At 38.7% G+C, this 57135-nt stretch carries 65 protein-coding genes and 1 tRNA gene (1 of these 66 only partly in view); 23 read left to right on the forward strand and 43 right to left on the reverse strand.

The window, feature by feature from the left end:
• Positions 1-388 precede the first annotated feature (388 nt).
• Both QYB95_RS14230 and QYB95_RS14235 read left to right on the forward strand, forming a co-directional pair.
• Positions 389-898: a CBO0543 family protein gene (locus QYB95_RS14230; protein WP_301139016.1), complete on the forward strand. Its 510-nt coding sequence runs from the start codon at positions 389-391 to the stop codon at positions 896-898.
• A gap of 17 nt (positions 899-915) precedes the next feature.
• Positions 916-1455, forward strand: coding sequence for a CBO0543 family protein (locus QYB95_RS14235; RefSeq protein ID WP_301139017.1), 540 nt, complete (start codon positions 916-918; stop codon positions 1453-1455).
• 364 nt (positions 1456-1819) lie between these two features.
• On the opposite strand, the gene QYB95_RS14240 is transcribed toward QYB95_RS14235, so the two are convergent.
• The 3 genes from QYB95_RS14240 to QYB95_RS14250 all read right to left on the reverse strand — a co-directional run bounded on the left by QYB95_RS14240 (position 1820) and on the right by QYB95_RS14250 (position 4009).
• Complete coding sequence (locus QYB95_RS14240; protein ID WP_301139018.1) at positions 1820-2872, reverse strand: DUF3231 family protein; 1053 nt, start codon at positions 2870-2872, stop codon at positions 1820-1822.
• Between the two features lie 233 nt (positions 2873-3105).
• Entirely contained in the window at positions 3106-3414 is a 309-nt protein-coding gene (locus QYB95_RS14245) for a DUF3243 domain-containing protein (protein WP_301139019.1), read from the reverse strand.
• Between the two features lie 172 nt (positions 3415-3586).
• The gene (locus tag QYB95_RS14250; RefSeq protein WP_301139020.1) at positions 3587-4009 is read right to left on the reverse strand and encodes a hypothetical protein; all 423 of its coding nucleotides are present in this window, start codon (positions 4007-4009) and stop codon (positions 3587-3589) included.
• Between the two features lie 190 nt (positions 4010-4199).
• On the opposite strand from QYB95_RS14250, the gene QYB95_RS14255 reads away from it, so the two are divergent.
• Both QYB95_RS14255 and QYB95_RS14260 read left to right on the forward strand, forming a co-directional pair.
• Positions 4200-4751: a DUF3231 family protein gene (locus QYB95_RS14255; RefSeq protein WP_301139021.1), complete on the forward strand. Its 552-nt coding sequence runs from the start codon at positions 4200-4202 to the stop codon at positions 4749-4751.
• 102 nt (positions 4752-4853) lie between these two features.
• On the forward strand, positions 4854-5708 hold the full coding sequence (locus QYB95_RS14260) for a manganese catalase (RefSeq protein WP_301139022.1): 855 nt from the start codon (positions 4854-4856) through the stop codon (positions 5706-5708).
• Between the two features lie 179 nt (positions 5709-5887).
• Here QYB95_RS14260 and QYB95_RS14265 read toward each other — a convergent pair.
• Both QYB95_RS14265 and QYB95_RS14270 read right to left on the reverse strand, forming a co-directional pair.
• Positions 5888-5959 (reverse strand) — tRNA-Asn (locus tag QYB95_RS14265).
• Between the two features lie 241 nt (positions 5960-6200).
• Positions 6201-6377 carry a hypothetical protein gene (locus QYB95_RS14270; RefSeq protein WP_301139023.1) on the reverse strand — a complete coding sequence of 59 codons (177 nt, stop codon included), beginning with the start codon at positions 6375-6377 and terminating at the stop codon, positions 6201-6203.
• Between the two features lie 580 nt (positions 6378-6957).
• On the opposite strand from QYB95_RS14270, the gene QYB95_RS14275 reads away from it, so the two are divergent.
• Genes QYB95_RS14275 through QYB95_RS14285 form a run of 3 tightly spaced genes read left to right on the forward strand, consistent with a single transcriptional unit; the run spans position 6958 to position 10509 of the window.
• Positions 6958-8301, forward strand: coding sequence for a spore germination protein (locus QYB95_RS14275; RefSeq protein WP_301139024.1), 1344 nt, complete (start codon positions 6958-6960; stop codon positions 8299-8301).
• Positions 8298-9413 carry a GerAB/ArcD/ProY family transporter gene (locus QYB95_RS14280; RefSeq protein WP_301139025.1) on the forward strand — a complete coding sequence of 372 codons (1116 nt, stop codon included), beginning with the start codon at positions 8298-8300 and terminating at the stop codon, positions 9411-9413. Before QYB95_RS14275 ends, QYB95_RS14280 begins: the two co-directional genes overlap by 4 nt.
• Complete coding sequence (locus tag QYB95_RS14285; RefSeq protein WP_301139026.1) at positions 9388-10509, forward strand: Ger(x)C family spore germination protein; 1122 nt, start codon at positions 9388-9390, stop codon at positions 10507-10509. The genes QYB95_RS14280 and QYB95_RS14285 overlap by 26 nt, the downstream gene beginning before the upstream one ends.
• Positions 10510-10704: 195 nt before the next feature.
• Here the strand turns inward: QYB95_RS14285 and QYB95_RS14290 are convergent, their stop codons facing one another.
• From QYB95_RS14290 to QYB95_RS14305, 4 genes are all read right to left on the reverse strand, one after another.
• Positions 10705-11244 (reverse strand): DUF1572 domain-containing protein, encoded by a 540-nt coding sequence (locus QYB95_RS14290; protein WP_301139027.1) that lies wholly within the window; start codon positions 11242-11244, stop codon positions 10705-10707.
• A 104-nt stretch (positions 11245-11348) separates the two neighbouring features.
• Complete coding sequence (locus QYB95_RS14295) at positions 11349-12134, reverse strand: alpha/beta fold hydrolase (RefSeq protein ID WP_301139029.1); 786 nt, start codon at positions 12132-12134, stop codon at positions 11349-11351.
• 168 nt (positions 12135-12302) lie between these two features.
• Positions 12303-12740, reverse strand: a complete 438-nt coding sequence (locus QYB95_RS14300; RefSeq protein WP_301139030.1) for a DMT family transporter — start codon at positions 12738-12740, stop codon at positions 12303-12305.
• A gap of 112 nt (positions 12741-12852) precedes the next feature.
• The gene (locus QYB95_RS14305; RefSeq protein ID WP_301139031.1) at positions 12853-13224 is read right to left on the reverse strand and encodes a nuclear transport factor 2 family protein; all 372 of its coding nucleotides are present in this window, start codon (positions 13222-13224) and stop codon (positions 12853-12855) included.
• Positions 13225-13422: 198 nt separating this feature from the next.
• Between QYB95_RS14305 and QYB95_RS14310 the strand changes: the two genes are divergently transcribed.
• The 4 genes from QYB95_RS14310 (at position 13423) to QYB95_RS14325 (ending at position 15878) form a co-directional block, all read left to right on the forward strand.
• On the forward strand, positions 13423-13737 hold the full coding sequence (locus QYB95_RS14310; protein ID WP_301139032.1) for an ArsR/SmtB family transcription factor: 315 nt from the start codon (positions 13423-13425) through the stop codon (positions 13735-13737).
• 80 nt (positions 13738-13817) lie between these two features.
• Positions 13818-14246: a DMT family transporter gene (locus QYB95_RS14315; RefSeq protein WP_301139033.1), complete on the forward strand. Its 429-nt coding sequence runs from the start codon at positions 13818-13820 to the stop codon at positions 14244-14246.
• A gap of 13 nt (positions 14247-14259) precedes the next feature.
• Positions 14260-14724, forward strand: coding sequence for a DMT family transporter (locus tag QYB95_RS14320; RefSeq protein ID WP_301139034.1), 465 nt, complete (start codon positions 14260-14262; stop codon positions 14722-14724).
• Positions 14725-14855: 131 nt separating this feature from the next.
• Complete coding sequence (locus QYB95_RS14325; RefSeq protein WP_301139124.1) at positions 14856-15878, forward strand: NADH:flavin oxidoreductase/NADH oxidase; 1023 nt, start codon at positions 14856-14858, stop codon at positions 15876-15878.
• A 69-nt stretch (positions 15879-15947) separates the two neighbouring features.
• Here the strand turns inward: QYB95_RS14325 and QYB95_RS14330 are convergent, their stop codons facing one another.
• Complete coding sequence (locus QYB95_RS14330) at positions 15948-16484, reverse strand: GNAT family N-acetyltransferase (RefSeq protein ID WP_301139035.1); 537 nt, start codon at positions 16482-16484, stop codon at positions 15948-15950.
• A 92-nt stretch (positions 16485-16576) separates the two neighbouring features.
• On the opposite strand from QYB95_RS14330, the gene QYB95_RS14335 reads away from it, so the two are divergent.
• Positions 16577-17308: a nuclease-related domain-containing protein gene (locus QYB95_RS14335; RefSeq protein WP_301139036.1), complete on the forward strand. Its 732-nt coding sequence runs from the start codon at positions 16577-16579 to the stop codon at positions 17306-17308.
• A 145-nt stretch (positions 17309-17453) separates the two neighbouring features.
• On the opposite strand, the gene QYB95_RS14340 is transcribed toward QYB95_RS14335, so the two are convergent.
• Complete coding sequence (locus QYB95_RS14340) at positions 17454-17726, reverse strand: hypothetical protein (RefSeq protein WP_301139037.1); 273 nt, start codon at positions 17724-17726, stop codon at positions 17454-17456.
• Positions 17727-17915: 189 nt separating this feature from the next.
• On the opposite strand from QYB95_RS14340, the gene mutT reads away from it, so the two are divergent.
• Entirely contained in the window at positions 17916-18311 is a 396-nt protein-coding gene (gene mutT / locus QYB95_RS14345; protein ID WP_301139038.1) for an 8-oxo-dGTP diphosphatase MutT, read from the forward strand.
• A gap of 64 nt (positions 18312-18375) precedes the next feature.
• Here mutT and QYB95_RS14350 read toward each other — a convergent pair whose 3' ends face one another.
• From QYB95_RS14350 to QYB95_RS14365, 4 genes are all read right to left on the reverse strand, one after another.
• Positions 18376-18861, reverse strand: a complete 486-nt coding sequence (locus QYB95_RS14350; RefSeq protein ID WP_301139039.1) for a GNAT family N-acetyltransferase — start codon at positions 18859-18861, stop codon at positions 18376-18378.
• Between the two features lie 208 nt (positions 18862-19069).
• Entirely contained in the window at positions 19070-22216 is a 3147-nt protein-coding gene (locus tag QYB95_RS14355; RefSeq protein ID WP_301139040.1) for a DEAD/DEAH box helicase, read from the reverse strand.
• 330 nt (positions 22217-22546) lie between these two features.
• A complete protein-coding gene (locus QYB95_RS14360; protein ID WP_301139041.1) occupies positions 22547-23554 on the reverse strand; it encodes a GGDEF domain-containing protein in 1008 nt (335 codons plus the stop codon).
• Positions 23555-23809: 255 nt separating this feature from the next.
• Positions 23810-24085: a hypothetical protein gene (locus QYB95_RS14365; RefSeq protein WP_301139042.1), complete on the reverse strand. Its 276-nt coding sequence runs from the start codon at positions 24083-24085 to the stop codon at positions 23810-23812.
• Positions 24086-24352: 267 nt separating this feature from the next.
• On the opposite strand from QYB95_RS14365, the gene QYB95_RS14370 reads away from it, so the two are divergent.
• Entirely contained in the window at positions 24353-24844 is a 492-nt protein-coding gene (locus tag QYB95_RS14370) for a hypothetical protein (protein WP_301139125.1), read from the forward strand.
• Positions 24845-25119: 275 nt separating this feature from the next.
• Here the strand turns inward: QYB95_RS14370 and QYB95_RS14375 are convergent, their stop codons facing one another.
• A complete protein-coding gene (locus QYB95_RS14375; protein ID WP_301139043.1) occupies positions 25120-26049 on the reverse strand; it encodes a ketopantoate reductase family protein in 930 nt (309 codons plus the stop codon).
• A 245-nt stretch (positions 26050-26294) separates the two neighbouring features.
• On the opposite strand from QYB95_RS14375, the gene QYB95_RS14380 reads away from it, so the two are divergent.
• Positions 26295-27152, forward strand: coding sequence for a dimethylarginine dimethylaminohydrolase family protein (locus tag QYB95_RS14380; protein WP_425609208.1), 858 nt, complete (start codon positions 26295-26297; stop codon positions 27150-27152).
• A 103-nt stretch (positions 27153-27255) separates the two neighbouring features.
• On the opposite strand, the gene QYB95_RS14385 is transcribed toward QYB95_RS14380, so the two are convergent.
• Entirely contained in the window at positions 27256-27843 is a 588-nt protein-coding gene (locus QYB95_RS14385) for an NAD(P)H-dependent oxidoreductase (RefSeq protein ID WP_301139046.1), read from the reverse strand.
• Positions 27844-27959: 116 nt separating this feature from the next.
• Here QYB95_RS14385 and QYB95_RS14390 point away from each other — a divergent pair, with 116 nt between their 5' ends.
• Positions 27960-28391: a MarR family winged helix-turn-helix transcriptional regulator gene (locus QYB95_RS14390; protein ID WP_301139047.1), complete on the forward strand. Its 432-nt coding sequence runs from the start codon at positions 27960-27962 to the stop codon at positions 28389-28391.
• A 124-nt stretch (positions 28392-28515) separates the two neighbouring features.
• Here the strand turns inward: QYB95_RS14390 and QYB95_RS14395 are convergent, their stop codons facing one another.
• The 4 genes from QYB95_RS14395 to QYB95_RS14410 all read right to left on the reverse strand — a co-directional run bounded on the left by QYB95_RS14395 (position 28516) and on the right by QYB95_RS14410 (position 31178).
• Positions 28516-28953, reverse strand: a complete 438-nt coding sequence (locus QYB95_RS14395) for an SRPBCC family protein (protein WP_301139048.1) — start codon at positions 28951-28953, stop codon at positions 28516-28518.
• Between the two features lie 266 nt (positions 28954-29219).
• Positions 29220-29705, reverse strand: coding sequence for a methylated-DNA--[protein]-cysteine S-methyltransferase (locus tag QYB95_RS14400; RefSeq protein WP_301139049.1), 486 nt, complete (start codon positions 29703-29705; stop codon positions 29220-29222).
• A complete protein-coding gene (locus QYB95_RS14405; RefSeq protein WP_301139050.1) occupies positions 29698-30606 on the reverse strand; it encodes a DNA-3-methyladenine glycosylase family protein in 909 nt (302 codons plus the stop codon). Before QYB95_RS14405 ends, QYB95_RS14400 begins: the two co-directional genes overlap by 8 nt.
• A complete protein-coding gene (locus tag QYB95_RS14410; protein WP_301139051.1) occupies positions 30603-31178 on the reverse strand; it encodes a bifunctional transcriptional activator/DNA repair enzyme AdaA in 576 nt (191 codons plus the stop codon). Before QYB95_RS14410 ends, QYB95_RS14405 begins: the two co-directional genes overlap by 4 nt.
• Before the next feature lie 248 nt (positions 31179-31426).
• On the opposite strand from QYB95_RS14410, the gene QYB95_RS14415 reads away from it, so the two are divergent.
• Positions 31427-32014 (forward strand): hypothetical protein, encoded by a 588-nt coding sequence (locus QYB95_RS14415; protein WP_301139052.1) that lies wholly within the window; start codon positions 31427-31429, stop codon positions 32012-32014.
• A gap of 228 nt (positions 32015-32242) precedes the next feature.
• On the opposite strand, the gene QYB95_RS14420 is transcribed toward QYB95_RS14415, so the two are convergent.
• Complete coding sequence (locus tag QYB95_RS14420) at positions 32243-32968, reverse strand: 3-ketoacyl-ACP reductase (protein WP_301139053.1); 726 nt, start codon at positions 32966-32968, stop codon at positions 32243-32245.
• Between the two features lie 26 nt (positions 32969-32994).
• The gene (locus tag QYB95_RS14425) at positions 32995-33222 is read right to left on the reverse strand and encodes a hypothetical protein (RefSeq protein ID WP_301139054.1); all 228 of its coding nucleotides are present in this window, start codon (positions 33220-33222) and stop codon (positions 32995-32997) included.
• Positions 33223-33285: 63 nt separating this feature from the next.
• On the opposite strand from QYB95_RS14425, the gene QYB95_RS14430 reads away from it, so the two are divergent.
• Together QYB95_RS14430 and QYB95_RS14435 are read left to right on the forward strand one after the other, a co-directional pair.
• Positions 33286-33834: a PadR family transcriptional regulator gene (locus tag QYB95_RS14430; protein WP_301139055.1), complete on the forward strand. Its 549-nt coding sequence runs from the start codon at positions 33286-33288 to the stop codon at positions 33832-33834.
• Between the two features lie 6 nt (positions 33835-33840).
• Positions 33841-34314 (forward strand): DUF4188 domain-containing protein, encoded by a 474-nt coding sequence (locus QYB95_RS14435; protein WP_301139056.1) that lies wholly within the window; start codon positions 33841-33843, stop codon positions 34312-34314.
• A 48-nt stretch (positions 34315-34362) separates the two neighbouring features.
• Here the strand turns inward: QYB95_RS14435 and QYB95_RS14440 are convergent, their stop codons facing one another.
• The 5 genes from QYB95_RS14440 to QYB95_RS14460 form a co-directional block, all read right to left on the reverse strand.
• On the reverse strand, positions 34363-35187 hold the full coding sequence (locus tag QYB95_RS14440; RefSeq protein WP_301139057.1) for an aminoglycoside phosphotransferase family protein: 825 nt from the start codon (positions 35185-35187) through the stop codon (positions 34363-34365).
• Positions 35188-35231: 44 nt separating this feature from the next.
• Positions 35232-35663 carry a hypothetical protein gene (locus QYB95_RS14445; RefSeq protein WP_301139058.1) on the reverse strand — a complete coding sequence of 144 codons (432 nt, stop codon included), beginning with the start codon at positions 35661-35663 and terminating at the stop codon, positions 35232-35234.
• Positions 35664-35871: 208 nt separating this feature from the next.
• Positions 35872-36018, reverse strand: a complete 147-nt coding sequence (locus tag QYB95_RS14450; protein ID WP_301139059.1) for a hypothetical protein — start codon at positions 36016-36018, stop codon at positions 35872-35874.
• A 97-nt stretch (positions 36019-36115) separates the two neighbouring features.
• The gene (locus QYB95_RS14455) at positions 36116-36469 is read right to left on the reverse strand and encodes a hypothetical protein (RefSeq protein WP_301139060.1); all 354 of its coding nucleotides are present in this window, start codon (positions 36467-36469) and stop codon (positions 36116-36118) included.
• Positions 36470-36691: 222 nt separating this feature from the next.
• Positions 36692-38014: an S-layer homology domain-containing protein gene (locus tag QYB95_RS14460; RefSeq protein ID WP_301139061.1), complete on the reverse strand. Its 1323-nt coding sequence runs from the start codon at positions 38012-38014 to the stop codon at positions 36692-36694.
• Between the two features lie 246 nt (positions 38015-38260).
• Here QYB95_RS14460 and QYB95_RS14465 point away from each other — a divergent pair, with 246 nt between their 5' ends.
• From QYB95_RS14465 to QYB95_RS14480, 4 genes are all read left to right on the forward strand, one after another.
• The gene (locus QYB95_RS14465) at positions 38261-39649 is read left to right on the forward strand and encodes a VWA domain-containing protein (protein WP_301139062.1); all 1389 of its coding nucleotides are present in this window, start codon (positions 38261-38263) and stop codon (positions 39647-39649) included.
• 16 nt (positions 39650-39665) lie between these two features.
• A complete protein-coding gene (locus tag QYB95_RS14470) occupies positions 39666-40334 on the forward strand; it encodes a vWA domain-containing protein (RefSeq protein WP_301139063.1) in 669 nt (222 codons plus the stop codon).
• Positions 40335-40403: 69 nt separating this feature from the next.
• Complete coding sequence (locus QYB95_RS14475; RefSeq protein ID WP_301139064.1) at positions 40404-40652, forward strand: hypothetical protein; 249 nt, start codon at positions 40404-40406, stop codon at positions 40650-40652.
• Between the two features lie 75 nt (positions 40653-40727).
• Positions 40728-41357 (forward strand): CAP domain-containing protein, encoded by a 630-nt coding sequence (locus QYB95_RS14480; protein WP_301139065.1) that lies wholly within the window; start codon positions 40728-40730, stop codon positions 41355-41357.
• Between the two features lie 168 nt (positions 41358-41525).
• Here the strand turns inward: QYB95_RS14480 and QYB95_RS14485 are convergent, their stop codons facing one another.
• From QYB95_RS14485 to QYB95_RS14555, 15 genes are all read right to left on the reverse strand, one after another.
• Positions 41526-42329 carry an HAD family hydrolase gene (locus QYB95_RS14485; protein WP_301139066.1) on the reverse strand — a complete coding sequence of 268 codons (804 nt, stop codon included), beginning with the start codon at positions 42327-42329 and terminating at the stop codon, positions 41526-41528.
• A gap of 11 nt (positions 42330-42340) precedes the next feature.
• Positions 42341-43450: a cysteine protease StiP family protein gene (locus QYB95_RS14490; RefSeq protein WP_301139067.1), complete on the reverse strand. Its 1110-nt coding sequence runs from the start codon at positions 43448-43450 to the stop codon at positions 42341-42343.
• Positions 43451-43490: 40 nt separating this feature from the next.
• Positions 43491-44870, reverse strand: a complete 1380-nt coding sequence (locus tag QYB95_RS14495) for a phosphoribosyltransferase family protein (RefSeq protein ID WP_301139068.1) — start codon at positions 44868-44870, stop codon at positions 43491-43493.
• Between the two features lie 10 nt (positions 44871-44880).
• A complete protein-coding gene (locus QYB95_RS14500) occupies positions 44881-46068 on the reverse strand; it encodes an HpcH/HpaI aldolase/citrate lyase family protein (RefSeq protein WP_301139069.1) in 1188 nt (395 codons plus the stop codon).
• A gap of 277 nt (positions 46069-46345) precedes the next feature.
• Positions 46346-46924 carry a TerD family protein gene (locus QYB95_RS14505; protein WP_301139070.1) on the reverse strand — a complete coding sequence of 193 codons (579 nt, stop codon included), beginning with the start codon at positions 46922-46924 and terminating at the stop codon, positions 46346-46348.
• A gap of 96 nt (positions 46925-47020) precedes the next feature.
• On the reverse strand, positions 47021-47602 hold the full coding sequence (locus tag QYB95_RS14510) for a TerD family protein (protein ID WP_301139071.1): 582 nt from the start codon (positions 47600-47602) through the stop codon (positions 47021-47023).
• 50 nt (positions 47603-47652) lie between these two features.
• Complete coding sequence (locus QYB95_RS14515) at positions 47653-48234, reverse strand: TerD family protein (protein ID WP_301139072.1); 582 nt, start codon at positions 48232-48234, stop codon at positions 47653-47655.
• Positions 48235-48693: 459 nt separating this feature from the next.
• On the reverse strand, positions 48694-50265 hold the full coding sequence (locus QYB95_RS14520) for a histidine kinase N-terminal 7TM domain-containing diguanylate cyclase (RefSeq protein ID WP_301139073.1): 1572 nt from the start codon (positions 50263-50265) through the stop codon (positions 48694-48696).
• 121 nt (positions 50266-50386) lie between these two features.
• Positions 50387-50554 (reverse strand): hypothetical protein, encoded by a 168-nt coding sequence (locus tag QYB95_RS14525; RefSeq protein WP_301139074.1) that lies wholly within the window; start codon positions 50552-50554, stop codon positions 50387-50389.
• Between the two features lie 559 nt (positions 50555-51113).
• On the reverse strand, positions 51114-52256 hold the full coding sequence (locus tag QYB95_RS14530) for a M20 family metallopeptidase (RefSeq protein ID WP_425609209.1): 1143 nt from the start codon (positions 52254-52256) through the stop codon (positions 51114-51116).
• 10 nt (positions 52257-52266) lie between these two features.
• The gene (locus QYB95_RS14535; protein WP_301139076.1) at positions 52267-53313 is read right to left on the reverse strand and encodes an ABC transporter ATP-binding protein; all 1047 of its coding nucleotides are present in this window, start codon (positions 53311-53313) and stop codon (positions 52267-52269) included.
• Positions 53314-54297 carry an ABC transporter ATP-binding protein gene (locus QYB95_RS14540; RefSeq protein WP_301139077.1) on the reverse strand — a complete coding sequence of 328 codons (984 nt, stop codon included), beginning with the start codon at positions 54295-54297 and terminating at the stop codon, positions 53314-53316. It abuts the gene before it with no gap.
• 80 nt (positions 54298-54377) lie between these two features.
• Positions 54378-55298: an ABC transporter permease gene (locus QYB95_RS14545; protein ID WP_301139078.1), complete on the reverse strand. Its 921-nt coding sequence runs from the start codon at positions 55296-55298 to the stop codon at positions 54378-54380.
• A gap of 14 nt (positions 55299-55312) precedes the next feature.
• Positions 55313-56227, reverse strand: coding sequence for an ABC transporter permease (locus QYB95_RS14550; RefSeq protein ID WP_301139079.1), 915 nt, complete (start codon positions 56225-56227; stop codon positions 55313-55315).
• Between the two features lie 65 nt (positions 56228-56292).
• Positions 56293-57135, reverse strand: partial view of an ABC transporter substrate-binding protein gene (locus QYB95_RS14555; RefSeq protein ID WP_345783724.1) — the 3' portion only. 729 nt of this gene lie beyond the right edge of the window; only the last 843 of its 1572 coding nucleotides appear in the window; the start codon falls outside the window, past its right edge; its stop codon occupies positions 56293-56295.

Raw genomic sequence — 57135 nt, forward strand, 5'->3', positions numbered from 1 at the left:
TTTGATATAGCTAAAATTGATTTCCGTTGCGGGGACGCGCATCCTCGGGCACGGCTCGAGCCTGTAGTCTCTCCCTCGTGCTATTCCCCCAGGAGTCACCCCTCCACTCCAATCAATTTATACAGTATCAATTTCTTAATATGGATTCTTCCATCATTCAAAGAATTCTTACTTCTGACCCAGCCTCATTTTTTATTGTGGGGGAAGGTCAAGTTTCAAAATCCCCAATGTTTTGGAATTTTAATGATAATTTCTTCATGTGCATGCTTTCCTCCCCCTCCTGATGATTTGTTGAAACGGCGTTTCTCTAAAAGTTATCCCCTTCATGAATCTCCGGTGCTCCAAAAATCTTTGCTGCATGTCTTAATATTCGATGTAATGGGCGATAATGAACATTGTACAAAGAGAGAATGATGGAGTGGAGAGGTGTTTGACGGTGCTGATCGGTATTGTAACTTTTATTATAAGTTGGATTGCCTATTTATTCTTTTCCGATAAAAAGAAATTCCATTTATACGTTCTTACAGCTTACATAGGTATTATTCTGGCATTGATTACAGACTTGCTCATGTTCGTTTATCCCCTTTGGAACTATCCGGGAACAAAATTAGAAAAATTCTTTATTCAATTACTAAACGGATTCGGCTTATATTTTGTAGTCATCTATCTCTTCCTTCAATTCCTGCCAAAGAGGCAAACGGTTTTAACGATAACACGTTACATCTTTTTTTGGTCTATGTTTGCCATAATCCTTGAGTTTATATATTTGCATATTGGCTTTATTGAACATGGATTATGGTGGAATATCATGCATTCCTATATAGCAGATTTGTTGTTATTTGTTATCTTCTATCTTCATCATAAGTGGGCATCAAAGTATTCATTAGCAAATATATGATATAGGGGAATTTTAATATGCAAACTAGCTGGCAAGAGGTTGTTCAGATATCGCAGCAGTACAGAAACGCTAGAGTGGAATATTGGTTAAGCGAAACCTTATTTAATTTCAGTTGGTGGATTCTTTTGGTGACAACTCTTGGTCTTTTTGTTATCTGGGTCATACTCTTAGACAAAAAAAGGGTATTCGAGATTCTCTCATACGGCTTTTTGGTTACAACTATAAGCTCAATTTTGGATATCATAGGCATTTATCTGATGTTATGGCGGTACAATCATACTTTAACGCCATTTTCGATTCCTATTGAAATTCACATTATCCAGATGCCTATTATTTATATGATTATTTACCAATATTTTAATCCATGGAAAACATTCTTACTTGCAATTATAATCAATGCATTTTTCTTTGCATTCATTCTGGAGCCATTATTGGTATGGCTACAGGTATATGAGTTATATAACTGGAAACATAGCTACTCATTTATACCTTATATCCTGCTTGGCGTGCTCATTAAATGGGTTATTCATAAACTAAAGCAGAATAACTATGCATAGCTCATTTTTTGTATATTAATAAACCTTTTCTGCTTATGTCTTGGACCTTATAGAGGAAGAAAAACGCAGTCGGAAGAATAGAACTGTTTTTCGGGTACCATAATAATCTAAGTGTTATTGATGTAACACAAAACAATGCCGAGGGGGACACACTTTGAATACTTTATTTAGCTTAATTTATCGTCTATTTATCATTGGCCATAAAGTAACTTTCTTGCTTGATAATAAGATACATGAGCTAAAAGCCTTGTTAAGAATTCCGACTTTAACGAAAGCCATGAGTATTCATTAAGTAATCTTCCATTATGCATTGTAAAAAAAGGTGAGTGCATTATCTGCCCACCTTTTTCTTTTTTATATTCGTCTAATTTCTGTCAAATGCTTTTGGCGGTGATTCCAGCCAGCCTTTATCTATCAGGATATTGGCAGCATCATCAACAAACAAACCATTATTGACCATATATCTCCCATATAATGCCGCTATATCTCTTCTTCCATTAACCGCAATCGAGTTTCCCAAGGTCCTGATTTTTATGGAAAACATATCAAATTTATGATATAACATGATTTTATCTGAAAAAGGCGGATAGGTGGACGTTGTAACCAGATGATCTAGATAGGATGGTGCCTGCAAGTTTTCCATTTGAAGCTTTTCAGCAAATTGCTTCACCGACTTATCCGTCATTCCCAATCCACGTTTAAACAAAGCCTTGATTTTTTCGTCTTTAACGTTCTGGTGAAATCCTAATAACAACGCTTTACTGGTTGTGTTATTCTCGATATTATCGTAAAGGTGAATAATTTCCATTGCATGAAGTGGTCTCACCTCTCCCAGCCAACCGTTCAAATAGCTTTGTTTATTGATAAAATCGCTTTTTTCAGGTATTGGGATCATCGGAGGTTTTATAATTAATTTCTTGCCATATAAAACATTATTGACTTGTCCTAACAAAATCGTCGTACATTCATTTGCATAAACGAAAAATTCCCTAATATCTTCCCTCATTACCAGCGGAATGGCTACTGCGTAAATGCTCATACCTGCCTTAGCCGCATATTTTAAATAATGGGCATAAAACTCATCCCGGTATAAACGCGGGGCACCAAGATTTACATCCTCCTCCGAAAATCCTATCGGTATAGGGAAATTGGCATCGTTATAAAACTTTTCAATCCTCTGTAAAAAATCCTTGCTTACTGCCAAGCCATTTTCCAGTAGGGTCTTAATCGACTCATCCTCACAGTGCTGAATAAAATAAGGGAGAATGTGACTTGACATACTGTTTCCCATATAGCTAACCCAAAGTTTCCCCATTTCAAAAACCGTTAAAGGTTGAGATTCTTCGAAGTCTAACGTACTCAAACTTAGCGGTTTCATCACATTCATTGGATTCAATTCTTTATCGGCCTGTTCCATAAATAACCTCCTATTTACTATGTCAAATAATAATATTCCCTCGAATAGGGAAATGTATGAATGAATAAGCTGTACAGCTCGCACAAATAAAAATACACTTTCCTAGTTCTAGAAAAGCGCACGCATTATTTAAAGTTTTATCATCAAAATTAAAAATCATCCCTTCCCTAAGTAGTGCTTACTTAGAGAAGAGATGATTTCACATTTTTTCACTTTAGAATTGCAAGTTTTGTTTACTGTTTTTGTACCATTCGTAAAAGCGCATGGGCGATTGCATGTTTTTCTTCGCCTTCTGCTGCTTTCCACAGTTCCTGCAGTACTTTTTCTTCACTGTTGCGAGGTTCTTCTGATTTTGCAAGATAGTCCGCAACTTTTTCAGCTGCTTTTGCCAGCATTTCTTCACTTAAGCCCAATTTTTCGCCTTTAGATACTTGCTCGCTTAAATAGTTTTTAAAGGTAGTAAAACTTTCTAAGATTTGATCCTTTTCCTCTTGCGATAGGTCCTTTAATTGATTCTCTACTTTGTTCATATCTTCCGCCATGATAATTCCTCCTTTAATAAGTAATACTGGAACACTTATTATATCCCCTGAAAATTTTCAGCTAAACCTAGTAGGATGTAATCATGTGTTCACCTTAATTTGGTAATGATTTTATTTTTTGAGTCGCTTCCTGCCCATATGGAATTCTTTAGAGTTCAATATGAAATAACAATTAAATCTTTTCTTGATATATTTCTAATTTTATCGGTTTTGAGTTTAATGGTATTTTAAACTCCTGTAGCTTTTCTATCCGCTCAAAAAAGTCATCGATGTCTTCGTAGTCCATCGACCATTCGGCTCTCTCCATCTTTCTTAGATCATCTGTTGGCTCCAATAAGCAATGGCAGTGTAGTTGTTCCATGTGTGAGTGATTTTCTTCTTCATAAATTGTAAACTGACGGACAAAGTCAAAATGAAAAAGTTCCTCCCCGGAATCCTCGTAAACACCACATTGAAACAAGATTTCTTTCTCCTCTTCCCCTTCAACTGTTTCTCGACAAAAAGCTTTAAAGGTTTCCCAAGCCTTTTCTAGATCATCAGTATCTTCACTAATCAGATTTCTTAGGTAACTTTCAGCATTCCTGACCGTAAGCATCTTAACACCTCCGCTATTATTATGGAACTATGTTTTATAAACTAAACCGACCTTCGATTTAGCCCTATAATGAAAAAACTCCTAACCTCTTCAAAGGAAAGAGCCGAATTTGTTCAAGAAGCTACTATTAGAATGTTTTCGGTTTTAAAAACTTTGCGCAATGTTAAGAATAGAGGTGGAGGTGATAACTATGCCAAAACATGCATTCGAAGCACTGATGAAGGTTTTACATAGTCTATTTGACGATGAAACTAAACCACCTTTACATGTTGGCGAAGTAATGTCGTGTTGGACGTATTTAACCGTTCTAGAAGAGTCAGTTGCCCTTGAGCAACTTGCTATTAACACAACGGCAGATACAGAGCTAAATAATTTTCTTCACAAAACAATGGGTGGCGCTAGTTCACAAGCTGCAAGACTAAAGGATTTCCTTCAACAAGAAGGTATACCCTTACCTCCTGCTTCTGAACCCAAGCCTGTATCTGACCCAAGTGCTATTCCTTTGGGAGCAAAAATGACAGACTCAGAAATCGCTAATCTTGTTAGTGTCAAGATTGCATCAGCGATTACCCTATGTGCGGCAGGTACGGCGCAATCGGTAAGAAACGATGTTGGAATAATGTTTTTTGAATATCAAACTGAAGCAATGCAATACGGTGCCCTTTTAAAATCAATAATGCAAAAACGGGGATGGCTCAAGATCCCCCCTTATTATCGTCCTCCTGGCGGGCCAAACAGTTAATTCTTTAGAGTCTCCTTAATGGAGGCTTTTTTGCATCGTGCACCTAATTCGTTTCAGCCCATATAATGGATGGAACAAATAAATAACAAAGGTGTGGAAAAATTGTTTTATCATATCAAAGAGTTACAATACCATGCAAAGCCGGAAAGACCGGATCCATTGTTTGCCAAGCAATTACAAGAAGTTCTAGGTGGTCAGTTTGGGGAAATATCCGTTGCTCTGCAATACCTGTTTCAGGGTTGGAGCGTTCGTGGAAACGGAAAATATAAGGACCTTCTGATGGACACGGGTACTGAAGAATTGGCACACATCGAAATGCTGGCTACAATGATTGCAAGGTTATTGGAAGGAGCACCGGTTGGAGATCTGGAAATTGCTGCAAAAGACCCTATAATCGGGGCTATTCTCGGTGGTATGAACCCACAGCATGCAATTGTATCCGGACTTGGCGCGATGCCGGCGGATAGTGTTGGTAATCGTTGGACAGCAGATTATATTATTGCAAGCGGGAACTTACTTGCCGATTTTAGGGCAAATTTAAATGCTGAATCCCAAGGCAGATTACAAGCAGTAAGACTATATGAAGCAACGACCGATCGTGGCGTAAAAGATATGCTCGCATGGCTGATTGCAAGAGATACGATGCACCAAAACCAATGGATAGCAGCCATAAAAGAGCTGGAGGCAAAGGAAAACGTTGTCGTTCCAAGCACATTCCCACGTGAGCTGGAAAAACGCGAGGTCTCTCATGTCCTATTTAATTTCTCAAGAGGAAACGAGAGTGCCACAGGCAGATGGGCAAATGGTCCAAGTATGGACGGCGAGGGTCAATTCCAGTACGTTGAGCATCCACAGCCACTAGCACCAAAACCAGTGTTAAAACCTGCCCCACCTTATATACATGACACCTTACCTTCCGTTCTTAAAAATGATGCGATTCCTCCAAGTTTATATTAAATACAATAACAATAAAAATTAACTTGATTAACTAGCTAAAAAAATTAGCCAGTTTTTTTATTAAGGTTCTGAAGCAAATCAGTTATTTAATCCCGAAAGGTTAAGAAGAAGGCTGCTTAATGAAAAACAGACGAACGCTTATCCTTTTCAAGAATAGCGTTCGTCTGTTTGTTTACATACTCCGAAGGTAGGACTCGAACCTACGACCAATCGGTTAACAGCCGATTGCTCTACCACTGAGCTACTTCGAAAAATAAATTTTTTCCTACTCAAATATAATGGCCGTAACTTTAACGATTTATACTTCTTTTTTATTTAAATCATTTTTTTATGATACTTGATTAGCAAGATGTTCTTAAAGTGGTTGTAAACCATATATGAACTCATCCAAAAACCCCGAATAGTGCACTTTTTGAAAAGTGTCATTATTCGGGGTTTAGATCGAAGTAGTATTACGACCACTTCTCAACAATCAACTATAAGATGATCTAATTAGCGATTGTTGTTGTTATTGTTGTTATTGTTGTTGCGGTTATTATTGTTGTTGTTGTTGCGGTCAAAGTTTAGATCTTCAGCAAACTCCTCACGGTTGTTACGGTTGTTTGCATCATTATTTTGACGGTTGTTGCGTTGGTTGTTGTTGTTATTGTTGTTGTTGTTTTGTGCCATGTCATCTCACCTCCACAAAAAATAGAATGTGGAGATAGTGGCTTTTTTATTCGTAATATTTCTTTAGTAAATACCAAGAAGATCTTTTAATTGCGCATTAATTCAACTCCAGTTGAAATACTATAGTTACTAACATTTTGATGTATCAGTAATTTATAACTATAGGCAGCATTAATAATGGGTATGCAATGCAAAGATTTTACCGCTATTTTACTCCAAGGTTGTTTTCCCCACTGATATAATGCTTGGTACTATACGTCTATCTGTTATCAAGAGGAGCACTTAATTCATTGGTGCCCTTCTTTTTTATGTTTTTTATCCAGTAATCAAAATTCTTCTCTCAATCCCCCTGTCTTAGCGACCTTCATTTTTTCAATTCTTCCCTCAGCAACAATTCCGTCATATGGGCCTTTAATGTAAATGGATGCATCTTTAATTTCATCCTCATGCCATGGACTAGGTCTAGAAAGTTTAAATACTAACCTACCAAGATTCTTCAATTAACTGACTAGGTTATGAATCGACTCACAGTTGGTGGGATAAGATAAATATTATCTATTTGTTGATTGGGGAATTTATTATGTTATTATCGGAAACCATTAATTGGGTTAATGAACAGTTTAAAAATACAAATGAATTGGTGCACAAAAACTTAGAATATGAAAATAAACACATCCTGTTGTTCTACCTTAAATCTCTCATTAACTCAGAAATGCTTCAACAGTTAATAATTAAACCCTTTTTCGAAATGTCTTCCGAAGAGCAATTCAAGATATATTTACAAGCATTACCACAGTTCCAGGAGGTTACGTCAAAAGAACAAATTCCGCTTGAAATGATGAATGGAAACATTTTAGTTAAAATCCACAATGAATTATACTTATTGGACTTCAGATTAGCAAACAATGATAAAGTTAATCAGACATCTGTAGAAACCACTATCCATGGTTCTCAACTAGCATTAAGTGATAATCTCATGACGAATATTAACGTGATCCGTTCTAACTATCATCAAGCTTCTTTAACTGTTGAATATCTTGTTAAAGGAGAAGTCAATCAACATAAAGTGGCAATCATCTATGATAAGGATAAGGTCAAAAGTGACGTTTTAGATACCATTCGAAAAAGGCTTCAAAATGTAGATAAACAACTGATTACTTCAACCACTCAGTTGAATAATTTTATCAATGATAAGCGATTTTCGCTATTCCCTCAAATGATTATGACGGAACGTCCTGATCGAATCGTCTACAATCTCGGTGGCGGGAAAGTCATTCTGTTGGTTGACGGCAATCCACAATCAATGGCTACGCCAGTAGTATTTTTCGATTTCATGACGACTATCGAGGATAATTATCATACCCTATTTATTTCGCTTTTTTTGAAGATCCTACGATATGCCGGACTACTTCTCAGCCTTCTTCTACCAGCTTTGTATGTGGGTGTAACTTCATTTACTCCAGAAGTGTTTAGAACGGAATTGGCTTTGACCGTAGCTGGAAGTAGAGTGGGTGTCCCTTTCTCCTCTTTCATTGAAGTTCTATTCATGCTTTTTTTTATGGAATTATTGCTGGAGGCCAGTATTCGACTTCCAAAAGCAGTCAGTGCCACTGCTACTACGGTAGGAGGTCTTATACTAGGAACAGCTGTTACTGAAGCGTCTCTTGCATCGAATATCATGGTCATTATTGTTTCTGCAGTGGCTATTTCAACCTTTGTTATTCCAGTCAACGAAATGGCGTTTTCTATTAGAGTTGTCCGATTATTATTAATACTCATCACAAGTATATTTGGTTTAGCCGGATTGATATTAAGCTTTTTTGCATTGATTATGCATTTAGTTAATTTAGATAGTTTTGGAGAGCCTTACTTGAAGTTATATACATTAGCGAAAGACAAGAAGAGTTCGGAGGGGAAATCTTGAGCCGATATTATTACTACTTAATATTTATAAATATGGTGGCGAATATTATTGCTTCAGTCCCTTCTATCCTGTATGAATCCCATAAGGAAGGCTCTGTTTCCTCCATGATACTGGGCTTAGTTGCCGGGACAATTATTGTAACGATTTATACAAGATTTTTTAATGCTTTCCCTGGGATGACATTACCAGACTTACTTGAGAAAACCACAGCCAAATGGTTTTACAAGCCATTCGTATTATTTTTGGCTTTTATGTGGTTTTTTGCTGGACTAATCACATTGGCTACATATACATTCCTTCTTATTCGATATGTTACGCCCGAGATGCCAGTTATTCAAATAAGCTTGTCTATTATACTTTCCGTCATTTTCGGGTGTCTAATGAGAACCGAACGAGTGTTATATACGATTGAGTTAATATTGTTAGTTACCCTTCCATTAATCTTATTTATCTTTTATAAAACCTATAGCGGCAATAGTTTAGAATGGGACTTTGTAAAGGAAGCTGCTTTATATGTAAACCAACTACCTGACTTAAATTCTTTTTCTGCAAGTTTCTTCCTATTTCTAGGGGTAGTAAATCTTTTTATGTTTAACCGATTCTTTACCAAGAAACAAAGTTTCAACTGGAAACATGTCACAATAATAGCTATTATCTCAACCTTGAATATGTTTACTACTTATTTTATTCCTATCGGCTATAACGGTTTTGAGAACATAGATGAACTTGTTTATCCATGGATTTCAACAAGCGACTCGATAAGGATGGAATATTTTATGATTGAACGCGTTCTGTTTGTTTTTTTATTGTTTTATTTGGGAATCGCCTTCGTAAGTATCATGATTCACTGGCACGTATCAATAGAATTTTTAAAATTTGTTTTCAATTTAGAAAAACTTAAAATTAAAGGATTCAAATTAGGCAAATTTATACCTATCCCTTTTTTCATAGGTGCATCTCTATTTACTATTGTTAAACTTAATGAATATCAATTGCTTCGTTTATCAAGTATTTTTTATAACTCGTTAATATTCTTCTTCCCCTCAATGATCTTACTTTTTTTCTTTATTAAAAGGAGCATGAAAAATGCCAAACAAGCAAAGCAAAACTAAACTATTCATCCTCATACTATTACCAATTATTACCATACTGACAGGTTGCGAATTCAAGGATATTGATAAGAATGTATTTGTTTCGATGATTGGCATTGATAAATCAGACGATGAAGATAAACCATACAAAATAACTTTGAAATTATATGTACCGACCAGTTCTTTTAAACAGTCCCCGAAACCTGAATACGCTTATATCACTCAAAATGGAGAGACTTTAACCGAGGCAATCCGATTGATGGAGAGCTATTCAGACAAAGAATTAGAGTTTGGCCACTCGAAGCTAATCGTCATTGGAGAAGACCTTTTGGCAGAGAAAGCAAATGAGATAATGGATTTTTTGTTGAGAAGACCAGATATCCAAATGATCTCCTGGGTTGCTGTTGGCAGACCTTCTGCAGAAGAGGTAGTCAAAATGGTACCTCAGGGCGAGAATGCAGCTTATCCAGCTCTATTCAACTACTTTGATGATATTGGTACTGAAAGTCAATTTATCGTCACTACTTACTTGTTTGATCTGAGAAGAAGATTGAAAGAAGATGGAATCGATCCCGTATTACCGATAATCGAGGTAAAAAAGAAAGAGTCACACTTTAAAGTAAATAAATCTATGGTATTGGTTGATAAGAAAGAACCATATGAGCTTTCATCGCTATATACACAAACATTTAATATACTATCAATGAATGCACCAATTGCTGATCTTATTATTAAGGAAGAAGGCGAATATTTTAATGCAAGAGTTGATTCTATGGAATCAAAATATAGAGTCAATGTAAAAGACAACAATAAGATAGAACTTGAAGTAGATGTAAGTTTAATCGGATATATATCAGAATCTAAAAACCCTTTAAAAACTCAGGATCTTGCCTACTATAGCAAATTGATGGAAAAAGAGGCAAAGGAGAAGTTTACCGAGTTTTTCGAAGAAATGATCCATATAGGATATGACCCAATTGGGTTTGGACTAGATTATAAGTCACGCACTTTGCATAATCGACGTATGAGTAGTGAGGAATGGGAAGAGGCATACAAAAATGCGGGAATTAACATGACAATTAATGCTGAATTAAAGAGTACGGGATCAATTAAGTGATGAACTTAATCTAGTCAAGATTTTAGTGGACATTTTAAACGCTTGGATTTGTTTCCAAGCGGTTTTTAATTTGACTTTAATCATTATTAATTCAACATTTTAAACAATCTGTCCCTTTTGTTAATTAGAAAAATCCTGCGCCTTCGCACAGGATCAGTTTATTAATCGAATTCATCGGATTCGATTGAAAACAAATCATTTTTTCTCATGTTTTTTCTGCATGGATTCCAAGTATTCTTGTGATTGCCCTTTTGCGATGCTCAGGGTTTTCCAATCCTTATCTTTTACTTGCTTACCTGCATACACGATTTGCCCTACATGGTAGGCGTAATGAGCCATCTGTCTTTCAATCGCATCAATTACCGTGTGTCTTTCACTGCGAATATATATAGTTTTTAATAGATCCTGTTCCACTAGAACTCGTAATGTGTCAAAAAGTGTTTGCCAGCCTTTTTCCCAAACATCAATCATTTCCTGCTTGGACGAGATTGTATTCTCAAATTCCTGATCGCGATTTCTATCGGGCTTTTCCCCATCCGAAGTCAAAAAGTCGCTCCACCTGGAAATCATATTTCCACTCATGTGCTTTACGATTACGGCAACACTATTTGACTCGTGATTATAAGTCCAATGAATTTCCTCTTCCGTTAATTGGTTTATGGTCTTGTCTCCAAGGTCTTTCACACTGTTAAACCTTTCCTGCACCACTCTTAGGTACTCATTTCCAAAACTCATTCGTATCCCCCCGTTATTTATTAATCGTGTTTCGGTAAGTCATGCCCTCAAATTAACTGATTGTTTTCAAAAGAAATACCCTCTACCTTAAAAGAGAGATTTTATTATATTTTTGATAGAAATTTATGAACTGTTTCATTAAAAACATGGGGTTGACAGAGGTTACTCGGGTCAAACGAATCTTTAATCACACAAAACTCTGATTGTTTTATATGTCTTGCAACTTGCTTCATCATCTGAACCCCTAATTTCGTATGATCCCCTACCAGACATAGACTCGGAACTTCTAAACTATTTAACTGTCTATTAAATTTTAAATGATTTATTGCTTTTCTTTGAATTGTGGCTTCATGCTTTCTCAAGTTCAATAAAACACGTTCCATCTCTTCACTGGCCAATTTCCATCTTTTATAAGAGGCTTTTGTTAACCGGGCAAGCCACTTTTTCGGGATATGAAGGATCCACGTTTGTTTCGCCCCCATCACGCCGAATAATTTTTGAACGGAATCAATGGACGTATCACAATAACTATCTACTATTACTAGAGCCTTAACAATTTCGGGATACGTAATGGCTAATTTCTGGATGACCACACCGCCATATGAAACGCCAACAAAGATGGCCTCTTCAATTTTCAAGAAGTTTAGTATTTCCTTTATATCATTGATTTGCACTCCCAAAACACGTTCAAATTCACAGTCCAGTCTACCAGAATTTCCATTCCCTCTTAAATCGATCAGGATTACTTCGAAAAAGTTTTTAAAATATTCTACTTGTGGTTTATACATCGTGGAAGATGCGCCTAATCCATGGATAAAAACTAGAGGTGTCCCTTTACCTTGGGATTCATAATAGATATTAGTACCGTCCTTGGTTCTTAAATAGGGCATATCTCTCCCCCTTCCAAACTATTTATTAATTACGATCGATAGACTAGTTTGCTTTAGCTGTTCAAAAAGCTAGTGGTGCAATCCATAAAAAAGAGCGCAATTCCTATCCTAGAATTGCACCATTTAACAGACAAAAACTATTTCATTCCATGTGAAGATTTTTCACTGCTATTTTTTAGTATACAAAAACAAAGCGAATAGCATTAAAATGATGGCAATCAATTTTTTTGAATCGACCGGATGGCTCGTTCCGCCAAATAAACCAAAGTGGTCAATGATTGCGCCAAGCAGAATTTGCCCGACAATGACAGACATTAGAGCAGTGGAGACGCCGATTTTGGGAACGGCAATTACCTGAACAACCACAAAAAACGCCCCCAGCAAACCACCCACCAATTGCCATTTAGGTACGGTTGATATGGCTGAAATTTCCCCTTTGCCAAAAAATAATAAAATGAATAATAAAGCCAGTGTGCCCACCGCAAAGCTAATAAAAGAACCCTCGATGACACCGACTTTCTTTCCTAAACCTCCATTAATTTGGCTTTGGACAGCGAGTGCCATCCCACCGACCATCGCAAGTAATGGAAAAATAAGTTTTAGCATAATCTGAATCTCCCGAATTTCAATATTTCTTATATTACTAAAGGATGATAGTAATACCTATAATGGATTTTTATTATAATATACTTTTTACGTTTTATCTGACTGTAGACTTTCAGTTATTCGGTATAAAACTGCTATGCCCCGAGATTACTTTTAATCCATTCTTCTGTTTTTGCCAAACTCTTGTATAATACATTTCATCCTCTCTTTGTTGCCCAGCAACCATGGCCTGTACCCTGGCGTGTGTTATTGCTACTGCACCATTCTCCAGCGGAATAATCTTTTGATTTAAAAATTCAATTTCCGTGATATTCACGATTCCTGACCGATGCGAATTAATGTCGTCTTCCTTGTTTACAATTTGGCCAAAAGGACTAACAAATATGAGGTTATCGCTGATAAGTTTATCAAGACTTTCGACATCCCCCTTCACCATGGCGTTACGCAGCTTTTCTTCATATTCATAAATAACCTTCTCTTCCATCTTGATGCCTCCTAGTTACTCCCTAATAGAATCTCTCCTAAATAATTCGATTCATTAAATAAAAACCCTTCTTGGGTAAAAGCCAAAACGATAAGAAGTCATTTGATATGAACTTATCCTTCATCCTTCCCCAAAGGATGATCTATTTTTCCCCCTTCAACTTGACATATCGAAAAATCTAGATATACAATTACACACATGGAACCTATTGATGTATTCAAAGCGTTATCAAACGAAACAAGACTCAATATCCTGGAGTGGTTAAAGGAACCCGAGAAGCATTTTCCTAAACAAGGCGCTCACCTACCGAAGGAGGTAAGTTATAAGGGCGGAGTTTGTGTTGGGGATATTCAAGAAAAAGCCAAAGTTTCTCAATCCACGGTTTCCAGCTACTTAAATATGATGCAAAAAGCCGGTCTACTTGAATCGGTTCGCCATGGACAATGGACTTACTACAGACGAAATGAAGAATTCATTCAACAGTTAGCCCAATATTTTAAAACAGATATCTAAGGAATATTGATTTCTGTTTTTTTACCCACATATATCTATATTTCTAGATATATAATTATTTGAAAAAGGAGAACTAATCGATGCGTTTACTATCATATCTATTAGCCCTTATGGCTGGGGCGGCACTCAGCTTTGAAGGTGCAATCTATGCAGAACTCGGAAAATCAATCGGACAAATTGAAACAAGCTTTTATAACTTCTTTATGGGTTCGATTATCCTGGGGCTGTTGTGGCTCTTTTTTGGAAAAGGAAAGCTTTCTTATGCATTGGAAGCACCGAAGTGGTCACTACTTGGAGGTGTGTTGGGTGTGGTTTATCTAACCTCCATCGTAATAAGTGTCCCATTCGTTGGTGTCGGCATCACAATGGTTGCCGTCATTATCGGTCAGTTGGTCATGAGTATGGTGATCGAACATTTCGGATGGCTGGGCAGCAAGAAAACGAAGATAAATAAAGATAAAATCTTTGCGGTACTTTCAATGATTATTGCACTTGTATTAATAAATTAGGAGGATTGGATTTATGGGGTTATTCATGATTTTATTCACATTGATTGGCGGGATCACATTAAGCGCTCAATCATCCATTAATGGTACATTAAGTCGAAAAGCCGGAACAATTGAGACGACATTTTTAACCTTTCTCACTGGAACATTGTTTCTTACAATTTTCATACTATTTTTTGGCAACGGCAATGTTCTTGGACTTTTGGACGCACCAAAATGGCAACTAAGTGCAGCATTCTTGGGCACAATGTATCTACTGCTGACGGTCATGGCTGTTCCGAGAATCGGGGTTATCGCGACGAATATTGCCGGAATTGCCGGGCAACTTGTGATTGGTGTGGTGATCGATCATTTTGGATGGTTCAATAGCTTAGTGATAGAATTGGATATGAAACGGGTCTTCGCTTTGCTATTTATGGTCCTTTCACTTTATTTTATATATAGAGGGAATAAACGCACAAGCGAGGAGTCAGCTGCTTAAATCATTCAGAAATGCTGATTCGTGGTGAAAAAGTTGGAAGATTATTTATTTAGTTATTTGTTGAATAATACTTTAGGGTCGACTCTCATGCATGAGAATTTGAATCCCTAAAAAATAAAGGAGTTTTGATGATGAAACATTTATTTAGTCCCTTTGAATTTAAAGGGTTGGAAGTAAAAAACCGTGTGGTGATGCCTCCAATGTGCCAATATTCAGTGGAAAAGAAGGATGGCGTAGCAAACGATTGGCATTATCTGCATTATTTAAGCCGAGCGATAGGTGGAGCCGGTTTTATCATAATTGAAATGACCGATGTTGAGCCGGATGGCCGTATCACTGACTTTGACCTGGGCTTATGGTCGGACGAACAAGTCCCTGCTTTGGCAAGAATTGTTGAAGCCTGCCACAAATACGGAGCAAAAGTGGGTATTCAAATTGCACACGCAGGACGTAAAGCTGAAGATGCTGCTGTGCCGGTTGCACCTTCCGCTATTGCATTTGATGAAAATTCCAAAACACCGAGAGCCCTTTCTACAGACGAAGTGAAGGAAATGGTCGAAAAGTTCCGCAAGGCGGTACAACGTGCGGTTCAGGCAGGAGTAGATGCAATTGAGATTCACGGTGCTCACGGCTATTTAATTCACCAATTCCACTCCCCTTTAACAAATAAACGGGAAGATGAGTATGGCAAGAATCTAACGCTGTTTGGCAGAGAAGTAATACAAGCCGCTAAAGGTGCAATGCCCGCGGATATGCCGTTGATTATGCGCATCTCTGCTCAGGAGTATGTAGAAGGTGGATACGGCATCAAGGAAAGTATCGAAATGGCTAAAGATTATCAGCAGGCTGGAGTCGATATCTTCCACATTTCATCGGGTGGAGAAGGACAAATCACTGCAGCGGGAAGACCGGGTACACATGCTGCCTATCAGGTGCCGCTTGCCCGGGATATTAAGAATGCCCTTGACGTGCCGGTGATTGCGGTTGGACGATTGGACGATCCGATTCTAGCAAACGCCGTTATCGGGAATGAAGATGCCGATCTTGTCGCTGTCGGAAGAGGCATGTTAAGAAACCCGCATTGGGCATTGGAAGCAGCAACCATTCTTAAAAAAGAGACGCAGATACCCGAGCAATATGTAAGAGGATTTTGATAAATAGTCACTTTAAGGCAATCTTCATTTAATGAGGATTGCCTTTTGTTGTTTTTATTCGGCACAGCGTTACTTCAGAAACAGCACCATCAAATCTTCATCAAAGTACTGGTCTCCCTCTTTTAGCCCCCTTGGTTCGACGCCGTAAGTTTCGAATCCTAAAGACATGTAGAGCTTTTTGGCCGATGCGTTCTTCGTGACAACTTGCAGATGAATCTGCTCGACCCCGTCAAATTCCTTTGCACGGGTGATGACTTCAACCAATAGCTTCTTACCGACACCTTGACCGCGCACTTCAGGAGCCACGTACATCCCATAAATATCTCCCTTATGCCTCGATTTCCGGTCCGTAGCTCGCATAAACCGAACCACCCCAACCAACGAACCGTCCTCTTGAAACGCCCCGAGCACATAACGATCCTCCGCTTGGCGAATCCGTTCCTGGATTACCTCGATTGTAAAGTGAACTTCCCTTTCATAGGTAGATCCAAAGCTTTCCGCATCTGTTTGCAACGCTCTTAATCTCAGTGCCTGGTAATCTTGTGCATCTGTTTCGTTTAATACGCGTATGTTCATGATGGCCCCCCTTTCCCCTCTCTCTAACAATTCGATTCAGTAAATAAAAACCCTTCCTAAGTAAAAGAGTAACTGAAGAAAGGCTTACAAAATTTCCACTTTCTAGTAAAATGGAATGAGTAATGATGAGAAAGGTTGTGAAAAGCTTGTTTAAAAAACTAATAGATAATGTAGTAAATATACTTACCCCACCTGCATCAACGAAACCCGCAGACAAACCCAAGAAAAAATCGGTGATTTCTACATATAAAGAACAAACGGGAAATGGCCTGTTATCCACAATGTTCAACAAAGGCAATTACGGGGAATTCTCCTCCTATGGGAAGATGGCGAAATTGCCCGGCTACCATAAGGCACTCTTCAATATCTATATTCCGAACGGCAAAGAACAAACAACCGAAGTGGATCTAGTCTTTCTCCACGAAACAGGCATTTACGTCATTGAATCAAAAAATTACAGTGGCTGGATCTTCGGCGATGAGAAGTCCCAAAAGTGGATGCAAACCTTCCCAAACCAACAAAAGTATTCCTTTTATAATCCCATCAAGCAAAACATCGGCCATATCAAAGCACTACAAGCCATCCTTCCCTCCATTGAGAAGGAGCACTATAAATCCGTCATCGTCTTTAGCGAACGATGCGAGCTGAAAAAAATCTCCTACGAAGCAAAAGATACATATGTCATCAAACGCTATGACTTAGCAAGATTAATGAACAAACAAATTGAAGTATTACCAAAGGTTTTGGAACCAGCCTACATCGCCCGAATTTATGATTTCTTGTCGCAGTATCAGAAGGCGGATAAGGTTGTGAAGGCGGAGCATGTTGGGAGGATTAAGGGAAAGCATTCTTGAATAGGATGCTTCTCATTTTTGTTCTTTTATTCTCTCTAACTCCTTATGTTTTCGAATGATAGAAATTTTGGTTGTAATTCTTCAGTTAATATATATTCTACAAATTGGCCTACAATTTCGTCTTCTAATTCAATCCAATATACCTTTAAACTCCCCTCATTTTCCTTGAAGAACCTATGCCACTTTCCGGTTCTGTCACCTGAAACTTGCTTATAGGTTTCAATATAGTGACTGTATAATCTGTTATTGATCGGTTTACCTTTTCATTTGTATGTATTTTTGATTGTGGCGTACAAACGATTAATTTTTGGTTTTTAATAAATCCTTCGAACATTATTCTTTTTCCTTTAACCGATCGTAAAACACAGCTATATTTTTGCTCTATTGTCTTAATAACTTCATATTTATTTGGAATCATCTCTTATATCACCTTCCATTTTTAACCATAATATCACAAAAAGTGTTAGCCGTGTCTTAGCGTTTTTACTACTATTGACGGTTAACAGTCCATATAAAGTTAACAAACCACACTTTTTATTGCAAAATAATGCTCATGTATTGAAAATCAGCTAAAATTAACATATTAATTGTAAAAAAGGTGATATAAATGAAAAAGCAAGTCCACGTGGTGGGAGCCATTATTGAAAATGAGCATAATGAGATTTTCTGCGCAAAACGAAGTCCAGAAATGACACTCCCAAACTATTGGGAATTTCCAGGCGGGAAGATTGAATCGGGTGAAACACCCGAAGGAGCATTAGCTCGAGAAATTAAAGAAGAGCTCAACTGTACGATCAGCGTTGGAGAGAAAGTGGAAGACACAACGTATGAGTATGAAACATTCATTGTTCGGCTCGAAACCTATAAAGCAAACCTAGTGGATGGACAACCTATCGCTATTGAACATGCAGAAACGAAATGGGTGAAGCGAGATGAACTTACTCAGCTTGATTTTGCTCCTGCTGATATTCCCGCGGTTGAAAAAATAGTAAAGGAAATATAATTTTCTATATTTCCTTTGCATGATATTATTCTTCTTACGGTAAAAAATTTCGCATACGCGAGCTTTAAACTTTTAACACCATCCTTACAGTTTTTAGGATGTGACCATCAAAATCATCATCAAACTCTTTGATGACCTCAAAACCTCTGGCTTCATAAAAGGCCATTCCGATTTTATTATCCTTTTCGACATTTATATAAATCTCTTTTACACCATCTAAATCTTTAATCCCCTTTTGCAACAATGCTGAACCTATCCCTTTTCCTTGTTGTTCTGGATAAAGATAAATAGCCCCTAATTCAACTTTTCCGTCTTCTCTTACTAGAGAAAAGTTAGCAAAACCCACAACTCTACCATGTATTTCAGCTACAAAAAGAGTAGAACGTTCTAATCGTTGCTTCATCCTCTCATCATTGTAGGCAGATTCCAGGAAATTTTCTTGTACCTCTAAAGGAATTATCCCCTCGTAAGTAGCGTTCCAAGTTGTTTTTGCTACATCTTGGACTTGTTCTATATCTTCTTTTTGCATTTTACGAATCACATATGCCATTTTATCAACCTTCCCCTTTGTTATTTAATTCCAATAATTTTAAGCATTATAACATTTGGTTTGATAAAAATGGTTACTTTTGAAAATATAAATGAAAAAGAGCATTATCGCGAACAATGCTCTCTTCATTTACTAAATACGAAGTTATTTACTCTATTAAAACCTCTAATTTGATAACTAAATCTTCTAATCACAACCCGTAACTCTTTTATAAGGCAGTTTTATTTGCACGCGGTACAAGTGAAGCTGGCATAGATTCATGGAGTTTCCAAACTATGCTCACTGGCTTACTTCCCTTGTGACTAACATAGTCTGCTGTTCCCAGAAAAATAAAAGGCGATGTATAACCAGATTCTTTTTTATACTCTCTTACAAATAATGCTATTTTATTTCCTGTTTCTTGATGACTAATATACCTTATTGCAGTTGGACTCGTATCGGAAGTTCTACTTTGAGATTGCCAGTGAAACAGTTTCTCACTGATCGCATAGTCCTCATATCGAGTAGTTTCCGAAAATTCTTTATCAGACTTGTTTAAGGTAATAAAGAAAATATCTGTTTTCTCATCCGGAAAATACTTTACACCCTCACGAAATGAAGGGTTCTGTTCTTCATTATAGTATCCAAATGCAGCAAGTACTTGTTCGGTTGTGTAATGTGCATGTACCCTTAAGGGCGTAACGAAATCAAATGTAGTTTTCTTATCAAGTAATTTTAAATTATCTAAACATACTTCAATTACTGATTTGATTTCTTCCTTTACCTGATTAACTTCTATTAGGTTTTGAATTCCTTCATGCATAGAAGTAAAACCTAAATCCTTAGCTGGAGCATTAAAGAAGGAATAGTATAACATTGGAATCATTCTATGCTGTTCTTCATCTTGAACCTTTCCATCTTCAAGATAGGAAACGAAGAATTTTAATAAATCAACTGAATCTAAGTGGAATAACTTATGAATTTTTTTCTCGATAAGTGTTTCATGAACAGAATGGAATCCTTCAGATACTCCCGCATCCACTTTCATTCTCTCAAATGTACGATTCTTCCCAGTTCCATAGAAATCAACAAGCTTTAGATTGTAGTATCGTAAAAAGTTCTTTAATGTAAGGGGCTGTCCTGTATCTGCTTCAAAGTATTTAAGTTTAGCCAATAAATTTTGTTTGCTATTTTTAGCAACTTTAATATTTCTTAATATATAGTCTTTGGCCAGCTTTTCCATCTGAATTATAGAACCTTTCGGTAAATGGGAGAATCCATTTTCCACGTAATGACTTATGGAGTGCTTAGTGTTACCAATTAATGCTCTAAATTTATCTTCAAATGGATAATCTTTATGAGCTTGCCCGATAAAATCAAGTACTGTTAAACATTCTTTTTCATCTGCCAGACGTAATCCTCTTCCTAATTGTTGGAGAAACACTGTTAGACTTTCTGTTGGTCTTAAAAAAAGTATGGTATTTACTTCGGGGATGTCTATTCCTTCATTATATAAATCTACAACAAATATAAACTTTATTTGCCCCGTTAGTAATCTCTTCTTCGCAAGCTCTCTTTCTTCATCTGAGGAATTCCCATGCAATGCAATAGATGGAATGTTCTTTTGGTTAAAGTATTTTGCCATATATAGTGCATGGTTTACGGATACACAAAAACCTAAACCCTTTACTTCATCCACGGTTGTTACATATCTTTTAATGCTTTGAATTACCAGATCACTTCGCCGATCATTTGCAGTATAGATATTTGTCAATTCCTCACTATCGTATCCTCTTCTTGACCATTTAACCTGTGTTAAATCCACAATATCTGTCACACAAAAGTAATGAAATGGACTTAATAATTTTCGATCAATCGCTTCGGTTAATCTCATTTCAGAAGCAATTCTGCCATTAAAATAACCTAATACATTTTCCTTATCCATCCGTTCAGGGGTTGCTGTCAATCCGAGTAAAATATTCGGGTGATAGTACTCTAGCAATGCACGATAAGATTGCGCTGTAGCATGGTGGAACTCATCAACAATTATGAAATCATAAAAATCTTGTGTTGTATTTAGCATCATTTTTTTGCTATTCCAACTCTGTATACTCATAAATAATTGGTCAAATGATTTTGGCTCATGTCTGCCTACAAACAGTTCACCGAAGTTTGCATCCTTTAAGATTGTTCGGAACGTTACAAGACTTTGGTGCAAAATTTCTTCTCTATGAGCTATAAAAAGTAGTTTTGCATTAGGTTTAATTTTTAAAAACCGCTTAAAGTCAAAAGCAGAGATCACTGTTTTTCCTACACCTGTTGCTGCTACTACTAAATTCTTCATATGCCCATGTATTACTCGTTCGACTTCAAGTTCATCTAAAATTTCTTGTTGATAGTAATATGGTTTAATATCAAAATAGTACTGCCCGTTCTCTTCAGCAACTAACTCTTTAGTTAATGAGCCCTGTAGCAAACTCCAATTTTCCTTTTCTTCCGGGGCTAATGATTTAAATTCCTCGTCATTCCAATAACTCTCAAATGTAGCTTCAAACTTCTGTAAGATTTCGAATGAATCCTTCTCTGTAACTTTTAAGTTCCATTCTAATCCTGAGGTTAATGCAGGATTTGATAAATTTGAAGAACCAATATATGCAGTGCTAAATCCTGTATCTCGCTTAAATAAATATGCCTTCGCATGAAGTCGAGTTCGATTTTTATCAAGGGAGACTTTAATTTTTGTGTTGGGTAATTTACTTAATTCCTCAATAGCCTTATAATCGGTTGCTTCCATATACGAGGTTGTAATGATTCGTAGTTTCCCGCCACTCTCAGTAAATTCACGAAGCTCATTTATCAAAATACGTAACCCAGACCATTTAATAAATGAAACAAGCCACTCTATCTCGTCAGAAGATACAATCTCTTTTTTTAATTCTTCTAACATATTTGGCTCATGATGAGAACCCGTAAAAAGAGTGCTCTTAGAGAGAGGGGTAATAGGACGAATTGCTTCTTCTTTTTTGAGTGCTCGGACTGTATTGATTTTTTTATAAACCGATGTTAGCACTTGCCCCTTCTCTTCCAGCTGGAAAGAAGCAAATTCTTCATCCTTTAACTTTCTACTTAACAAATCAATGATTTCATTGCATACGCGGATTTGTCCTAAAAGCGCTTCTTGATCACTTTTGCTCTTCTCTTCTCTAATAAAAGTCAAAGCCCTTTTTGTAACCTCGGAGATATACGTGGCTAAGTATGTTTTTGCTTCTTCAACATCTAGTTTTTCTGTATTTACTGCAAATGTATCTGATGAAATTTTCTCTAATTCTACGTTAATATTTTTGTTTATGAGCTGATCGTAAATACCTTCTTTCAATGAATACACCTCGGTCTAATAAAATCTAATGAACCATATTTTACCACGAATTGTTAGGTTTATACTAATCCATTGAAAGGTGAAGAGACTCAATGAAATTTGTTATTCTTTGTATATTGTCATCCATTATTTTCAGGAGGGATAAATGTAAAAGAATCCTTTAGTTTGTAAATCTCAGAATGATAGGGAAATATATTTCTTTCACTTTAGTTTTTGGAATCTTAATTAGCTACATTACAGTGTACAAAATTAATCATCTCACCAATACAAATTGGTATTTTTCCACACAAAAAAACCAGAAGATTCCCTCCTGGCTTTGTTGATTTCTTATCAAACCTCTATCACTTCCGGGGTGTGACTGTCTATTAGCTCTCTGCCCTTTTCCTTATACATAGCTGTATCTGCTTCTTTAATCATGGCCTCTAGATCTGCTTGTGCAGTTTCTGTTTCGTAGAACCATCCAATGCTCGCTGAAACTTGGAGTATTTGATTGTTCAGGGTGATGGGCTGTGCCAGCGTTGATTGAATTCGCTCCGATAGGTTTTTCAGGATAGCGTCATCGATATCGGATAGTAAAATGACAAATTCATCGCCGCCTAATCGGCACAGTAAATCGGACTCTCGCAGTACACCATTCATCCTCCTTACAATGACCTCCAATAATTGATCGCCTACTTCATGGCCATAGGTATCATTTATTTTCTTGAATCCGTTCATATCCAGGAATAAAAGTGCGATGGAAAGGACTTTTGATTCTTTTAGCACATCGAACCTTTTCTTAAGAAACAATCGATTTGCCGCACCCGTTAAAGGATCGAGATAGGCTAAATCCTGAAGCTTGGCATTTGCATCTTTTACCCTGTAGATAAACGTTAATAGAAAGGCTGTCATAAATACGCCAAACAACACGAGATATGCAAAATCTCCAGTTACCACATTCGGAAAAATTTCATTGTGCAGGTAAAAGAACGCATAGAAGGTCAGCATAATTGAAGCGATTCCTGACATTATGACCACTCGCGCATTTTGATAGATGGCACTCAGCGGAAGGGCCAGCCACATGAATAGATAATCTGCCAAATACGGAGATTCCTTTAGCAGGAAATAAAAATAGACATACATGCAGCTGACCAACCCATACATCGTGATTTTTGGGTTTATTTTTATGTAAATCATTGCAGCTAGAATGCTGCCAAATAGAATAAATAGATAAGCTGGAGGAAATATACTTGCGAATCCTTCAATGAAAATATTAATCGTGATTTGTGTGAGGTAGAATATGCTTATTAAAATGAATAAGATTTTATTTCGATGATGCAGTAATTCATTCCCAATCATAGCTGATCTTCCTGTTCATGTGGTAATGGGGCAGCTTTTATTTCAGTAAGTGCCTCAAAAAACATAGTTTACCTTTTTTACTATTATACCCCAATAAAGATTAGTACAAACATAGGAATCATAAATCGTTTGAATTGAGTAATTATACTGATATTTTGCTGCAAACACTAGTGCCTCCCTGCTTTGGCGCAATTGTCATCGAACCTAAAAAACCCTGTGTTGATACCTTTTCAACACAGGTCATGTCTCTAATTTTTATGATTTGAATTCTTGTACTTGATAGGTTACTTTCAAACCATCCTGACTATTTCTGAAAGATAAAATCATCGTGTCATTTGCTGGTTGTTCGACTTTCATATTTGCTGGATTGTTAATGATTGGCCGTAGCCTTTTTCTTGCTAAATTTAAGGCACTGTCAAGATTTTCGGCATTTAGCTTTAGTTCAATTAGTTGGATGGGGACAAAAAATGGCTTTTCCACTTTTCCTAGCAATCTCTCACTTTTATTGTCAATCAATTTTGCGATGTACATAGAACAATCCCTCCTTTTCCTAATCCCCGTATATTATTTATTCTCGTGAATTCAAAAGTTAAACCCTCTTAATAGAACGCTATACAACGAGAGAAGTTCAAAAAAATGGATATGAATTTTTATTTTCCCGTGATTACTCACCCAAAATGGAAGTATCACATAAATTATGGGGATTATTTGGATATGGATTTTCTGCCCTAGGGAACGATATTGCAGCTGCGCGGCTCCCTTAGGAAAACTGAAATTTCATGAGGGAAAGGGATGGATATGGTAAACTTTCAATCATTTCGTGGCAGGGTTACACAGATTCAGGATTTTATGATAGGCCAAAACGGTGAAGCGGCAGGTTGTTATAAACTGATGACTGTCGAGGATATGCAAGGCGGCATCGTGAACTTTGTCGTTTCCCCCGATACGTATTTTGTTTACGCTGAAATCGTCAACCCCGGGGATATAGTGACAGGCTATTATGATGGGGATGCGCCGGTTATATTGATTTACCCCCCTCAATATCGAGCGCTGATTGTAGTAAAAGAAAACCCCTTCGAGAATGTAAAAGTAGACTTTTTTGATAGCCAATTTGTTAGTCGCGATGGTCAATTGAAATTAAATCTCGCCCCAAATACTCCTGTACTGTTGAGGAATTGGCAGCCTTTTTCGCAAAACCCCGCCAATCATAACCTGATTGTCATCTATAGTACTTCGACAAGAAGCATTCCTGCCCAGACCACACCCTCGGAAGTCATTGTTTGGTGTTAGTTGTGGGTTGCATGAAATGCTGATGATTGCTTTTATTGATATTAATGTTTTTTCTCTAAATAAAATAGCCGACACCTTTTGAATAAGGTGCCGGCTCAGACTGTTGACAAACGCTCGCACACTGCGTTGGTCGCCTCACTCGTCCCCTCATGAACGTCATGTTCTATTCGCGTCTTCGCTCGGCTTCCCGCCTTGTCTGACAAGCGTTTTCAAGTCAGTCTGGGTATCCGATTTCCAAAATTACAATTCATAAAATACGAATATTCCCCCTATTATCAGTATTCCGGTCTTCCATTTTCGTAAGGCTTCAGAATGCCGTAGATGGTTTCAATGACCGGTAGCTGGACCTGATGTTTTTCGGCCAACCTTAGTGCTCCTCCTTGCAAGTGCTCAATTTCGATCGGCAGCCCTTTTCTGAGGTCTTGGTGCATGGAAGAGGTTGCCTCATTTTTGAAGCTTTTCATCATATTTATAATCCCCTGCACTTCATCTTCGGATAAATATATGCCTTCTTTCTCGGCTAACGTCCCCATTTCCTGAATAACTTTTTTCGCCACATTCATGGTCGCAGGTGTGCCTGTAATGTAGCCGACAGGTAATTGCATGGCTGATGTTATACCAGAAAATGCAGTGATAAATGAGTACTTAATCCACATATGCCTTAAAATATCGGCCTCTCTTTTGAAAGTGGATTTCAGCCTTTGCTGAATTTCTTCCAGTTGTTCGCAAATCTGAATCTGCTCGCTATGAAGGGCCCCATATTTTAATAGACTGTTTGAATTCGTATGCACCACATGCCCTTCTTCGTCTAGTGTGGCAACAATTGCGGCAAGTCCTCCCAACACTTTTTCTTTCCCAAGTGCCTCCTGCAACTTTTCCATATGCTCCATGCCGTTTAGCAAAGGCAGCACAAAAGCCCCGGTCCGCTCCACGATTGCCTGAATTTGCGGAATGACTGAATCCAGATGATACCCTTTCACAGTGAGCAGGATTAAATCTACATTTGGGACTTGTTCAACGGATGTATAAATGGCTATATTTTGATTTTCAAAGTCGCCTTCCGGACTGCTAATTTTCAATCCTTGATCCATCAACTGCTGTGCACGTTTATCTCTCACAAAAAACGATACATCCTGGCCAGCTTCGAGTAGCCTTCCTCCAAAATAACACCCCAACGCTCCAGCACCGAACACCAAACTATTCATTAGAACAACCTCCATCCCTGAGATTACTAGATTTCTATTTAACTAAATATAACATATCTGATTAATAGCAAGCTTATAATTTACTGATTTTTCAATTAACTATTTCATTATTTGATTTGGCGGATATAATTTCCACACTGGCGGATATCTTTGAAAAAGTGACGGAAAAAAACCCTCACCCGGCAGATATAATCGCCTGCCTTTAGGAGAAACTAATACAAAGCGCAAAAGATTGGATGAGGATAATGAAAGAACGTACCAACACAAATAAAGTATTTTGTATGAGTGAATATGACACGCTGAAGAGAGTCATTCTGTGTCAGCCTCAGTATATGACAATTCGCCAAGTTATCAATGAAACACAGGAACATTTCAAGGACGAAGGGATTCATATTGAACGTGCCCTCGAGCAGCACGCCGATTTTGTTAATACCCTTAAACAATACGACATCGATGTGATTTTGTTGCCCTACCATAAGAAATATCCAGAACAAGTTTTCACACGGGATATTGGATTTACGTTAGGTGAAACCATTTTTGTGGCCAACATGGCGACAGATGCCCGGGCTGGTGAGGAGAACGTTTTAAAACAGTGGCTGGAAGATGAAGAAATTTCTTATTTCAACTTGGTCAAGGAACATATTGAAGGCGGCGATGTCATTGTTGACCGGGATACGATCTACGTTGGGCTAAGTAGCCGAACAGACGAAAAGGCTACCGCTCATCTGGAGCGGCTACTCCATAAATTCCAGGTTGTGACGATTCCGTTCAAGGAAAAATACTTGCATCTGGACTGTATATTTAATGTTGTCTCGCCGGATGTGGCACTAATCTATCCACCAGCTCTTACAGAAGAAGACATCAAGCTTTTCTCTTCCCGCTATGATTGTATTGAAGTTTCGGAAGACGAGCAATTCCAGTTGGGTACCAATGTACTAAGCATTGGCAACAAACGCGTTCTCAGCTTGCCCGTCAATCAGCATGTAAACGGTGAACTTCGGAAACGAGGCTTTGAAGTCATCGAGGTCGATATCACCGAAATCATCAAATCGGGCGGCTCCTTCCGCTGCTGTACCATGCCTCTTTTGAGAGAAGGTTCATAAAATTTCTAGTACCAGGTCCACGCAAATTGAGTACCCGAATTGTTTGTGTGCCTGGTACTCATCAAATTCTGAATTGTCTCCGAGTTGTTTGTGTGCCTGGCACTCAATACGCTACCTTCTTGAAATAGTGATAAACTTTTTCCAGCTTTTTTGTTTGGTTGCCTTTGGGGCTTTCCATATTTCCAAATTCAAAAAACTTCACTTTTTTAATGCCTACGAAATTAAATAGCGCTCTTTTCATCAAGATTTTATGGGAGTTGTGCAACCACAGCAATGGATAGTGCGTTGGCCCTTTCATTGTAGAAACACATACAACCGACTTCCCCTTCAACAACCCTTCTGGGAAATGGCCCTTCTTATCTTTATAAGCAAAGTTAGATGCGAATAATTGGTCAATGTATCCCAAAAGCATTGCAGGAGGTCTTCCCCACCAGATTGGATAGATGAATACGATCTTATCTGCCCACAAGATTTGTTTTCTATATTTCTCGATAGTAGGGTCCGTATGCATATCGCGCCTTCTTTGTTGCTCGTTAAATACTAGACGGGGATCAAAACCTTCTTCATATAAATCCAGGACCTGTAATTCCTTTATGTTGGAATTTTCACCACTTCCCTTTAGAACCTTTTGTAAAAAAGCGTAATTTAGACTTTCATGGTTGGGATATGTGTAGATAATGAGCAACTTCATCGGACACCTCTTAGTTATGATTCGATAACTAAATAGTAACATTTACCAATTTAATTATCAATTGATAATTGTATTTTGATAATTATTTTGTTACATTGACGAATGAGGTGCTTTAAATGGATAATAATTCCCTTTTTCATAATTTTGTAGTATTTACAACATCTTTTCACCGTGTCACACATGAGTTTACAAAAGATGCAAAGGCCGATGTCATTTCGCAAATTCAATATAAGATTCTTGAGTATATTGCAGTCAGCCAACCTGTGACTCCAAGCGATGTCAATGATTGCATGAATATGTCCATGCCGAATACAAGCCGTGAACTTAAAAAGTTGAGTGAAAAAAGTTTAATAGAGAAGATACATGATAAGGATGATCGGCGAAAGCAATATATACGCCTGTCCAAAGAGGGACAAGCTATGATGAACGAATCATTTGCCATTATCGAATCGCGTTTTCTAGAACGTATTCAAGATTTCCCGAAAGAAGATTTAGATGATATTGAACATGCCATTCATATTCTTCAAACAAAACTTTTTAACGAATAGCCATAAAAAAAGGAATGACTGATACATAAATCAGCATTCCTTTTTAATCATTCTCTTCATGCTGGAGTGTTCATCCTTCTCTCCATTGAATTGTGTGTCCCTGGCACTCGCATAATTCGAAAGACTAACATTTTTCAAGTAGGTATTTGAGTTTTAGTAAGTCTTTTTGGTTTGCTCTTTTCATGGATGGGGACAGGAATGGCGTCAGTATTTTTGAAAAGCCACTCGGAACTCCTTTGTTTCTTAAAGACATTCTCGTTCTATCTCGGTCAATTGCTTCCCATGTATAAATGGTCTCCATCGGGAATGGTCCATTTACTGTTTTCATCATCAACTTTTCCCCTGGGATGTATTCCTTGATTTCATAAATATACGCAAGCTCCCGCCCGAGAAATTTTGCTTTGAATGCAATCTGGCTGCCTACTTTCATTGGTTTTGGCGTGTGCCATTGGACTGAATGAATATTTACATACCAGGAAGGAGCATGATCGGGATTCGCTGCATAGTCAGATACGTCTTCAACGGGTCTGTTAATAATTATTTCTGTAAATACATCTACCACTTCCGCTAACCTCTCATTCACTTAGTTACTTAAGTTTTTGGATGAATTAAAATAAGGAACCCTAAGCTGTAAGCCTTTCCTTACTTTCCCCTATCATTTTTTAGGAGCTTCACCCCATACTAAATTTCTTTCGTGTCTGTTGATACATTCCACTACTTATAAATAGTACTTGAAAGCTGATGATATTCCCGCCATTTGTTATTCATACCATTAAGTCTTTTAAAGTTGCTACTTTTTCATACCAGAATTTCTTCCTGAGGGTAAAATCATTCCTTTTTAAAATTCTTTTCATGCTGTAGCAGCCATTCTTTTCTCCATACCCCCCCAGCGTAGCCTGTTAGTTTCCCATTTGTGCCGATGAGGCGGTGGCACGGAATCACGATGCTTAGTTTATTTTTGCCATTGGCATTTCCAACTGCTCGGATTGCCTTTACGTTGCCTATGGAAACGGCAATCTCTTTATAGGAGCTCGTCCCTGCATAAGGTATTTCTTTTAGGGCGTTCCAGACTGTTTGTTGAAAATTTGTTCCCTCATACTTGAAAGGAAACGTGAATTCATATCGCTCCCCTTTAAAATACTCATCAAGTTCTTGAAAGCAAAGCTTCAAAGATTCAGGGGTTTCGCTATCAATGCGATTTTCTGTCCTCCCCTTTTCCGAAAACATAATTGAATAAACGGCTACTTCTGTTCCAATGATTTCAATCGTTCCAATTGGAGATTGGTAATATATTTGGTGCAAGCTACTATACATATAAGGACCTCCATAGATAGAAAGTGGCATATGCCTGCCAGCCCTCCCAAGCTTTTGCAAGTTCTTCAATTTCCACAATTGTAGGTTTCCGCTCGAGCCCCAATTGTTGCTTTAAAGCATTGTGCAGGCCGACATCCGCGATTGGAAACGCTGCAGCGTGATGTAAGCATTTCATCATTACATAATCCGCCGTCCATGCCCCGACACCCCGGATTGCCATTAATGACTTTTTAACTGGTTCATACTCTTGTATTTCTAGCATTTTTTCTTTCGATAATTGACCACTTGTCATTAATCCAGCGATTCCAATAATATATTCCGCCTTCCTCGTTGAAAACTGGAGGTTTTTCAATTCCTCCACAGATAAGGATGCAATGGCTTTGTATTCCGGGAAGATCCAGTACGCATTTCCTTCATGAGTTATGCTCTCCCCATACTGTTCAACAAATCGCTTTTTCAAGGTGTACGCAAAAGTTAAATTGATTTGTTGCCCCAGAACTGCCCACGTCAATGCTTCAAATAAATCCGGAATCCCAATAATGCGTAACCCACGATAGTCATTGGCAACCTTTTGTAGAATTTTATCCTTACTGGCCATTTCATAAAAGGGTTCCAAATCCTGCTCCAAATCAAACCAACCCCAAATATAGGATGCGGCCTTCCCACGCATCGCAGGAGTCGGCTCACCGACCGAGAATTCCACTCGAATTGAATTCGTTGCTTCGCCTATCTTCAATAAAACCAATTGCCCATCGATTTTTATCAATTTATATAAATAGCCCTCCCGAATTTGGTGTAAATTCTCATACTCGGACCTTCCCATAAACACAAGACACTCTTGGAAATTAAAATCCATCGGTGGCGTTATTTCAATAAACGAGCCGCAATCGATCCAATTCATTGCACCATCTCTTTTCTGGTTTGATTTCTATATTCACTAGGAGAACAGTTTTTCAAACGGCGAAACACTTTATAAAAATTGGAAGAACTCTGAAAGCCTACTTCATAGCTAATCTCAAGATTCGTTCGGTCTGTGTTCTTCAGAAGATGTGCCGCTTTGTCCACCCGGATTTTTTCCAAATAGGTACGAGGCGTTTCTGATGTCTCCTTCTTGAAAAGCCGTTCAAGATAAAAGATGCTTACTCCTGCGTGATCTGCAATATCCTGTAATTCAAGCTTTTGTTTATAGTGATTGACCAGGAAGGCAATCACTGTTCTGACAAGCTCCTTATTCGGAGAATGATTTGCTTGTGGCTGGCATCTTTTGCATGCACGAAAACCGGCCTTTTCAACTTCATGGATATCATAGTAGAATTCCACGTTTACCTTTTTGGGTTTTCTTGATTTACAGGAAGGACGGCAAAAAATCTTGGTTGTTTTCACTGCCGTAAAAAACAGTCCATCATATTTACTGTCACAGTCAATTATCTTTTCCCACATCTCTTCAAAAGAAAGCTTAATCCTAGCCTCCATTTACTCTCCGCCCTTCCTCATTTACATCTCATACAAGTAAATAGTACTTCTAATTCCTTCTAAAACTTGTTACTGTTGGAACCCATTTTATCAGGAAAGCCTGCCTCATTTCATCCTCATTCTTGCTCTTATGGTTCTTGCCAAAAGAATTGTATGTGTGCCTGGCACTAACACAACTATGTTTGTGAGCATCTATTAAGGGTATCTGTAAGGTGACTTTGAGTAAATCAAAGGGATGTGTATACAGGGTGTTTGGAATATCTAATCTCATATCTCTTGTTATGTCGGCATTTATCATCTTGCCTATTGTAATCTTCCTTCGCGAATTGAGTTATTTAATTGTCAGCTGGTTATTCGGGGTCGTCAATCCAAGGCTAACGATTGGTTCCGGACCTCGGCTTTTTAAAATAGGAATAGTTGATATCCGTAAATACTATCATCTCTATAGCTGGTTTTCATACGATGATTTAAAGAATGATAGTAAATTAGCATACATTTTAGTCTATTCAAGTCCCATTTTTATCAACCTCTCCCTTGCCCTTCTCATTAACTTTTTACTAGCAAATGGGTGGGCAGAAGAGTATAAGACGTTTTGGGACCGCTTTATTTTTTATGCCTTTTACTACATTTTATTTGACATTGTCCCTATGGCTACAATTAATGGCAAGCCAAACAACGGTATGATTATTTATGAATTGCTTCGATATGGTAAACGGGTGGATTATAATACAGAGTCCTTCATACCAGCCACTTCAGAGATGGAGAAGCAACACGAGGAATATCTAAAAAGAATTGAAGAAATAAAAAAAGAACGGGAAAATGAAAATAAAGGATAAAGCTTGATGCAATCCTATAAAAAAACTAAAGCTTAGGCACAATTAAATCGTGCCTAAGCTTAGTTTTTTAATCATGTTAAACTGAACATGCTCACTATGAAGCACTCAGTACTATCATCATAGTGTTGAAAAAAGCCAGCTCCCCATCTAAAAATGGAGCGCTGACTTTCGATTAAAGATACAGGGCAGGTGCAATATTAAAATTCCAGAATATTGTGTGCTTTCACCTTAATAAGGGTTTGTGGCAATGAAGCTTGCCGTTTTCACGTAGATACGTGGGTTAAGTTTTAGTTGGTTGACGATGATTTCAGCGATGTCTTCAGGCTGCATTAATTTCGTCTCATCGTTCTCTTTAATCAGGTTTGTTTCTACAGCCAAATCCGTCGCAACAGTACTTGGTGCTAATGCTGTTACACGGATATTGTTGCGTCGAACTTCTTGCGCCAATGATTCAGTAAAGCCAATCACTCCAAATTTTGATGCGCTATATGCACTTGAAGTCGCCGCTCCGCTTAATCCACTTGTTGAGGAAATATTGATAATGTCGCCGTTATCCTTCTCAAGCAATTGAGGCAATACCGCACGAGTTACATAATATGTGCCCATCAAGTTCACATCAATGATTTTTTTCCATTCTTCCGGATCCATATCCAATACCGAACCAAATGTAGCAATTCCGGCATTGTTGATTAAAATATCGGCATTACCCAGTTCTTTCGCCAATAATGCAACCGCTACTTCCACCTGCTCTTGGGATGAAACATCCGTCATTGCATAGGCAACTTTAATGCCTAAGCCTTCAAGTTCTGTAGTCAATTCTTTTAAACCCTGTTCAGAACGTGCAATTAAACCAAGATTGACGCCTTCTTTTGCCAATGCTACAGCTGTTGCCTTACCGATTCCTCTTGCTCCACCTGTAATGATTGCTACTTTCCCTTGTAATGATTGTGCCATAGTAACGGCTCCCTTCCACTTTCAATTTATACTTTCGCACCCATTATACTATTTTGGAAAAATGCAAGCATGGATTTAGCTTTGAAAAAAGAATTATGTGTGCAGTTCCATCGCATGTGATGCACTTTGAAATTCAAAACGAAGCTCAAAAAATCAGTGCCTTCCCAGACTTTTGTGATTTTTATACGCGGTTTCATCTTGTCCTCCATTTCCATCACACCTACGACTGAAAATTCTGAAACTAAACTTGCCATCCCCATAAACATCCAGTATTATATATCTAAAGGATATATATCTTTTAGATAGGTGTGAAGTACTTGAAACGTTACAATGATACGACTTATGCGCTACTAGGAATATTAACTACGGAATGCAGATCTGGTTACTCCATTAAGCAATTTATCGATCGGAGCTTAAACCATTTTTGGAAAATTAGTTATGGCCAAATCTACCCTACTTTAAAATTAATTGTTCAAGAAGAATTGGCAGAAGTTCGCACTGCCTCTACTCCGGGCAAACCTGACAAAAATGAGTACTACCTTACTTCAAAAGGGATCGAAACACTCAAAAATTGGCTGGAGCAGCCGATCGAGCAATTGCCGATTGAGCGAAATGAAATTTTGCTTAAATTATTTTTCGGCCGCTATCAATCTCATGAAAATCAAATTCTCCTGCTGCAGAATTATAAGCAGGAGCTTGAAAAGCGTTATGCAACTTATCTTTCTATCGAGCAGGCAATTATTCAGCATGAGAATCATGACGAGAACTCGGATTACTGGCTCTTCACTTTAGATTATGGAAAAAGAACAACTCAAGCTGCAATCGACTGGTGTGAATTTACTCTTAAGAAACTACCTATGGGGTGATTAAGAATGGTCAAACAGATTTTTACGGGGCGTTATACGATTGATCATACAGAGGATATTGTCGTTTTCATCATTGGCATGCGGATCAACAAGCGACTGGCCATGCATAAGTGGCTGCCGGTATTTAATGCGATGCCCGGAATGATCAGAGAACTCTATACAAACAAAGAGGAACTGGGATTCTTATCGATGGAAAGCTATTTTGGACTTAGAACCACTGTCATGATCCAATATTGGCGTTCAACTGATGAACTGCTTTCTTATGCAAAAAATGAAAAGCATCTGGCAGCATGGAAAAATTTCAACCAAAAAACAAGGAACAATGATGCTGTTGGGGTCTACCATGAAACTTATCAAGTAAACAAAAATAATTATGAATCCATTTATGTCAATATGCCTCAATATGGGCTGGGCAAGGCATTGAAGCATATTCCTATTACAGTGGAAAAAAATTCTGCACGGCAACGTCTTAATTATTGAACTTACCGGGTCCGCGAACCCTTTGTAAAAGTTCGTGGACCCCTACTCCTAAATAGTGCTCCTCAAATACCCCAAGACCTCATTCATTTCCTTTGCATCCTCTGCTCCATCCTCTACCGCCCACAGCACCTGAACGGTTAAAAGTGCAATCGCTGCTTTTCTTAGACGCTGCTCGTCCAATAATTGCATTTGTGCCATTTGCTTCACTCGGGTTTCCAGCAACTCCAAATCTCCATTTAGATCGTTAAATAAAAACGAAATATAGTCAAAATAAATATCCCCCTGCACGCCTTTGGGATCAATGGCCAGCCACCCCCGTTCGTGATCGTGGAGGATATTTTCATGATGCAAATCCCCATGCAGATGCACATTTCCAGCTGAAGTGTCTTCAATTTCCTTTTTATAGCGAAGTGCCCATTCAATATGCTCCTGTGTGATAAAGTCATTTGGAACCGGATTAACTAGCGCATGAAACCAATTATGTATAGAGGGCAATTCTTTTGATGCCTGTCTGTTTAACTTGTTCCATACTTCTAAATAGATGTCTGTTTGAGCTTCCTTTTCAACCTCTTTTAGCATCCTGCCTGGCTGAAGCCGTTCCAGCAAAATGCCGCCAAGCGTCTCATCATTCTTATACAAAATCACGAAGCCCTCACCTTGAAACGCTTCTGTCGCCTGTATTTCATTCGAAAAGTCATTCATTGCATCTTGTACGTAGGCTACATAATTGTAGGATAAATTGGACGGCTCACCCTCTATTGTTACCCCCCACTGATTGCATAACCTTTCAAGCGTCTCCGGCAATTGCCTCAGCCACTGCTCTCCCTCATTTCCAAAAGCTGCTTTGATCTTTTCCTCAAATCGTGTATTCACCTTTATTCTCCTTTTTATGTATCAAGTAGACTGTATGTATTGTTTTAATTAGTTTTAGGCAACAAAGGTAAAAAATGCTCAGTAAAGGTTTCATCGACCGTTTCAAGGTGTACAGTCGTCCCGATGAGTCCCCTATGATTGCTCTTTAAAGTCCCTGTTCCATTTTCATATAACAACAATTGCATTCTATCGCCCTCTTTATTTTCAAAAGTTAGCTTATAATGGTTCTTTGTCTCTTTCACATTTTTCACTTTACGTACATCCATGTTTAGAAGAATTTCTAGCTCCTCCTGAACTTTATCCTTATCTCTGGTATCGTAAACTTCCGTCTCTGGGTACGAGATTAAAAACATATGATTTAAAGAAGGTTTGTCAATAGTGTTTGTTACATCGGCAATTCCCATTAATTTTACTGGTTGCGCTAAATAATTTTCACGAATAAAATACGCTGCAAATGAACAAAATCCCCACTCCAATGAATACCCTTTTCATCAATTTCCTCCACTCTTCATCATCCCGGTTAACCGATAAAATCTTTAATACCTCTATAACGATTCAACCTCCATCACTGGAATCCCTTCATACGAAACACCCTAAGTAAATATAAAAAAACCTCCAGCACTATATTAAAAATAGTGTTGGAGGTCATCTTGCTTTAGGCGATGCTTCATCTCCTAAAAATACCTATTCATCATCAACTTCGCCGTCACCGATTTCATCTTCCTCTTCTACATCTTCAATCTCTTCATTGTCGTCAGGTGCTTCATCGCCACAAGCGACCAATGAGAACATCGAAAACGTTAAGAACATCATCAAGAGCAACTTTTTCATCCTGGGATAACCTCCTTTATCTAGGAGCTTTCCCCATATCTTTTCAAAGTAACCTTAATGATGTGAATTTATTTAAAACAAATCTAGTTGACCTGACCTATCTATACAAGTTAAATAAAGCTCCGATTTGTCTAACAATATTGATTCCTTCTGATACTTTGCCTGCATGGTCCATCATTCGATTCATGTCCGGCAATCTTCTTCTTGGTCCTTGTTGCGGTTGTTGTTGATAGCCCTGATGCTGTTGCGGATACCCTTGTGGTGGTTGCGGGTAGCCTTGTTGGTGTTGCTGGTGACCTTGTTGGTGCTGCTGATTATACAGGTAAGGATTTTCTGGTCTATTTATTTCGCTATGTGGTCCAAAATTTGGTCTATACGGTGGTGGAACCTGGCCCCTCCTTGGATTTTGCGGGAATGCTCTTCTTCTCTGTTCAGGCGGATAATACGACATTTCTCTACTCACCCCCTATTAGGATTCTTCTTTTTCTCTAGTATATGAGGCAACTTTCTTATGGCTTAGACTCTACAAAGGCAAAATCCCTAATAAAGGAAATTTTAGTGAGCATCACATATCGCCGTAAAGTAAAATAACCCATCCCGACTTTGATCGGATGGGTTATCTCGTGTTCAATGTCTCTTTACGAGAGTCATACCTTATCTATTTAGCCTTCATTTACTGCGGATATAATTCAGCTGGAACATTCCATAAATGCCCGGAGTTGTTCGCGTATATTCCCATGATGATATCCTGGTCAACATACTTGTAAATATAGATTTTTTCTCCATTGTCCTGGGCAGTTTTCAGAAGTTCGACCTTTTGACCTTGCTGATCTAGATAGGGTTTTATTTCTTCCCACGATAGGTTCACGGGTTCTTCTTCAACCGAAACCCATTTATAGTGGTCCATTACCCACTTTCCATTTTCTTTTACCACCGTATAGTAGATTGTACTGCCACTGGAAATCATATTATCCAATTCAATGCTGGACGCTACAAATCGGTCGCCCGTATTTTCATGTAAAGTGAATTGAATATCTAGATTCTCTTGTGGATAAGGGGGCATGTCACACGAGCAGAAGAATTCATCTTTCACCGTTTTCAGGAATCCGTCCGTGAAGTCTTCAGATGCGTAATTTAACAATTCCGGTCTTAGAATTTTAAAATCTGGCGGGTTATCAAAGGACCAGTTATGTTCTTCCCCTAATCGATTGAATGTCTCTACAATTCCAGACATTAGCTCACCGACAATTTCTTTGGCTTCATCTTCTGTCACTTTATTCAAATCTGTATCAACGATCGCTTCCTCTTTTTTCACTAACTCATCGAAAGAGGAGTCCTTGTTTTCTTGATAAGTACTGGAAGCCACTTCACTTACTTCATCCAAGTGCTGCCCAGTCATGTTGTATAAAAAGGTAACGGCTTCTGCTCGAGTAAGTTCATTTTCCGAACCAAAATACCGCAGAACGTCATTTTTTTGGCCTATGTTTTGACCTTTTGATATTTTATGATCTAGTAAAAAATCTATTGATTGCGTTAAATCCAAATCATCATGTGCTAAATAAACTAAGGCTTGCGCCACTTCACCACGTTTGACTGGTTGATTGCGGATCGACTGTTCGGCATACCCATTCAAGGGTACTCCATAGGCAGCTAGTGAATAATATGCCTCATCTGACCAATGTTCAGTTGGCTTACTGTTTTTTTGCTGTGTGTTGTTTACCGATTCTAAATTAAAGAAGTCTTTTAACATCGCAGCAAACTGTGCCTCCGTGACTTTGTCGGCCGGACCGAATTCCCCATTTTTATAACCACTCACTATTCCTTGTTCATTTGCCCAAGCGACTGCTTCGTATGCAAAGTGATTAGCTTTTACGTCTGGGAAGCCTGATACCTGTTTATTTGAAAGCCCTTCTACAGAGGAATTTGCTGCCAGAGCATTAGACTGGAGACCAACAGCAAGACAACATAAAATAATTATTCCCAAAAACTTTTTCATAGAGTCCTCCCCTAGCACTTTTATACTTTTTAATTTTATCCATTATATAAATCTATGTTACATCCACCCAAAACATTCTCATATCTTCCAGCAATACTAGTAATAGAGGAGAAACTCATCGTCCATAGTCACTTTGCACCCCTACCTTTCACTTATTTTCCCTAAATTTTTATGTATAAAACCTATAGCCTTTTACATGGGATATAATGGATATGTGATATTATTTCAATTTAAAATGGAGGGTCTATGAAAACATTAATTCGTGGTGAAAAAGTAAATATCTCTGATTATACTTCTGCAACACAGCTTGAAGTGGAAGTGCATGTCTCTTCAAATTTCGAGACTGATATTACGTGTTTTGGGCTAGACCAGCAAAAACAGCTTACCGACGATCAATATATGATTTTTTACAATCAATTAAATTCCCCATCCAGTGAAATACAGCTTCAGAACCTTGGGAATGGCAGCGGAACATTTCTCATTGATTTAGCGAAAATCCCTTCTTCCATCCAATATCTCGTTTTCACGGCAGCAATCGATGGCAATGGAACAATGGGAACGATTCAAGACGGTTTCCTTAAAGTCAAGGCGGGAAATCAAACACTGCTTGACTATTCTTTTAATGGCAATGATTTCAAAAATGAAAAAGCCGTCATCATAACAGAGATTTACAATTATAAATCTCTTTGGAAGGTGTCGTCTGTTGGAAGTGGATTTGACGGAGGCCTGGGTGCTTTATTAGCAAGCTTCGGTGGTACGGCTTCAGAAACGCAGACTCAAAATGAAGCGCCAGCACCTTCTCCATCAATCGCTTCAACAAATCCAACAGCATCAATACCACCTGCTGCTCCAGTACTCGATAAAAAGGTGCTGCTGGAGAAGAAGATGGCGCAACAGGCACCGAAACTTCTGGATCTTTCAAAGAAAGCCAAAATTTCATTGGAAAAAGTAGGGCTGCAAGATCACACCGGGAAGGTTGCCCTTTGCTTGGATATTTCCGGGTCCATGTCACAAATGTACCGTTCCGGCAAGATCCAGGAATTTGTGGAACGGATTCTGGCTCTGGGTACCCGCTTTGACGATGACGGTTCCATCGATATCTTCTTATTCGGCAAAAATGCCCATGACGCAGGAGAAATCACGATTGATAACTTTAACGGCTCCGTGGATCGATTAATTCGTGAATACCCGCTCGAAGGCAATACTTTCTACGGCAAAGCAATGAAAATTATCCGCAAACATTATTTTGGACATGGTGGCAAACGCGATAAACCATATTCTCAAAAACACCCGATTTACGTGATGTTTGTAACGGATGGTGCCCCTTTTGATAAGGCTGATGCATCGAGCCATATCCAGCACTCATCGTACGAACCCATCTTCTGGCAGTTCATGGCCATTGGGAAATCCAATAAAAGTGCTAAAAAGAAAGGTGGTTTCTTCAGTAGTATTTTCCAATCCGATTTCACGTTCCTTGAGCAACTAGATAATTTAAGCGGCCGCTATGTCGATAACGCCAACTTCTTCAGTGTGGAAGATCCGCTGGAGCTTTCGGATACTGAACTCTATGATCTACTGATGGCAGAATATCCAGGCTGGGTGAAGAGCGCTTCCCAAAAGGGCTTGACCCAGTAAAATTAGGAGGAGCAAAATGTCTACTATCTCTTTAAGAAAAGATAAGGTAAAAGTTGTACTAGAAAAGAAAAAATTAACCGGTGTCCGCGCAAAAGTTGGACTCGTTCTGGATATTTCCGGTTCAATGCGCCGTTTATACAAAATCGGCGAAGTGCAGGAAGCTGTCGAGCGGATCGCCGCTGTTGCTTCCCAGTTTGATGACGATGGTTCCTTGGATATCTGGGTGTATGACAATGAATTCGCACGACTGCCGGAGGTTACCGAGCATAACCTGCTTGGCTATGTTGAAAAGAACATCCTTAATAACGAAGACATTCATAAATTCGGACGCAACGATGAACCCCAAGTAATGGCGGATGTTATTAAAAAATACACGCTGGAAGAAACTTCAGAAGAACCCGTTTTCTTAATCTTTATCAATGACGGCGGCTGTAAACCTGGCATTAAGAAATTTATTGTGGAATCATCAACGAAACCAATCTTTTGGCAATTTGTCGGCATCGGCGATTCCAATTTTGATGTCCTCCGAAAACTGGATACAATGGAAGGACGCCTGATTGACAACGCAAATTTCTTCCACTTTGAAGATATCGAAAAAATCACCGACGAACAGCTCTACGAAAACCTTTTGGACGAATTCCCCTCCTGGCTTGCAGAAGCTAAGGAAAAAGGGATTTTGAAGTAAGAGGATTTGCCTGAACCTTGTTAAGCTTGGCTTAGCAAGGTTTTTTATTTTGTGGAGAAATTTTGGGTTGTGGGATTTTTATATTTTTTTGTTATTTTGAGTGATTTTTTGATTGCGGATTCTGAAGTGGCTAGATTATCGGGAAAAGTGGCTAGTTTTCGACAAAAAGTGGCTAGATTATCGGGAAAAGCGGCTAGATTAATTCAAAAAGTGGCTAGATTAATTCTCTGTGCAAACTTTCCTATTCTTTACCCTGATCTAATCATAAAATATATTCTCATCATTTCCCACTATTTTATTCACTGGTTTTCCACCTAACATCTAACAATTTTCCACGGTATAAAAAAGCGATTCAAAATCAAAATAAGTAGCGTGATAAGGAGGTGTGAAGTAATGAAAAAATTAGCGAGCTTACTTCTATTTTGTGGCCTATTCCTGTTTTCGTTCAGTGATACGACTCATGGACAAGGTGTCACGATGTACAAGGAGCCACCTTTTGAATATTATAAGGTCTCCAAAGGGGATACTTTCTGGTTCATTGCCAAACGTTACGGGCTGGATTATAGGGAATTGATGAGGCTGAATCCAACGGTCGATCCGCTGAATATGCAAGTTGGGTCAACGATTCGATTAAAGGGATCAGGTACCTCTGTCGCAAGCTTTGAAGAAGAAGTGGTTCGCTTAGTGAATGTTGAAAGACAAAAAAGTGGATTGCGTCCCCTCCTTCATCGGGCGGATGTGAAAAATGTTGCCGAAAAGAAGGCGATGGATATGATCAACAGCAACTATTTCAGTCATACGAGCCCGAACTATGGAAGTCCTTTCGATATGTTGAAGACTTTCGGCATTTCTTATAGAGCTGCAGCTGAGAACATCGCTAAAGGACAAAGGTCTCCACAGGAGGTAATGAATTCCTGGTTGAATTCTTCCGGACACAGGGCCAATATTTTAAATGGCCAATACAACGGGATTGGTGTCGGTTACTATAACGGCGCATGGGTGCAGATGTTTGTTCAGTCTTAAAAACAAGTAGCCGTCACATAAGGGCGGCTACTTTCATTTAGTGTGCGTGATAATCTCACACTAGTTTTACCTTCTGCAGTTTCACATAAATTGCGAGAGCTTTTAAGAAGGTTCGAGGCTCTTAATATTTGTAGTTTATCTGAATCGCATACCATGGATTCAGATAAGTTACCTCACTACATTCAACTCCAAGATGTTGCGTAGTAGTTCTTCCGTTGACATAGCGCCCAAGCCGTTCAAGAATATAACTTTTTCGTCATTTGGCTGCTTTTCATAGAGCTCGCCGTGTGTCTGGCTATAACCATAGTCGGCTTCAAGGAGCATGGCGTAATCCATCATGGAATCGCCTGCAGCGACATGGAGGTCATATTCCACAAAGGTTTGTAGGTATTGAACAGCATAGGCTTTATCTAGGCATGTCGGCAACACATATAATTTTCTTCCATGAAGGAAGATGCTCCATCCCATTGGGGCCAGCTCTGCTTGAAACTCTGCCAACTCTCCCCGAGGCACAAGCTCTCGATCGACACGGAACATAAAGAATAAATCATCTACATAGTATTCCCCTAATACCCATGATTCATGGCGGATTTTCGCAAAAGTCCTGAGCATCTCTTCCTTAGGCTGAGATTGCTCTGACAAACGACTTTTCACTATTTTATTCCACTCCAAATCGGGCTTGCCATCGATTAAAACATTTCCCCCATTCGTTGTAATCGCGTATTTGGGGTTTATATCCCTTGCAATCGCATGGATTCTTTCATATTCATGTACCGCTCTCGTTGTAACCGGCACAAAAAGATGTTCTTTACTAAATTGCTTTAGCAACTCCATGGAATCATGGGACATATAAGACCTGATGAGTTCTTCATTATGTTCCACCGGGACGACATCACCTGCTATTGGATATGTCTGCATCATGGTATTTGAATAAATTAAAGTCCGGTCCAAATCTGAAGTAAATAGTATCAACGTATATCCCCCTATAATTCCTTAATTATTCCACAACACGAGTAAGACATATCTTTATATTCTTCAATCGGTACATTTCGCTCCTTGGCAAGCATCAGGATATGGGTTAAGTCATTTGATTGCTCGGGATTCACAAGAATTTTCCAAGGTACACGACGCAATAGGACTCTAGTTGTTTCCCCTACACCCGGCTTGATGAAATTCCTGTTTTGGATGCCAAATCGTTCCTGAATTAATTCAACCGATTTCATCCCTTTCCAGGAAGGCGTTGTATCCTCTTTTCGAAGTCTCCCCAGCTCTGCCATTATTTCATTTTGCACATGCTCGAACTCAGTTGCTAACGTATCCACGTAAAGATTCGACACATCAGCATCTGCCAATTCCTTATAATACTTTGCACCGTGGAAATCATTCTCGTCCATGATGTCATGGTTCAGTACTGTGCGGCTGACCAATCCTGATACCGTCGAATTTAGGCAAGCCGATGGAATTAAAAAGTCGTCGCGTGTTCCGTAAATACTGACACAATGGCCAGGGTCAGCCAATACACTTAAAGTTGGATCAAGTATAACCCCACGGCTGTCATTATAAGCCTTGCAGGATTTTTCCAATTCAAAGGTAATAGCTCCTTTTCCTGTCCAGCCATCGACAAATTGTATTCTTGCCTGTTCGTGCTGGTCATAGATATAGTCAATGGCCGTTTCATCAAACCCTCTTCCTCGAATAATGGAGATGGAGTAATGGGGAATATCCACTTGATATTTGAAGGCTAAGTATCTTTTTATCAGGATGCCGATTGGTGTACCCGCTCTTGCTAAACTAACCAGCACCAGATTCTCAAGACCATTTCTCTCCATGATCTGCTCCGCAACCACACCGACAGCGATGGCAACACGTTTCGAGTACTGCTCCAACGTATTATGAAATAAATTCAAATACTCCTCGGTTGGCTGGTATTCTACAGGCAGCATTTCTGAATAATGCGTACCCGATTGAATCAGTCTTTCTTTTTCATCTGAATTTATCTCGATCTGATAATTGCTTATATCCCGCAATAAAAAAATGACATCCTCTTGGCGATAGCTCCCCATTTTATCCGGTTTCGCAATTGGTTTGTTCATACATTCACCCTCCATGCTTTTGCAGCTTGGCGTTAGCAGCTTACTCGATGATTTCCGTCAAATTCACAATATGAATATAAGGTATTTTTACTTTACTTAATGCCTTGATTAATGGGTCTGTCGCGTTTAAGGACGACATTCTCTCAAAAAGTATAAACACTTCATCATATTGGTTTTGTTCGATGTTGTACAGGTAGTTTGTGATTCCTTGGTTTTCAGGACTATCAAATACAAGTTTTTGCTGTATCGTATAGTCTTTGGCATTTGAATGGTAGATTGGGCTGCGCGTCGTGGAATGAAAATAAACACCCTCCCCCATCTGGGAAGCGATGTGCATAGGCAGATACATAAATTCCCCCGTGCCAATGACCAATGTTTTTTCCCCGCGTCTTTGCTCTTTCACGTAGTCCGCTAGAGCCTGGATTTGGGTTGAAAACTCTTTTTCCTTTTCAATCTCAAGTCCAAATCTGCCAGTTGCTTTTAGATAACTCGCTTTGGTTGGAATGCCGCTGACACTCGTAGAAGAACTATGTTGAAAACCTGCAGACGGTAAAAGATGTGAAACAGGCAAATAAGCTACCTCAGCCTGGAATGTATCTTCAATTTCCAATTCATTCTCCTCAATACATGGCGTTCCGTTGATTGAAACAACCCCGTCTATCAAAGAGACCGCATGGATTTTAATGTTCAGCTCTTCCTCTAATCGGTTGTATCGTTCTCGAAATGCCTGCGTACGCCAATCAAGTATCGAAACGACTGAAAATCTATTTTTCAAAGGGTATTCTTCTTTAATTTTCCGGATAATGTTGATCGCTGTTTTTCCTGTCGTGACCTCATCATCCACTAATACGACTTCACTGTCGTCCTGGAAAAAATCCGCATCCAAGGCATAGACTCTATGACTCGTTGCATGCGAATGTTCTTCTTCAAAGTTAATAATGGATGTCAGTTGATCAATTTGCTCTCTTGTCGTGTGGATGTATTTTGCGTTATTTCCAAATGTACTGAATACGGCATGTCCCAATGCTGTCGCCGTCTCCGCAAAGCCAATAAATGTAGCGGGCTTTGGAAGGACAATCGGTTGTATTTGAAGGGAGTTCCATACCTCTTCAAGCCCTTCATTTGTTTGGATGGCTTTGGCGATTTTTTCGGCACGTGGATCGCTTTCTCCGTGAACAACTTCTAAATAGCGCATCGCTAATAAATTTCCTACAAGCAATGGTATTTTAGGATTGACGGCAAGATGTTTTCCTAAAACCCGACTTACAAATAAGAAGCTTCGGTTTTTATTGATTCGTGCTGCCATTCGAAATAACTGTTCAAGGTGGAAATTATACGGATTAAGCATCACTTCCACTTCAACGGTTAAATCATCTAATACATGATAAACTTCCTTATTTTCAACAGGTTTCAGAATCATCTCTCCTCATCTACTCCTCTTCATCTTCTATGATTAAACTCGTATAATCCTGATCTTCATTAAATACACCAAAGGCTTTCGCTCTCAGCAGGATGCGTTTAGCCCAGTAATAATGCGGTTTGACTTCATTCATCTTATTTTGGTAGTGACTTTTCAGAACCCCCACGTTTCCTTCGGCATTATTTATAATACTTAAGGCATCCATATATTCTTCGTGGGTTACTGTATATAGGGCATGCACAGGTTTAATATGTGTTGGATGAATGATCGTCTTTCCGATAATGCCATTTAGCTTGTCTAAAATGACTTCATTAATAAGCCCGTCCAAGAATTCGTTGATTAACTCCTTACGTTTCAGGACCCCAGTGCTTCCGTGTCTGTCTTCGAATGGGCTGACACGCAGTTGGGGTTTTAAAATACGCTCGTCTTTTGAAAAATACTCCCACACCGGGCCAGAAATAATATAGCTCTCTTCTCGTCTGTTAAAGACATTCAGTATATCGGCTAGACAATCCCGTATAACAGAAACGTCATAAATTGTTGTATCGACATTTCTTCTTATTCCATATAGCCCACAAAAGTCAGTGCAGCCTACACGAATATTCAAGACGTACTTCTTATAGGAATCTAGTAACTCCTTTGTCTTGATGAGTGATTCCATGCGCTCTTCTTTATAAATAAATTCCGAAGACTCCAGGATTGGCATGGCATATAGTACCGTATCCTCCGAGTTGATGTCGGCGATAATTTCCATAAATTCTTTTCCGTTCTTGTAAGAGAACTTCGGGAATACATACCCAGTCAGCACTTTATTAAATACTCCAAATTGGGCATTCATTCTCTTAAGCTGTTCAGGAGTTCGTACTCTTACAAAGATCAGCGGCAAATCCTCGACTGTGATTATGTCATTTTCCAATGCAGAATAGATAGTTTCCAAATGCTTTACCAATAGTGTTTCTGCTTCTTCTAGTTGGTTATCCCCTACTGCATCCTCCAAGTCAATGACCATCGAAGCCAAATCTTTAAATTTTTTCGTAATCACATCTCTAGCAATGCTATCCTTTGTGGCTGGCATATAAAGAGTGGCACCTAGCATATAAGAAAGAACTTCTTTATCTGAATACTTAGTAAAGGACTCTGGTTGTTTATAAAAGATTTCCCTTAATCTTTCAGGTGTCTCAAAACTAAAATGCTTCATCCCATTCCTCCCAACTTTTCGTAAAAGAAAAGCTACTGCCTATGCAACAGTAGCTAACCTATTGATTTAAACTAGTAGACTAGCTTTTGGAAACTGTTATATCTACCAATTTTTTTATTAATAAAATGATGAATATCCCGTGTTCAAGTTAGAATCGATATGAGGACGCCAACATTCGATGGGATAAATCGAAGGAAATCTAATGTGAAAGGATGGTGCCAAATAAGTGAACTATTTAAGCATGTTTTACTTATTCTCGCTTAAAGTCAGCAGACTATTACACACTCAATCCATATGCATTTACCAATGCTTGTAATCCACCTTGGTAGCCAGAACCAACGGCATTGAACTTCCAATCATTCCCGTGTTTATAAACTTCACAGAAAACAACGGCTGTTTCAATACTGAAGTCTTCACCTAAATCATAGCGTAATACTTCTGCGCCCGTATCTTCGTTAACTAAACGGACAAAAGCATTCGACACCTGGCCAAAGTTTTGGTGACGCAATTCTCCATCGTGAATTGTTACCGTAATGGCGATTCTTTGTACATCATGAGGAACTTTCGATAGGTCAATTTTAATTTGTTCGTCATCTCCGTCCCCTTCTCCAGTTCGGTTATCTCCTGTATGAGTAACTGAACCTTCAACACTACGCAGATTATTGTAGAAAATAAAATCCAAGTCATTTCTACATTTTCCACTCGCATTTAAAAGAAAGGCAGAAGCGTCTAAGTCGAAATCTTGACCACCATCAAATTGTTTAAGGTCCCAGCCTAAACCGATAATAATCCGCTGCAAGGATGGGTCCGTTTTGGTTAGATCAATACGTTGACCTTTACTCAATTGAATTGCCATATTTTAGATTCTCCCTTACATTCATTTGGAATAATCATACCTTCTATAGAAAGCAACACAGCAACTCATTTACATAAGTCACTGTGCTACAGTAAATTATCCTACTTGTAATCCAAAGTCATTACATAATGCTGCTAATCCACCTTGGTAGCCAGAACCAACTGCACTGAATTTCCATTCACCATTATGACGGTATAGCTCTCCAACAACAACTGCCGTTTCGATACTGAAGTCTTCACCTAAATCATAGCGAATAAGCTCTTCATTCGTTTCTCCATTTACTACACGGATAAATGCATTCGAAACCATGCCGAAGTTTTGTGTTCTGCTTTCTGCATCGTGGATGGTTACTGTAAACGTAATTTTTTGTACGTTTGCTGGTACGTCTTTGATCGAGATATTAACTTGCTCGTCATCTCCATCTCCATCTCCAGTTAAGTTATCACCGGAATGGACTACCGAACCATTTCCGCCTGTTGTGTTATTGTAGAAGATAAAGTCTTGAGGACCTGATACTTTGTTCGTTGCTTCCAACAAGAATACAGATGAATCCAAGTCGAAATCATGTCCACCGTCATACTTGTTTGTATCCCATCCAAGCCCTACAGTTAGTTTAGTTAACCCCGGATTTGTTTTCGTTAAATCAACTTTTTGACCTTTTGCTAAAGAAACTACCATTTTAAAAATCCTCCTAGTAATTGAATATTTTTTATTTATTATTTGAAAAATTACATATAACGGTTACAGATTTCTGAAAGGCCAGGATCTGTTGTCCCAGTCCCAACAGCAGCAAACTTCCATTCATCGTTATGACGATAAATTTCGCCAGTTATCAATGTTGTCTGGCCAGAATAATTATCAGATAAGTTATATCGAATGATTTCTTCTTTTGTTTGTGGGTTAACCACTCGAATATATGCATTTTTAATCATGCCGAAGTCTTGTTTTCTTCTAACACAATCATAAATATTTACGACAAAAACTAATTTATTATATTGAGCCGGGACATTTTTCAAGTCCACCATAATCACTTCGTCGTCGCCGTCGCCATCACCTGTTAAATTATCTCCGGAGTGAGCAACCGATCCGTCTTTACTATTTTTGTTGCCAAAGTAGACAAGGTCTTTTTTGTCTGAAAAACGGTCATTTTGAAGCATGATTACGGACGCATCACAATCAACATTTGGCGCGGATCTAAAAAACCCAGTTTTTCCGGCAGGATCCCATCCGAGTCCAACCATGATACGGCTTAAATCTGCCTTCCCTTTTGTTAAATCGATACGTTGACCTTTTTGCAAGTTAATCGTCACGAGCAATATTCCTCCTTAAAATACTAAAAAAAGTAAGTTTTTAAGTTCGCTAATTCAGTATGTACAACTATCTGCTTAATTAAATTAATCAATTAAAATACCCAATACTAGTTTAATCCGAAAAAAGTGGCAAGTAAATAAAGCACCCTTTTTTTTACATATACTTAATAATTTACTGTTTACTTTTAAATTTATGACTAAACAAGTGGAATGTGGGTAAAAAAATATAGGCTGTAATTATCGAAATAAAAATATAGCTAGATTACTGTACTTAAATGCTATATTAAACGCTTTTTTCTGATAATTAACACATTTTTCATGTTACCATATCTGACCATATGTACACAATTAATACACCCACCTATTTTTTTACAGAAATTGGCTTGCTTACATTAAAAAAACCTGACGTTTAGAAGTGGACACTTGGGTGTCGACCTTCTTAACGCCAGGTTTTTATATTTATGAAGTAAATTGTTTTCCTTCTGAATACACATGTACACGATTTCGGCCTTCTTCTTTTGCTTCATATAGGGCCAGGTCTGCATTACTAAGCACCTGTGTCAGCGTTTCATCTAAATCGCCTGAACTTTGCGCTACCCCGAAGCTCGCTGTTATCGAAATTACCAGATCGTCTACAGCCAAGGGCTCCGAGGCTATTTTCATTCGAATCTCATTGGCGACAGCGACTCCTTTTGTTGCAGCGTCCCCTTCTATTGCGATGACAAATTCTTCTCCCCCATATCGGGCAAACAGTGCGTTCTTGTGGATCTGTTTATGGCAGACTTTTGCAACATGCTTTAATAAATGGTCTCCAATTAAATGACCATATGTATCATTCACTTTTTTAAAATAATCTATATCAAATAAGATGATTGTCAAAGGGGTTTGATTCTCTTTGGCATCAATCAGCTTTTGGCCGCAGTGCTGGAAAAAAGCACGGCGATTATACACTTGGGTCAGCTCATCAAAATATGCCTGCTGCTCTAACTGCGATTGAAGTCTTTTTAACTCCGTTATTTCAGTAAGAATGATGAGCAATCCTTTTTTTTCGTCCCCATGCTGCAGTGGCGAGGTGCGAATTTGATAGATCTTGCCTGAAGCTTCAATTTCAAACTTCATTTCCTGGGATGTATCTACTTTATCTAAACTGAATTCTTCCAAATCCTCATCGATATCCTGCCAAATTGTATAAAAATCTTTTCCTAACAGGGTTTTATTTAACCGAGGAAACATTCGTTTACTAGCTTCGTTATATTCGATTAAGTGATTTTCTTCATCCAATACGATTACCCCATCACTAATACTATGAAAAATCGCATTCTTTGCGATCGGCATCACCGTAAATAACCGCGAAGAGCTGATCGCCCATAAATACAGAATCGATGTTAGCCAAAGAACCATTGGGACGGGATCGAAGCCAGGTGGCGTAGCGCCAATCAGGTAAAGAAATGCTGTCACCATGGGAACCAATTGACCGAACATTAAAGCAATAATCTGTGGACGGTACATTTTGGCTGTTTCTTTCCAGCGCAGTATCAATAATAAGAATGCAGCTAACATACAGCCAAAGGTATGCATCCCATGCACCAAATACCAAATGCCGATTTCGATCACGCTATACGGTGCCCCTAATGCCGGATCCACAACCAACTCTTTATAATGGAGATGGTGAAAATCATTAGTTGCGACCATGATCAGGCTGATGAAAGGTATTGAAAGCAACAGGATCACCCTTTTTTTCGTCACTTTTACACCTAGATATTGCATGATAAATAATAAACCAAGAGGTGATGAAAATGGCATCCCTATATATTGAACAATTGTCCACAACTTAATCTCTTGCAAATTCGATGCCGTTAACCCAAAAGCAGCTGCAAAGCAATAAATGGTAATGCTAAGGCAATAGAGCGAGAAGGAGTTTTTTATGTTGGTATATTGATGCCGTTTCAAATAAACATATATACATAAATACAAATTCAGAATACCCGATGTGCAGAACAGTGTGATATAGGTTGTTAATTGAGAAGTCACGATTTCTCCTTGTTAAACTTGCATTTTTCTATAATGTAGCATATTTTAAATTCATTTTGGCTAATTATTTCAACTTAGAGTTTGAATTTAACTCTAAAAAATAAGGAGATTTCATGTAAAGTTACACTTCTTTTAATAGAGAATTGATTCTGTCCGAGGAATCCGTTGTTTTCGTTTCTTTCACATTGCTTTTTGCCTCTACCGGTGTCTCGTCTCCGTTATCTGTACACCCTGCCATAAACACCAAGGAACACAGTAAGCACATGACTGCATATAAATTTTTTCGCATAAAGTTCACCCTCACTTTTGTCATTTCGTTTATTTTTTGCGATAGGTGTTAAAATATGCGAATTATATTGTTTCATTAAAAATTAAAGTATCGGATTAGGGTTATGTTCATTCGAAGTATTTTATTTCGTTCTATTTTCATTTCTTGTTTGTTCTATAAAATCCAACCTTATACCCTTTAAAAAGCGAACATATGTGCTATAATTAAGATGTAATAGTATAATCCTGGCAGGAAGAAGATTGGCTGACACACTTGCCTTTGAGAGGTGGTGATGCCTTTGACAGTTGCTGAAACGCTCATGTTTGCCGTCGGTTTTTCAGCGTTGATTGTTTCCGTTCTATCTTTTAACCATAAAAAATAACCCACCTTTTACGCGCGAACGACTAGATGGGTTAATCCTTTAAAACTGCCAATCCTCCTGCTGGGACCAGCTATTGCACTTGGCTGCTTGATGTTGGAGCATCAAGCGGTCATTTTTAAATTACGAATTTCTTAGTTTCAGTATACCAGATATTCCACTTTCCTAACAAGATTGGACTGAATGGGATTTACTTTTGGATTATTCCGAAAGTCGCTCAATCGTTTTAGCAAGTAGGTGGGTGCGTTCCGGGAGCGTATCTATTTCCAAATACTCTCTTTCACTATGCGCATTACCCCCAACTGGTCCTAGACCATCAACTGTTGCTACTCCAGTTGCCGATGTAAACGAAGCATCTCCTCCACCACCAGTTGCCGTATTCTTAACGGTTAAGCCTATTTCTTTTCCTACATCCTGAATTATATGAAGGAGTTCTTCGGATTGGTGGTTAAGTTCCATTGGTGGTCGACTAATCGACCCTTCAAGTACAATCTCGGTTCCTAATATTTCTGATTTGGAACAAATCTCTTTGATTTTCTTTTCTAAATAGGCTGCCTGTTCCATTTCGGAAATGCGGATATCTACAGATGCCACTGCACTTGCAGAAACTGTATTTACAGAGGTTCCCCCTTCGATCAAACCTACGTTTACACTAATCCCTTTCTCATGATTATTTAAGCTGTGCAGCTGAATTATTTTATAGGCAAGTTCTTCAATTGCACTTCTGCCCTTCTCTGGTTCGATTCCTGAGTGCGCTGCCTTTCCTTTTACAATAATTTCATAGTGACCGCCGCCTCTTCTTGCGGTAACAAGGGAACCATCCTTTCTTGCAGGCTCCATAATCAGGGCGTACTCCTTACCAATAGAATGCTTCTCAATTAAAGGGCGAGATGTTATCGAGCCGATTTCTTCATCTCCATTTAGAATAATTTGAATATTCTCTATACTCTTTGACCCTATTTTTTGCAAGGCTTTAATCGCATAGATTAATTCAACCTGGCTGGACTTCATATCCACAACACCTGGTCCATATGCCCGGTTTCCTTCTATATAAAAGGGTCTTTTGGCAACTGTACCTTCCGGAAAAACTGTATCCATATGGGCAACGAGAATTATTTTGGGGTCGTCCGCATTTTTATGCTGAATAATCATGTTGTTCCCAAATTGCTTTTGTTCTTTCACAGTAACTAAAAACCCAAGCTCTTCATACTTCTCTTTTAAAATGGCTCCTACTTGGTCAACACCCTTTTTTACATATGAACCACTGTCTATATTCACAAGCTGCTCAATTAATTGAAGCATCTCTGTTTTTTTCTCTTTTAAAAAGGTTTCCAATACTACCATCTCCTACTATTTATTTTTCAATTAGTACGCCATGCCCTTCTTTTAGAGGAAAATGACAAGCTACAAAATGGTCTGGTTTAGCTTCCATGAGCTTGGGTTCTTCACTTTTACACGTATCCTGTGCATACGGACATCTTGTATGAAAACGGCAGCCTGAAGGTGGGTTTGCAGGACTTGGCATATCCCCTTCTATTAGGATGCGATGTTTTTTGTCTCGAAGTTCTGGATCAGCAATAGGCACCGCAGATAATAAACCTTCCGTATAAGGGTGCAAAGGGTGATCGAACAGCTTTTCTTTTGTTGTAATCTCGACGATTTTACCAAGATACATAACAGCTACTCGATCACTAATATGCTTAACCGCCGGCAATCCATGAGCAATGAATATATAGGTCAGTTGAAATTCTTTCTGTAACTTTGCCATTAGGTTAAGGATCTGTGATTGAATCGAAACATCGAGAGCAGAGACCGGCTCATCACAAATTATCAGCTTAGGTTTCAGTGCTAAGGCTCTAGCAATGCCAATTCTTTGCCTTTGCCCCCCACTAAATTCATGTGGATACCGTCTAGCATATGAGCGATCCAATCCAACAACATCCAGTAACTCATAGACCTGATTCTGTAAATCTTTCCCCTTCACAACATGGTGTGTTATCAATGGTTCGGCAATAATATCGAAAACTCTCATCCTTGGATTTAATGAAGAGTAGGGGTCTTGAAAAATCATTTGAATTTCAGCCCTTTTTTTACGTAGTTCTTCTCCTTTTAATGTGCCTAAATCAACCCCTTCAAATATAATTTCTCCCTCGGTTTTATCCAGCAGCTGCATGATCAAATTGCCTGTAGTTGACTTTCCACAGCCGGATTCACCTACGATACCAAGCGTTTCACCCTGCTTGACAAAAAAGTCGATATTATCAACTGCCCTTAAATAATGTTTCTCTTTCTTAAACCAGCCTTCACTTATATCAAAATACTTTTTCAATCCTTTTACTTCTAATAAGTACTCTTCTTGCTCCGTGGGTTTGTTGTTTTTTTCCTCTACTATTTGGACCATCTAGATTGCCACCTCCTCTTGTTCATGAAGCCAGCAGCGAACTTTGTGATTTGACGATAACTCTTTAAGCTCTGGTTCCTCTACGAAACATTTCGCTGTCGCTCGGGTACAGCGCGTCTGAAATTTGCAGCCTTGTGTAATCGTTCCAGGCGCTGGTACTGTACCTTCAATTGATTGCAGTTCATCTTTTAACTCATGAATTTTTGGGGTACTGTCCAATAAACCTTTTGTGTAAGGATGCTTGGGTTCTTTAAACAGTGTAAATACATCCGTATACTCCACAACCTGGCCAGCGTACATAACTATTACTGTATCAACCATTTCTGCTACTACACCAAGATCATGCGTTATTAACATGATGGATGTATCGTTTTCATTCGTAAGATTTTTCATAAGCTGCAGGATTTGTGCTTGAATGGTTACGTCCAGAGCAGTAGTCGGCTCATCTGCAATGAGAAGCTTTGGGTTGCATGAAAGAGCCATTGCAATCATGACCCGTTGCCGCATTCCACCGCTCAATAGATGTGGATAGGAAGAGTACACCTTCTCCGCTCGAGGGATTCCTACCTTTTTCAGCATTTCAATACTTTTTATCTTTGCCTCTTCCTTGCTCGCCTTTTGGTGCAGCCTGATAGATTCAGAGATTTGATTGCCAACTGTAAATAACGGATTTAAAGAGGTTAACGGTTCCTGAAAAATCATCGCAATGTCGTTTCCGCGAAGCTTTCTCATATTACGTTTTGACATAGTCGTTAAATCCTGTCCTTCAAATAAAACCTCCCCACCTTCAATCTTGCCCGGTGACCCTATTAATCCCATTATCGATAGGGAAGTTACGCTTTTCCCACTACCTGATTCACCAACAATGGCGATGGTTTCCCCTTTCTTTAATGAAAAAGAAACGCCATCCACCGAGGGGACTACTCCATTTTCTGTATGAAAATAGGTTTTTAAATCCTTTATTTCCAATAAAGCCTCTGCCATATACTAGACCTCCTCTTCATCTCTAATAAAGTTCTGAGTACAGCGTGTTTACTGACCAATTCATCGTTTATATAAAGCACTTAATTATTTGCTCGAGGATCAAGAACATCACGAAGCCAATCACCCAGGAAAATAATAGCTAGCACCGTGATTGTAATGGCCATCCCCGGGAAGGCTGCCAACCACCAGCTTGTAGCTATGTAATCTCTTCCGTCACTTAAAATCCCACCCCATGAGATCGTTGGAGGCTGTATCCCTAATCCTAGAAAGCTTAAAGAAGCCTCAAGAATAATTGTTGTTGCAACACTCAAAGTCGAAATGACGATAAAAGGTGAGATAACATTTGGAAGAAGGTGTTTCATAATAATCTTATTGTTGCGAACACCAATTGACTTGGCCGCTTTTACAAATTCACGTTCTTTGATGGAGAGCACTTCCCCACGGACAAGCCGTGCATATTGAACCCAGTTCGTTATGCCTAACACCACGATCAACGTAGTCACGCTTGGTCCAAAGATACTTAAAATAACAAGGGCAAATAATATTGTAGGAATAGCTAAAAAAGAGTCTACTAAACGCATTAGGATATTATCTATTAATCCTCCGTAGTATCCAGCGATCAGCCCAACAAAGACGCCAATCGCTCCCGCCAAGGCAACAGCCGAGATTCCAACAGCAAGCGAAATTTGCGACCCATAAATAATCCTGCTCAAAATATCGCGGCCAAGATTATCAGTTCCCAGAATATGTGCAGATGACCCTCCATCCGCCCAGACTGGCGGTTTAAGCATCATTGCTGGATTAATGAGGTTCGGATCATGTGGAGCAAGTGATTTAGCAAAAATCGCTACAAGGGTAACAGCAAGAACAATAATCAATCCTATCGTCCCTGTTTTGCTTTTCAGCAATAGGCGTAACCAACGGACAAAAAAACTTGGTGTTTGTTTGGTTGAACTAGTAATTGTTTGACTTTGATTTTGAAGCTGTGAATTTACCGACATATGTCCTCCCCCTTCTAATATTTAATTCTTGGATCTAGCAATTTATATATGATATCTGCTAATAAGTTCATGAGAATAACGAAGAAAGCGATGATAAACACACTTGCCTGTACAATCGCCATATCCCGTGTATTGACAGCCTGGATTAGGAGTTGACCTAAACCTGGCCAAGAAAAAACGGTTTCCGTGATAAGGGTTCCTCCAACTACAGTGGAAGTTTGCAGTGCTGTTATGGTTACTACAGGAATAAGTGCATTCCGGAATGCATGTTTATTCACAACATAGAAATCTCTAATTCCTTTACTTTTTGCCGTCCGAATATAATCTTGATTGAGAATCTCCAGCATGCTTGACCGAATGAGCCTTGTCATTTCGGCGGCGATTCCCGTTCCAAGTGTTAAAGCCGGCAAAACTAGGTGGCTGAAATTTCCCCTTCCTGATACCGGAAACCACCCTAATGTAACGGAGAACAATAAAATCAACATTATTCCCAGCCAAAAGTTCGGCATCGCTTTCCATAAGACCGACCCACCAGTCGCCAATAAATCTAATGGAGAATTCTTCTTCGTAGCCGACCAAATACCAAGTGGGATTGCGATAACGATGGCAACAATCATCGAAGCTGCTGCCAATTCAAGCGTGGCAGGAAGTCGTTCAAGGACTATAGGCAAGGCACTTTGACCATAGCGGAAGGACTCTCCGAAATCTAATTGAAACAACCCTAACATATAGGTAAAGTACTGAATGTGAAAAGGTTCATTCAAACCCAGCGATTCCCGAAGTTGTTCAATATCTTCCGGGCTTGCATCCTCAGGAAGCATCAATGCAACCGGGTCTCCGGCAACAAAGACTAAACAAAATACAACAAAGGAAATTATGAAAAGAACTGGAATAATCTGCAATAGACGTCGGATCAAAAATTTGCCCATCTTCTTCCTCCCTTATGATGTAAAGGAACTAAGGATTACTCCCTAGTCCCCTTTTCATTAAAATTTTATTTACTTGTAATTGATGGTGCATAAAGCATTTCATCCGGTGTTGGATCAAAATCAACGCTGTCGCTTATACCGATATTAATTTTTTCTTGGTAAAGATTGATAAATGGTAAATCTTCTGCGGCAATCGTTGAAATTTCTTGAATCTGTTTAGCACGCTCTTCCGGATTCATATTAGAAGCAGAGGCAGCTAATAATTCTTCAATCTGATCGTTTTTGTAATCTGTGTGACCTGCATAACGTTCTGCTCGGTACCAGTCAACAGAATACGCTCCATCAAACATCGAGTTCCCTAGTCCAAGTAAGTAAGCCTCTTTGTTTTCATTTGCATTACGCATTTCAACAAAGTTACTCCACTCTAAAAACTCGACATTTACTTTTACATTAATCGCCGCCAGCATACCAGCAATCATTTCAGCTACTTCAGCATCTTGCAAGTAGCGCCCACGTGGTGCTTGAAGCGTCATCTCGAAGCCATCTTCATAACCTGCTTGAGCAAGTAATTCCTTCGCTTTTTCTACATCGTAATTATAAGTTTCATATAAATCCGGGTTATGACCGAAGTTACCAGGGCCTACCATTGTAGTTGTTGGAACAGCCCCTCCTTGCAGTACATTATTCACTAGAGCTCCGTCATCAATTGCATAATCCAGCGCCTGACGTACACGAACATCCGCTGTTGGCAGTCCTTCTGTTGAACGAAGGATTAACATGATTACACGGTTTGACACTTCTTGTACGATAGATGTACCTTCATTTGAATTCACACGTTCCCAATCAGCAGGCGGAATGTTAACTGCGATATCAACTCCGCCAGTTAGCAACTCGGACACGCGTGTTGA

Source organism: Ureibacillus aquaedulcis, from assembly GCF_030418165.1.
Taxonomy (GTDB): domain Bacteria; phylum Bacillota; class Bacilli; order Bacillales_A; family Planococcaceae; genus Ureibacillus; species Ureibacillus aquaedulcis.

Excerpts from the sequence above, each read along its gene's own strand:
- QYB95_RS14435 (WP_301139056.1), top strand. The coding sequence starts at position 33,841 with ATGGTCAAACAGATTTTTACGGGGCGTTATACGATTGATCATACAGAG.
- QYB95_RS14495 (WP_301139068.1), bottom strand. The coding sequence starts at position 44,870 with ATGATTCTGAAACCTGTTGAAAATAAGGAAGTTTATCATGTATTAGAT.
- QYB95_RS14335 (WP_301139036.1), top strand. The coding sequence starts at position 16,577 with ATGATGAGAAAGGTTGTGAAAAGCTTGTTTAAAAAACTAATAGATAAT.
- QYB95_RS14400 (WP_301139049.1), bottom strand. The coding sequence starts at position 29,705 with ATGTATAGTAGCTTGCACCAAATATATTACCAATCTCCAATTGGAACG.
- QYB95_RS14230 (WP_301139016.1), top strand. The coding sequence starts at position 389 with ATGAACATTGTACAAAGAGAGAATGATGGAGTGGAGAGGTGTTTGACG.
- QYB95_RS14465 (WP_301139062.1), top strand. The coding sequence starts at position 38,261 with ATGAAAACATTAATTCGTGGTGAAAAAGTAAATATCTCTGATTATACT.
- QYB95_RS14310 (WP_301139032.1), top strand. The coding sequence starts at position 13,423 with ATGGAACCTATTGATGTATTCAAAGCGTTATCAAACGAAACAAGACTC.
- QYB95_RS14460 (WP_301139061.1), bottom strand. The coding sequence starts at position 38,014 with ATGAAAAAGTTTTTGGGAATAATTATTTTATGTTGTCTTGCTGTTGGT.
- QYB95_RS14370 (WP_301139125.1), top strand. The coding sequence starts at position 24,353 with ATGGTAAACTTTCAATCATTTCGTGGCAGGGTTACACAGATTCAGGAT.
- mutT (WP_301139038.1), top strand. The coding sequence starts at position 17,916 with ATGAAAAAGCAAGTCCACGTGGTGGGAGCCATTATTGAAAATGAGCAT.
- QYB95_RS14530 (WP_425609209.1), bottom strand. The coding sequence starts at position 52,256 with ATGGTAGTATTGGAAACCTTTTTAAAAGAGAAAAAAACAGAGATGCTT.
- QYB95_RS14235 (WP_301139017.1), top strand. The coding sequence starts at position 916 with ATGCAAACTAGCTGGCAAGAGGTTGTTCAGATATCGCAGCAGTACAGA.
- QYB95_RS14510 (WP_301139071.1), bottom strand. The coding sequence starts at position 47,602 with ATGGTAGTTTCTTTAGCAAAAGGTCAAAAAGTTGATTTAACGAAAACA.
- QYB95_RS14535 (WP_301139076.1), bottom strand. The coding sequence starts at position 53,313 with ATGGTCCAAATAGTAGAGGAAAAAAACAACAAACCCACGGAGCAAGAA.
- QYB95_RS14340 (WP_301139037.1), bottom strand. The coding sequence starts at position 17,726 with ATGATTCCAAATAAATATGAAGTTATTAAGACAATAGAGCAAAAATAT.
- QYB95_RS14320 (WP_301139034.1), top strand. The coding sequence starts at position 14,260 with ATGGGGTTATTCATGATTTTATTCACATTGATTGGCGGGATCACATTA.
- QYB95_RS14290 (WP_301139027.1), bottom strand. The coding sequence starts at position 11,244 with ATGAGTTTTGGAAATGAGTACCTAAGAGTGGTGCAGGAAAGGTTTAAC.
- QYB95_RS14455 (WP_301139060.1), bottom strand. The coding sequence starts at position 36,469 with ATGTCGTATTATCCGCCTGAACAGAGAAGAAGAGCATTCCCGCAAAAT.
- QYB95_RS14410 (WP_301139051.1), bottom strand. The coding sequence starts at position 31,178 with ATGGAGGCTAGGATTAAGCTTTCTTTTGAAGAGATGTGGGAAAAGATA.
- QYB95_RS14305 (WP_301139031.1), bottom strand. The coding sequence starts at position 13,224 with ATGGAAGAGAAGGTTATTTATGAATATGAAGAAAAGCTGCGTAACGCC.
- QYB95_RS14325 (WP_301139124.1), top strand. The coding sequence starts at position 14,856 with ATGAAACATTTATTTAGTCCCTTTGAATTTAAAGGGTTGGAAGTAAAA.
- QYB95_RS14450 (WP_301139059.1), bottom strand. The coding sequence starts at position 36,018 with ATGAAAAAGTTGCTCTTGATGATGTTCTTAACGTTTTCGATGTTCTCA.
- QYB95_RS14550 (WP_301139079.1), bottom strand. The coding sequence starts at position 56,227 with ATGGGCAAATTTTTGATCCGACGTCTATTGCAGATTATTCCAGTTCTT.
- QYB95_RS14470 (WP_301139063.1), top strand. The coding sequence starts at position 39,666 with ATGTCTACTATCTCTTTAAGAAAAGATAAGGTAAAAGTTGTACTAGAA.
- QYB95_RS14295 (WP_301139029.1), bottom strand. The coding sequence starts at position 12,134 with ATGCCCTATTTAAGAACCAAGGACGGTACTAATATCTATTATGAATCC.
- QYB95_RS14375 (WP_301139043.1), bottom strand. The coding sequence starts at position 26,049 with ATGAATAGTTTGGTGTTCGGTGCTGGAGCGTTGGGGTGTTATTTTGGA.
- QYB95_RS14490 (WP_301139067.1), bottom strand. The coding sequence starts at position 43,450 with ATGAACAAACCAATTGCGAAACCGGATAAAATGGGGAGCTATCGCCAA.
- QYB95_RS14360 (WP_301139041.1), bottom strand. The coding sequence starts at position 23,554 with ATGATTGGGAATGAATTACTGCATCATCGAAATAAAATCTTATTCATT.
- QYB95_RS14480 (WP_301139065.1), top strand. The coding sequence starts at position 40,728 with ATGAAAAAATTAGCGAGCTTACTTCTATTTTGTGGCCTATTCCTGTTT.
- QYB95_RS14525 (WP_301139074.1), bottom strand. The coding sequence starts at position 50,554 with ATGCGAAAAAATTTATATGCAGTCATGTGCTTACTGTGTTCCTTGGTG.
- QYB95_RS14420 (WP_301139053.1), bottom strand. The coding sequence starts at position 32,968 with ATGGCACAATCATTACAAGGGAAAGTAGCAATCATTACAGGTGGAGCA.
- QYB95_RS14255 (WP_301139021.1), top strand. The coding sequence starts at position 4,200 with ATGCCAAAACATGCATTCGAAGCACTGATGAAGGTTTTACATAGTCTA.
- QYB95_RS14315 (WP_301139033.1), top strand. The coding sequence starts at position 13,818 with ATGCGTTTACTATCATATCTATTAGCCCTTATGGCTGGGGCGGCACTC.
- QYB95_RS14365 (WP_301139042.1), bottom strand. The coding sequence starts at position 24,085 with ATGTACATCGCAAAATTGATTGACAATAAAAGTGAGAGATTGCTAGGA.
- QYB95_RS14505 (WP_301139070.1), bottom strand. The coding sequence starts at position 46,924 with ATGGCAATTCAATTGAGTAAAGGTCAACGTATTGATCTAACCAAAACG.
- QYB95_RS14270 (WP_301139023.1), bottom strand. The coding sequence starts at position 6,377 with ATGGCACAAAACAACAACAACAATAACAACAACAACCAACGCAACAAC.
- QYB95_RS14385 (WP_301139046.1), bottom strand. The coding sequence starts at position 27,843 with ATGAAGTTGCTCATTATCTACACATATCCCAACCATGAAAGTCTAAAT.
- QYB95_RS14300 (WP_301139030.1), bottom strand. The coding sequence starts at position 12,740 with ATGCTAAAACTTATTTTTCCATTACTTGCGATGGTCGGTGGGATGGCA.
- QYB95_RS14425 (WP_301139054.1), bottom strand. The coding sequence starts at position 33,222 with ATGGCAAGTTTAGTTTCAGAATTTTCAGTCGTAGGTGTGATGGAAATG.
- QYB95_RS14540 (WP_301139077.1), bottom strand. The coding sequence starts at position 54,297 with ATGGCAGAGGCTTTATTGGAAATAAAGGATTTAAAAACCTATTTTCAT.
- QYB95_RS14380 (WP_425609208.1), top strand. The coding sequence starts at position 26,295 with ATGAAAGAACGTACCAACACAAATAAAGTATTTTGTATGAGTGAATAT.
- QYB95_RS14500 (WP_301139069.1), bottom strand. The coding sequence starts at position 46,068 with ATGAAGCATTTTAGTTTTGAGACACCTGAAAGATTAAGGGAAATCTTT.
- QYB95_RS14275 (WP_301139024.1), top strand. The coding sequence starts at position 6,958 with ATGTTATTATCGGAAACCATTAATTGGGTTAATGAACAGTTTAAAAAT.
- QYB95_RS14545 (WP_301139078.1), bottom strand. The coding sequence starts at position 55,298 with ATGTCGGTAAATTCACAGCTTCAAAATCAAAGTCAAACAATTACTAGT.
- QYB95_RS14240 (WP_301139018.1), bottom strand. The coding sequence starts at position 2,872 with ATGGAACAGGCCGATAAAGAATTGAATCCAATGAATGTGATGAAACCG.
- QYB95_RS14250 (WP_301139020.1), bottom strand. The coding sequence starts at position 4,009 with ATGCTTACGGTCAGGAATGCTGAAAGTTACCTAAGAAATCTGATTAGT.
- QYB95_RS14405 (WP_301139050.1), bottom strand. The coding sequence starts at position 30,606 with ATGAATTGGATCGATTGCGGCTCGTTTATTGAAATAACGCCACCGATG.
- QYB95_RS14285 (WP_301139026.1), top strand. The coding sequence starts at position 9,388 with ATGCCAAACAAGCAAAGCAAAACTAAACTATTCATCCTCATACTATTA.
- QYB95_RS14245 (WP_301139019.1), bottom strand. The coding sequence starts at position 3,414 with ATGGCGGAAGATATGAACAAAGTAGAGAATCAATTAAAGGACCTATCG.
- QYB95_RS14390 (WP_301139047.1), top strand. The coding sequence starts at position 27,960 with ATGGATAATAATTCCCTTTTTCATAATTTTGTAGTATTTACAACATCT.
- QYB95_RS14350 (WP_301139039.1), bottom strand. The coding sequence starts at position 18,861 with ATGGCATATGTGATTCGTAAAATGCAAAAAGAAGATATAGAACAAGTC.